Source organism: Synergistaceae bacterium (assembly GCA_017444345.1).
In the GTDB taxonomy this organism is placed as follows: Bacteria; Synergistota; Synergistia; order Synergistales; family Aminobacteriaceae; genus JAFUXM01.
The window spans coordinates 1-42,286 of record JAFSWW010000133.1 but is presented as its reverse complement, the minus strand read 5'-3'; the positions used below and the strand labels follow the sequence as shown (position 1 = coordinate 42,286).

The following is a 42,286-nucleotide window of genomic DNA, read 5'->3' as shown; positions in this document are numbered from 1 at the left end:
TAAAATTGACAATACAAGACAAGACAATACAAGACAAGACAAGACAATACAAATATTTTACTCTAATATAAATAATTATAATTGGAGTCTGGCAGCATGAAAATAATTAAATTTGAAGATATAGCCTCCATGGGAATAAGTCCTGTTACTTGTTATAACTGGGTGAACGAGCTATTAATTAATAAAGCAAATATAATACTTCCGCCAAAAATCAGCATGAAATTTTCAAGTTTACTAGACGGCAGATTTTGCAACGTAATGCCGTGTATAATTCCTGGTGAATATTCACCGCTTGATTATTCAGTGGGAGGCGTAAAAATAGTAACTCGTTATCCAAATAGAGAGCCTGCACTTGAGAGCATATTAATATTATTTAACGCAGATAGTGGCGAAGAATTAGCTTTATTGAATGCTGACTGGATAACGGCAATGAGAACGGGAGCAGTAGCAGCACATTCGATAAAGTTACTTGCTAGAGAAAATTTCAGCAATATAGCTATTATGGGACTTGGCAACACTGCACGGGCTGTCTTGTTAGTGCTTGCTGAATTATATAAACGGGACTTGCAAATAAAATTATTGCGCTATAAATCGCAGGAAGATTTATTTATAACACGTTTTGCCGGCTATAAAAATTTAAAATTTGAATGCGTTTCAGATTATAATGATTTAATGCGGAATTCGGACGTTATAATATCTGCTGTAACATATGCCGATAAAGATTTTTGCGCTGATAATGAAATTTTTTCGCCCGGAGTTCTTGTTTTGCCTGTTCATACTAGGGGATTTACTAATTGCGATTTAATATTTGATAAAATTTTTGCAGACGATTACGGCCATGTGAAACACTTTAAGAATTTTGCGGGATTTAAGTATTTCGCTGAAGTGTCAGATATTTTGACCGGAAAATCCCCCGGACGTGAAAGCAATCAAGAAAGAATTTTAGCATACAATATCGGGATTGCTGCACATGATATAAATTTTGCTGCTAATATATATAAACTTTGCCGTAATAATATAAATATAGATATAAACATGAAAGGCTCAAGCTCTAAATTTTGGCTATAATATATAATTATAGTAAAAGGAGTGAGAAATCATGCAAAGACTATTTTTAACGCCTTCAGAAATCGCAGAAAGCGTGATAAATTCAGGAGTAAAGAAGGCAAATTTAAGAATATCACAGCAAATAAATTTAAGCATTCTAGCAGGTGTATATATCGCATTCGGTGCTCAAGCAGCAAATATGCTATCACACGCAATAAATAATCCCGGGCTGGCTAAATTATTAGCAGGCTTAATATTTCCGGCTGGCTTAATAATGGTAGTATTAGCAGGCGCAGAATTATTCACGGGTAATTGTTTAATGATTATGTCATTGAGTGAACGGCGAATAACTTTCACGCAATTAATAAAATCATGGCTAATAGTTTATATCGGGAATTTCATAGGGGGCTTATTAATAGCGTATTTAATAGCAAAATCGGGCTTACTTAGTGAAAAACTAGAAATCTTCACGATAAATATAGCACTTGTAAAAATTAATCTATCATTTATGCAGGCATTTATACGCGGCATATTATGCAACTGGCTTGTGTGTTTAGCTGTATGGATGTCGGCCGGGGCTGATGATTTTACGGGTAAGATTTTAGCGGTATTCTTTCCTGTGTGCTTATTTGTGATTTCAGGCTTTGAACACAGTATAGCGAACATGTATTATATACCAGCTGCTATATTTGCGAATAGTGCTGTAACTTGGCCGGAAATGTTTAATAATTTATTGCCCGTAACACTAGGAAATATCACGGGCGGAGCGTTTTTTGTCGGGGGTATTTACTGGTATTGTTACGCGAGAAAATTTTATTAGCTTAAATCAAAGGCTCTGACTTGATAAATAAATTAATTTAATTCTTGCTTCAGGGCCTCGATTAAAATATTATTATCGCTTTGATTTCTTATTGCCAGACGTATATAATTCTGCCCTGTTTTGCGAGCTAAATTTTTGATTAATATATTGTGCCTGACCAGCAGTTTTTTAGCGAGTTCGTCCGAAGAAATGCCTTTAACTTCAGCCATTAAGAAATTTGCTTGTGAGTGAAATACTGTTAAATTATTTATTCTCTCAAGTTCACGCGTAAATCTCTCACGTTCAAGCCTGAATTTATTTAATGCCTCGTGATAGTCTTTATCGTACTTGCCTAAAATCTGCATAAAGAACTCCGCGAAAGAATTTATATTCCAGATTGCAATATCTTTCTTGAGGTGTGAAATTATCTCGCAATCACCTGACGCAAGAATGCCCAGTCTAAGCCCCGGCACTCCGTAGGATTTTGATATGCTTTTGACGATAAATAAATGCTTATTTGCGCTTAATATTTCCTGATTTATGAATGAATTATCACTCTCATCTGCGAAATCAGCGAATGACTCATCAAGTATTAACTTGCATTTTTTCTCGTGAGTGAACGCAATTAATTTATTAATATCTGATTTATTTATATAATTTCCGCTTGGGTTATCGGGATTTATTAAGACGAGCGCGCTAATTTCTTTATCAGCGAAAAATTTTATAATATCATCAGCGTCATATTTATAATCACGGCTCGGAGGCGTGAAAATTATAGAGTTCTCATTATTATATCTATTCGGGTACTCTTCAAAAGTGGGACGAATAAAGCCGGCATTACCAGTTATAATATTTTCCATGAGGCTTTTTATCAGCTCGGCAGCTCCATTACCGGGGCAAATATTATTTATATTCACGTTAAAATTTTTTGCGGCTAATAAAGAATTCACTTGCATACCGCTGGGATAATTTGTTAATAAGACATCAAAATTTGCGCGTATTTCGTCAAGCAATCTCTTAGGCGGGAAGAACGGATTAACTAAATAGCAGTAATCAATCAGTCCCGGATAACGCCAATAACCGCCGTATCTTGCTTCAAAGCGTTTAATTTTCTCGTCATCATTTGGCATAAAAATAGACTCGGCGATTTCTAAGTCTTGAATGTCGTCTATCTCGTACCATTTTTGACCGTGTAATTTTTTCGCTTCAATTTCGGGATAATCGAGCATAGTTATAATTCTTAGAACCTGCTCATAGTACTCATTGCGTCCGAGTGCTTCCTGATAGGCTTTAAGAAAAGGCACATAGTGAGTTCGTGAAAAATGTTCGCTGAACTTGTAAATATTCACAGTTTTATAATATTCGTGAATCTCGTCAAATTTAAATTTTTTGCCGGGAACGAATGACTCTATGCCCCCCCCCCCCCTATGTAATTTTACGCATGTCCCGTCCATCCATGACTCATATTTATCGACAAGTGCTAAATTTTCGCGAGGGTCGTCAAGAATGCAATCAATAACGGAATCATCAAATATTAAATCAGACTCAAGCAACAAAGTATCTTCATTGCATAAATGCTCACTTGCGAGTGCCAGCGAGTAAATATTATTAGTCTTGTCATAGATGGAATTATTAATATACACAATCGGCGTTTTTGTGTTGAGAGTTGCAATATATTTAATTAGCTTCTCACTTTCATAGCCGATAACTATAATAACACGCGATAAATTATGCTTGTCCAGCTGTCTTAGCATTCGTTCAATTAGAGTAACGCCGTTGACTTTTACCATACATTTTGTATTATTGCGGGTTAATTCTTTAAGCCTCTTGCCCATTCCCGCAGCTAAAATCACAGCTTGCACGTTAAAATCGCCCTCCTGATAATAATATAATAAAAACAGGCCTATTTAATCAAGACCTGCATAATATTATAATATTATTTAATCAAACATGTTACTGATTGATAATTCCTCGTGAACTCGTCTAATAGCTTCAGCAAATAACGGTGCTATAGAAAGTTGCATGATTTTGCTTGAAATTTTTTCGCTCGTAATGGGTATAGTGTCAGAGCAGATTAATTTTTCTATACATGAGCTATTAATCCTGTCAATAGCCGGGCCTGATAATACAGCATGAGTAGCACAGGCATAAATTTTCAGGCAGCCCTTTTCTTTGAGAGCCTCAGCCGCATGACAAATCGTTCCCGCCGTGTCAATCATGTCATCGACTAATATAGCAATTCTATTATTAATATTGCCGACAATGTCAATAACTTCAGAGACGTTAGCGACATCATAAGAACGCCTTTTGTCGACTATAGCAATATCAGTGTCTAAGAGTGTAGCAAAACGCCGCGCCCTTGTAACTCCGCCGGTATCAGGCGACACAACAACAACACGCCCATTTTCTAAATCCTGCGCAAGAAAATTTTTAAAGTAGTCAGCAAGTAACTTCATGCCCGTTAAGTGGTCAACAGGAATATCAAAGAAGCCTTGTAACTGGCCCGTGTGTAAATCTGCTGTGATTACCCTGTCAAAGCCGCCTTGTGTCAATAAATTAGCGATTAATTTTGCAGTGATTGGCTCTCTAGGTTTTGCCTTCCTGTCTTGACGAGCATAGCCGTAATAGGGAATTACAGCGTTTATATAATGAGCTGAAGCCCTGCGCATTGAATCGGCCATTATAAGCAATTCTATAATATTTTCATTTGCGGGGGTGCATGTCGGTTGAATAATAAACACGTCAGCGCCTCTGACTGGCTCATTTAAGCTAATGCCTATTTCTCCGTCTGAAAATCTGTAGCGTTTAATATCTGATAATGGGACGTTTAATTCTCTGCTGATTCTCTCGGCAAATTCAGGGTGAGCTGTGCCGGAAAAAATTTTTATGCCGTGTCCTCTTGACAAGATTAATTAACTCCTTTCGCGATATTATTTCTTGTTATGCCTCAATGACCAGTCAATTATATTAACTTGTCTTGCGCGTCCTACTCCTAAAGAATTATCAGGCACTTTTTGAGTTATCACAGACCCCGCCGCAGTTGCCGCATTATCGCCGATTTCAGCCGGTGCTACAAACATTGTGTCAGAGCCTATAAAGCAATTATTACCGATAAAAGTTTTATTTTTGTGTTCGCCGTCATAATTGCAAGTAATACTTCCTGCGCCTATATTCACGTCATGCCCTAGTGTAGCATCTCCCATGTAAGACAAATGCGGGACTTTGGAATTTGCGCCTATATGAGAATTCTTTAACTCCACGAATTTGCCCGCAAAAGAATTACTTTCTAAGCACGAATTATCACGGATATAACAAAACGGGCCGGCTTTGGCAAAATCCTTTAATTCGCTGTTCTCGACTATCACATAAGCTATTAATTTCACGTCAGAGCCGAGTTTAGCATTATTTAATATACAGCCTGAGCCGATATAGCTGTTTGCTTGAATTTCGCTATTTCCGTAAATTTGAACGTTCGGCATTATTACTACATCGGGTGATAATTTCACGTCTGAGCCTATATAAACGCTTTCAGGGTCAAGAATTCTAACGCCGTTATCGAGCCAGTAATTAATTATTCTCATTCTTAAATCACGCGTAACATTAGCTAGCTCTGATTGAGTATTAACCCCCTGCATTTCCTGCTCAGACATGATAAATGCTGTAGTCGTCATGCCCTGATTATTCATTAAAGCTAATGCGTCAGTCAAATAATATTCATGCTGGGAATTATCATTATTGATTAAGTCTATAATTTTCTCAAGCGATTTAACACGGAATGCGTAACAGCCTGCGTTGACTTCTTTAATAGTGCGCTGTGATTGATTAGCGTCTTTATATTCTATTATAGAAACTTGATTATTTTCTCGGATTATTCGGCCGTATGAGGCGGGATTTTGCGCTATAAAAGTTATTACCGTGCAGTCATGATTATCACAATTTGCGATTAAATTTTTAAGGCTTTCAGGTGTAATCAGGGGCAAATCACCATTTAAGACGATTAAATTATTATATTCTGCCCAGAATTCACGAGCGCATTTAACAGCGTGGCCCGTGCCTAGTTGTTCATGCTGATATAAAATTTTGATTGATGGGAATAAATTTTTTATGTGAGCTTCTACTTTGTCGCCTCCTGAACCTACAAGAACACAAATATTTTCGGGACTTATTCCGGCCGATAAGATATTATTTAACACGTAATCTATAATCGGTCTGTCTAAAACGGGCTGTAAAACTTTAGGTTCTGCGCTCTTCATTCTTGTGCCTTTACCTGCCGCCATGACGAAAACGCATAAATCTTTCATGAATTAAATCACCTCGTTTATTTCGTTAAACTGGGGAGGCTGGAATCGAACCAACATTCTCGGATCCAAATTCCGGTGTCCTGCCTTTAGACTACTCCCCAACAACGCGATTTATTTTACGTGAACTACCGCCACTTATAGAAGTTGCGGCTTCCTAATTCATCAGGCTTTTATTTTACTTAAAATTTTTATATAGTCAAGTTTTTATGCGAGAAAATCTTTATTGCTATTATTATCAGGTAATAAATCAATGAGTTTTTCAGGCAATTTTTCAGGCTCGTTATTATCATTATTATTATCCTGCATTAATTTATCGAGTTCGGAAGCGTCAAGAATTTCTTTATCAAGCAAGACACTTGAAATCTTATCTAGTAAAGCCCGTTTATCCGTTAAAATTTCCTTTGCAGTCTGATAGCACGCGTCAATTATGCCCTTGACTTCCTTGTCGATTTCAAAAGCTACCTGCTCGCTGTAATTCTTATCTTCTGCTAAATCACGGCCTAAAAATATTTCTTCACGTTTATTGCCGAGCTTAACAAGTCCTAATTTTTCGCTCATTCCTAATTGTGTTACCATTTGCCGGGCTATCTGAGTCGCTCGTTCCAAATCATTGGCTGCCCCGCTCGTTACGTCGTTGAATATAATTTCTTCAGCAACTCGGCCGCTTAATAATATAGCAATCCTGTTCATTAATTGCGATTTAGTAATCAAGAATCTATCTTCTTCGGGTAATTGCAGAGTATAACCCAGTGCGGCATTTCCACGCGGTATAATAGAAATCTTGTGTACAGGGTCAGCGCCGGGCAAAACTTTAGCGACAATTGCATGACCTGTTTCGTGATAAGCTACGATTTTTTTCTCGTGTTCACTTATTATACGGCTTTTACGTTCAGGACCGGCCATAACTCGTTCTATACCTTCTTCTAGGTCAGACATTTCGATTTTTTCCTTACCTTTTCGAGCCGCCAATAAAGCCCCTTCATTCACCAAATTTGCTAAATCAGCACCGACAAGTCCCGGAGTTCTGCGCGCTAAAATGCTTATATCTACGTCATCAGAAAACTTTTTTTCTTTCATGTGAACGCGTAAAATTTCCTCACGGCCTTTAACATCAGGTTTATCTACTACAATATGCCTGTCAAACCGTCCCGGCCTCAATAATGCAGGGTCTAATATATCAGGCCGGTTAGTAGCTGCTATTAAAATAGTGCTAGATTTATCGTCAAAGCCGTCAAGCTCGACTAATAATTGATTTAAAGTTTGTTCGCGCTCATCGTGGCCGCCTCCCAGTCCCGCACCCCTTTGTCTGCCTACCGCGTCCATTTCGTCAATGAATATAATACAGGGCTGATATTTTTTCGACTGCTCGAATAAATCACGAACACGAGCCGCACCAACTCCGACAAACATTTCTACAAAGTCCGAACCGCTTGTACTGAAAAACGGTACATCAGCCTCACCAGCCGCCGCACGAGCTAATAAAGTTTTGCCAGTTCCCGGACTTCCTACCAGTAAAACGCCCTTAGGAACTTTCGCGCCCAGTTTCTTGAATTTTTCAGGGTCCTTCAAAAAGTGTATAACTTCCTGCAATTCTTCTTTTGCTTCTTCACAGCCTGCGACATCTTTAAACGTAACTTTTGGCTTGTTATCAAGAAATAATTTCGCTTTACTCCGGCCGAATGACATAATGCGACCGCCCCCGCCCTGCATATTGTAGAGAAAATATACCCATACGCCGATTAATAGCAAAGTCGGGAATAACGAACTCATTAAATTTACAAGCCAAGTATTTTTTTGAGGTGCCTCAACTGTTACGATTATATTTTTAGCCGCCGCCTTGTCCGCCAAGCCTGCAACGTCAAGCCCATACGTCAAAAATCTTTCGCCCGAATGGAATTCGCCCTGAATAATTGCCGAGCTTGATTCGCCCTGTATAGTATTATTTCGGATTTGGAGAATTCTGATTTTTCCTGCGTCCATATCCTTTAAGAACTGGCTGTAGCTGATTTCGTCATATTGCTTCTGAACTTCTTCAGGTGTCAAGAAAGTATTTACCATTGTTACGACAACTAAGACTAGAATTAAATACAAGCCTAAATTTTTAACGATTTTGCCCAAGATAAAAATTACCCTCCGTTTATAATATAAATGCTTTTCTATGATTATAACAGTATAACAGAGGGGAATTAAATTTTTACCGGTCAATCACACATTTTTATTCGCGCCAGAAAACAGCAAGCCATATACAGGGCTCATTACTTGACGTGTATATAACTCTGTGTTTAACGTGTGCAGGAATTATTACCCAGTCGCCCGGCTTGAACTCTAATATATAATTATGCTCGAATTCTAGTTTTGCCCGGCCTTGTAAGACAGCTACAAATTCAAATTCTGACTGGTCATAATAAAAATTTTCGGGCGAAATATGACCCTGCGAGACTATATGCTCTATTCTTAAATTTTTGCTTTCACGTGATAATAACTCGTTAATAAATTCATTCTCTGTGTGATTTACAGACTCGTATAAATTACCAGTTTTCAGCTCCATTTTTGCAATACCTCTTTTTATGACATTATAGCAAGTTTTTATAATGAACTGCCCGCGTATTTCAGGCATTAAATTTTTTCGCATTCACCTAATTTTATAACGAGTTTGCACCCGTCAAGCCTAATTATTTACATGATAAATTTTTATTGCCGTTGCCCCTTAAAATTTCATAAATCATTTATGTACACTATAAATTTTTTATTGCCGATATAACACTGCTTTATAACGAGTTCGCCGCGTATTTTTCCCTGTAATCACACATAAAATTTTAAATAATATATATTTTACTTGCAAATAAATCATAAATGCTATATAATCTCTCTTGTGTTGGAGATATGACACAAAAGCAATAAAATCTAATAACAAAGGAAGTGAGTAAGATGGCAGTATCAATGAACCCGAAAAAAACGGCAGTGAGTATCAAACTCAATAACGGCACTGACAGCGAGGGCAAAATCAAATCGGTAAATCTCAATCTGGGAACTCTCAAGATAGCAGATTTTACCAGTGAGACGGCACAGAAGGCGCAGAATATCATAAACGCATTAACGCCGTGTCTAAGCAAAGCAGTATTAGGCGTAGAAAAAACGCACGTTGATTTTCTTGTTGAGGGCGTATAGTTTAAGCTCGTAAAAAAGTTAAGGAGGTGAGAGAGATGGCGAACAACAAGAAACTTGTAATGACTTTCAAGTGTGAGGACGGCAAAGAGCATAATTTTAGCTGGAACCATGCAGACGATACGATGAGGGACGCAGACGCAAAAAATCTTGCAGACACGATAATAACTAACGGAAGTATATTCGAGAATGTCCCAGTCGAGGCAACCGGCGCAAAAGTAGTTGTAACGACTGAGAGCGAACTCGATATAAGAGAATAGCTTGAATAAATAAATAAATTTCTCCCCGAGTTTATGAACAGCTCAGGGAGTTTTTTTATGCCTTAAGAAAGAATTCATATACGATAAATAATATGGTAAGAGCAAGCATTAAGAATGATACATCTTTGAATTTACCGGTGAAAATCTTCATAGTTGTGTAAAGAATTATAGCGAACTCAATACCTACAGCAATAGAATAGGCAAACGGCATCATAAAGAAACCCACTAAAGAAGGAATTAACTCCGTCCAGTCGTCATAATTAATATCTCGCAAAGACATCATCATGTAAACGCCTACGAGAATTAAAGCCGGAGCAGTCGCATATCCCGGTACAATAGTAACTAGAGGCGTAAAGAATATAGCGGCAATAAATAATAAAGCAGTCGTCAAAGCAGTCAAGCCCGTTCTGCCTCCCTGAGCTACACCACTAGAGCTTTCTACATAACTTGTAACTGTACTAGTTCCCATAACAGCCCCTGCCATAGTTGCAACAGCGTCGGCCATGAGTGCACCTTTAGCGCGCGGTAAATTTCCGTTTTCGTCAAGTAATCCCGACCTCGAACACACACCGACTAGAGTTCCCAGAGTGTCAAAGAAATCTACAAAGAAGAACGCGAATACTACTACCCAGAATTCAGGAGTTTTTATCATGCTGAAATCAAGATGGCCTGTTATAGGCGCAATAGAATTTAAATCAGGCATTGAGAAAATTTTTTCAGGGAGGGGCGTTAATCCCAGATACATAGAAAGCCCTGTAATTATTACCATGCCGATTAATAAAGCCGCTTTTACTTTTAAGGCCGTCAACACGCTCATTATAAACAGTCCCAGCATACTTAACATCATGGGAATATTATTACTTATTCTGCCCAGTCCCACGAGTGTAGCGTCATTGTTTGTGATTATTCCTGAAGATTGAAGCCCTATGAACGCAATAAATAAGCCAATCCCCGCAGAAATGCCAATTTTTAAGGATTTAGGAATTGAATTCATTATAGCTTCACGAATATTTGTGAGAGTAAGCACCGCAAAAATAGCTCCCTCAATTAATACCGCCGCGAGTGCCATCTGCCAAGTAACAGGCTCGCCGTTAATCTTCATATTTAAGACGACACCGAACGCAAAAAACGCATTCAAGCCCATACCCGGAGCAAGTGCAATCGGATAATTTGCAAATATTGCCATTAAGAACGTTCCCAGTGCAGACGCAAGACAAGTTATTATAACAAGTGCATTCTTGTCCATACCCGTTGCGCTTAAAATGTCAGGATTGACAATGATAATATATGACATCGTTAAAAATGTCGTGAGGCCTGCAAGAACTTCAGTCATAAAAGTAGTATTATTCTCATTCAGCTTAAATAATGACATAATATCACGCTCCTAAAAATTTTTTGCCTCATTATCCCACAAATCAAATTTTATGCATACCCCGGGCGCGCGTTCCGCGCTATGTACTGGACGCTTGCGCTAGGCATAATGAAGTGTGTAATTAATTCACAAATAAATCCTGCCTGCCTCCTTTAGTAATATCGATATAGCCCAAATCAGTAATTCTAAGTTCACCGATAACGCTTAAGCACAAGAAAGAAAGCACCATAAACGGATGAGGGATTTCCACGCCTAAATTTTTTGCAGTATCTTCCATTTTTGTGAGCTCGCTCGCTACCTGTTCAGCCTTAAGATAACTCATAAGTCCCCCGATTGGAAGCGCAAAAGAATTAATTACATTATCCCCCTGAGTTAAAACAAGTCCGCCGCCCATGTTTGCAAGTTCATTTAATGCAGTAATAATGCTTTTATCATCAGCACCGGCGACTACGAAATTATGAGCGTCATGCGCAACACTTGAGCCTATTGCACCCGTTTTTATGCCCAATCCCTTAACGAAGCCCACGCCGAACCGCCCTGTGTTATTATGACGTTCAAGCACTATAATTTTAGCTAAATCAACTAAATTTTTTCCTTGAGACGTGTCAATTTCAAGCGATTTAGTAATAATGCTGCCTTGTGTTATCCCGATTGCCCGAATAATTTTATTATTTATATCGAGTTTTATTTGCTCAAGAGTGGGAATGTTAGTGATTCTAGTTTTTATCGCCGGAGCTAAATGCAAATCTTCATTCATTGTGAAAATATCTCCGTCCTTGACTATTAAGCGGCCATTTTTCCAGACATATTTAACGCTGAAATCTTGATTTATTTCTTTATCTTCAAGAATAGCAAAATCTGCGAGCTTACCCGGTGCAATAAGGCCCCTGTCATAAAGCCTGAAATATTCTGCCGGGCTTAGTGTAAGAAGTCTTAAGGCTGTGAAAGGATTTATATTTTCACGGCACATAATGCGCATTTTTTCGTCCATATGACCGCGTTCTAATAAATATCTAGCTGTAATATCATCACTGACGACCATACAGCGGGCCGCATTCAAAGGATTTTCACGAATTAACGGCAATAAAGTTTTTAAATCAGGAAATGCCGCACCCTCTCTAATCATGAGCCACATACCCCGCGATAATTTTTCTCTTGCCTCGTCTAAATTTGTGCATTCATGATCGCTGTCAATTCCCGAACACATATAAGCGTTTAAATTTTTGCCTGATACTCCCGGAGCATGTCCAGTTAAAGGCCTGTTGCCAGCTGCTAAGATTTTGCCCCATGCCTCAGGGTCGCCGTTAATTACAGCCGGATAATTCATCATTTCGCCTAAATGCTGCGTTAAGGCCGTGTCGAAAAAATTTTTTATTGAGTTCATATCTAATTCTTGAAAAGGTGTCTCAAATTCTGACGCAGGAACACACGACGGAGCACCGAAAAATATATCAATCGGCAAAGAACGGGACGCCGCAAACATGTATTCAAGCCCGTTTACTCCCAGTGCGTTAGAAATTTCGTGAGGATCAGCCATTACCGCGCTGGTTCCGTGAAGAGCCGCTATATCTGCAAAATTTGCCGGTGTCATCATAGTGTCTTCAATGTGAATATGCCCGTCAATCATTCCCGGAATTAATGCCCGCCCCTGTGCGTCAAAATGTGTCTTAGCATCTGAATATTTGCCAATTCCTGCGATTTTTCCGGAATAAATAGCTATATCCGCAAGTTCGTAATTTTGCGTGAAAATATTTGCTATATTTGCATTATGAATTATCGTATCAGCTTGTAAATCGCCCCTCGCAACGGCCGCAAATTTTATCATGTTTATAACGCCTCCCATAAAAATTTTATTTATTATATATTGCAGTGAGAAATTTATAATCCTGAAAAAATTTATTTCTTGAATATAACGAGCTTTGTGGCTGCATAAATATTTTATTGCTTGAGTTCGCATTTATCGTGAAAAATTTATCCCGACAATATAAATATAACGCATAATTAAGCCCTCACTTGAATATAACGAGCTTTGCAGCTACATAATTTAATATAATCACTAAAATATTGCTGATTATTTTCACCGGCATGTCATAAAAATTTAATAGATCAACGAAAATATACATAATCGCTAAATCCATTAAGCCCGTGCTTATACGAGCCATTACGAATAAATAGAACTCGTGAAAGAGAGGCCCGTGCGAAAAAAATACAAATTTACGATTAGCCCAGAATGAGAATATCACGGCCAAGACCCACGATAACGCAGAACTTGAGACAACACCGAGATAAAATTTTCTCGTGAACAGCCAGTAAAGAAATATAGCTAATAAAGTAGTAAGAACTCCGACAATGCCATATAAAAATAAATGCTTAAAAGTTTTATAATTCATGAGACAGCCCCGATTAAAATTTTTTAGCTATTATATAATATATCGCGTATATTTTTATGGAGGGGAATTTATTTAATGGCAAAAAGTTTTTACGTAACGACACCGATTTATTATGTAAATGACAAGCCTCATATCGGGCACGCTTATACGACAATTGCATGTGATGTGATTTCTCGTTATATGAGACTGAAGGGCTATGACGTTAAATTTTTGACAGGAACTGACGAACACGGCCAGAAAATAGAACGCGCTGCAAACTCTCAAAATAAGACTCCTCAAGAATTAGTTGACGAGATTCACGTAAAATTTAAAGATTTATGGCAGGTCTTGAATATTTCGAACGATGATTTTATCAGGACAACTGAAGAGCGGCATATCAAGACAGTACAAAAAATTTTCTCGCAGTTATTATCACAGGGCGATATTTATAAAAGCAAATATGAAGGCTTATATTGTGTCTCATGTGAAAATTACGTGAGCGAGTCAAACATGGGAGAAAATCAAACATGTCCCGATTGCGGCAGTAAATTAATTTCAATGCAGGAAGAAAGCTATTTTTTCAGAGCCTCAAAATATGTCCCGGACTTAATAAAATATTATGAGAATAACCCGAATGCTATAAAGCCTGTTACACGCTATAATGAAATCATGAGCTTTTTACGGGGCGGCGTTAAAGATATTTCCGTATCAAGAACTAGCTTAAAATGGGGGATACCAGTTCCCGGCGATGAGAATCACGTTATCTATGTCTGGTTTGACGCGCTTATAAATTATCTCTCAGCTTTACAGGGCGACGACTACAAAAAATTTTGGCCCGGTTATCACGTTGTCGGCAAGGATATAATTAGATTTCATTGTGTAACTTGGCCGTTAATGCTGATTGCCTTAAATGAGAAATTACCGGCTGGAATTATTGCGCATGGATGGTGGACTATCAAAGGCGGCAAAATGAGCAAGTCCAAAGGCAACGTTATAGACCCTCTTGACATGATTAATAAATACGGTCTTGACCCGTTCAGATATTTTTTAATGCGAGAAATACCGTTTGGCTCAGACGGGGAATTCAGCGAGGATGCATTAATAGGCCGTATAAATTCAGATTTAGCTAACGACTTAGGCAATTTATTAAATCGCACTCTTCAAATGATAAAGAATTATCGCGCCGGAGTTGTGCCTGAATGTGATAAATCAAGCTCGCCACTAAGTGAACTAGCTCAAGATATTATTTCAAGAGTAGATAATTTCATGAAAGATTTTGCGTTTGATAGTGCCTTAAAAGCTATATGGGAATTTATTTCGCGGGCTAATAAATTTATTGACGAGACAACCCCTTGGATCTTAGCTAAGAATAACGAGTCAGAACGCCTGAATTATGTATTATTGAATCTGTATGAGGCCTTGAGACTTTGCGCTGTGTTATTATTCCCCTTTATGCCGAGTACCAGCGAAAAAATTTGCGTTCAATTAGGTTGCGATTTAAAAATTTCTGACTGGGGCAATGGAGCAGGAAATAAAATTAACAAGGGCGATATATTATTCCCTAGAATTGACACAAAGAAGGAGCAAAAAAATATGTCGGATAATCCGGAAGTTACGCCAGAAAGCAAAGAAAGCGAATTAATTACGATTGAAGATTTTGCACGAGTTCAAATGCGCGTCGGACAAATTACCAGCTGTGAAGAAATACCCAGATCTAAAAAGTTATATAAATTAACTATAGATTTAGGCTCAGAAACTCGAACAGTTTGCAGCGGAATTAAAGAATATTTCTCACCGGACGAATTAACAGGGCAAAAAATTATACTTGTCTGCAATCTCAAGCCCGTTAAATTATGCGGAGTAGAAAGCAACGGGATGATTTTAGCAGCAAGCATAAAGAGTGAAGGCAAATTAACGCTTTTAACGCCTTTAGATGAGAATATACCATTAGGGAGCGTAGTGAGCTAGAATGATAAATATCAGAAGGCGCGAATATGAATTCTTGAACGGTGAAATAAATTCATGGCTTGACGAGAATATAATCACGAGTGAGCAGAGTGAAAAAATTTTATCACTCTATGAAATCAAAGAGTATTCATTAAAGCGAATATTAATTTTAGCTGGAGTTATTTTATTAGGACTGGGAGCTGTGAGTTTTCTTGCTTCAAAGTGGCATGAATTGCCGAAATTATTGCGTTTATGCGTGCTTATCGGGGGCTATGCATTATCGTTAATAGCGTGTTCGATTTCAGGAATTCGCACTAAAGCCGGGAAGAGTTTTTTATTGCTGGCAAGTTTTATTTTAGGTTCGGGGATTTTCTTAGGCACTCGAATGTATAATATCAAGCTCGATTTGTCGCAAATTCTTGAATTCTGGCTGTTAGCTGAAATTGTAACATGCATGATAACTAGTGATTTATGGCAGGTTTATTTACTGGAAATCTTGAGTCTTATATATTTAATCGTGATAAATGCAATAGATATTTTTGCCCTGCAATTCATGAATTCGGCGCATTTTGCAATGTGGGAATTTTTCGTCCCTGTAAAAGCCTTTATCTTGCTGGCTTTATTATGGCTGGTGAACTGGCGTATTAGAACACGTGCAATCATAAACGCTAATATTTTAATCACGTTATTATTATGCGCTTCCCGAATGAGTTTGTGTTTAGGCGGAACTCTTACACTTGTAATTCTTGCAATAATCGGCGGTGTTATGTCATTCTTAATGAAGCATTCAGACGGTCAGACAATGGGATTATTAATTGCGGGAGTATTCGGCTTATTATTAACTTGGCCGGAGTTCTGGAATTCATGGGACTATGCGAAAATTTTAAGCGTAGTGAGTGCCTTGTGTCTCGTGCCCTTAATGCTGATAAATATTTGGCGCGGTCATTTAGTCGCCGGAGTAGTATTTTGCGTGTTGCTGGTATGTAGATACTTCTTTGACAGCTTATTCGGATTTATGCCGAAAGCCTGGGGATTTACTTTACTGGGCTTAATATTTATGCTGATAGGGGTATTTTTTGAGAAATTGCGAACTCATGAATCAGCACAGGACGGAAATTTATAATAAATATGGGAACATGAGAGGCTCAAAATGTGTAAGGGGGATATTCTCCGCGCATACTTTCTTCCTCCCACCCGCCCGCCCAAGATAATTTTATCTACGCACAAAGGAGAAAAAAATGATAAATATAATAGTTGAAGGCATGACAGCCAGCGGAAAGAGTACGCTTACTAATTTATTGAGCGAGAAATTAAATCTTGACGTTATGCCCGAAGAATTTAGAGATAATTATGACTTATTAGGCCGCTTTCACGTTAATAGAAAATGGGCGTTTCCTATGCAGTTAAATTTTTTAGTAACGAGATTTGCGCAATATTTATGTGCCATTGAAGACGGAAATTATATAATGGATCGCAGCTTATTCGGTGATAAAGTCTATGCAAAATTATATTATGAACTCGGCTATTTGACAGATGGGCAGTTCGGGCAATATTTAAATTTGTATGAGTCTCTCGCTGTAAATGTAAAGCAGCCTAAATTATTAATTCACGTTCACTGCGATTTTGACGAGATTATGAGGCGCATTAATTCACGAGGGCGGCAAGACGAGATACAAGCCGGCCAAGATTACTGGAGGAGTCTATATAAGGCCTATGAGAGCGTGAGATTTCCGAATGAATTTAATTTTGACTTGAGCAACCCGGAATTTATAAACACGCCGAGCATGATAGAAAAATTTTTAGCTGATGTTAGAGAGCATTTATCATGAAAATTTGTGATTTATTGCAGGAAATAAATAATTTTGCTAGTTTTGATTTATGCGCTGAGTGGGATAATTCGGGCTTAATCGTCGGCGATTATGACAGCGAAATAAATAATATTGCTGTATGTCTTGACGCTGTGCCTGAAGCTGTTATCAAAGCAAGCGAGTTAAATTGTAATTTGCTTATAACACATCACCCGTTAATTTTTCGCGGAATAAAGCAGATAAATTATAATAACTGGCTGGGACTTGCTATAAAAGAGGCCGTAAAGCGCGATATAAATATTATTGCCTTACACACAAATTTTGACAGGTCAGAAAGCGGCGTGAATAGAATTCTAGCAAGTAAAATCGGGCTTGAAAATTGCGAGAGTTTATCAGATTACGGCATAAAAGGAAATTTGCGCGAAAAAATGAGCCTGAAAAATTTTCTTGAATTCGTAAAAGTTTCATGGAATTTAACTCACATAGATTATTATTTTGAGAATCAGCGTGATATAAAACGTGTTGCACTTTGCGGCGGGAGCGGTGCGGAGTTCTGGGAATTTGCACGGGACTGCGACATTTATATAACCTGCGACATGAAATATCACGAATTAATTGATGCAGTTAAAAGCGGGCTTGTTATGGCTTTATGCAATCACGGTGAAATGGAACGTGCCAGCCTGCTCGAACTTGCTAAAAAATTGAATGCTATATTACTTGATATTAAAGCACTAAATAATTACGGGAGAATTTAATTTATAATCATGAAAAAAAGAGTATTAAGCGCAATGAGACCGACCGGAGCTTTACATTTGGGACACTTGGCCGGAGCTTTGAGTAATTTTGTCAGGCTTCAGAATGATGATAATTACGAATGTTTTTATAGTATTGCAGATTGGCACGCCTTGATGTCTAACTATGCAGAGAGCGGGCGGACCAGCGAATTTTGTTACATGGCATTAACTGACTGGCTGAGCGTCGGACTTGACCCCGAAAAAAGCCCGTTATTTATTCAATCACATGTAAAGCAGCACGCAGAACTCGCCCTAGCACTGGGAATGATTACGCCGTTGGGATGGCTTTATCGTAACCCGACTTATAAGGAGCAGTTATTTAATATTCGCAATAAAGATTTAGGCATGTTCGGATTTCTCGGTTATCCTGTTTTAATGGCCGCTGATATATTATTATACAAGGCTGAATTTGTCCCAGTCGGTGAAGATCAAAGCGCGCATTTGGAATTATCCCGTGAATTAGTCCGGCGGTTTAATAATTTTTTCGGTGATGTCTTAGTTGAGCCTCAGCCGTTATTTACTCAAACTCCGAAAGTTCCCGGAATTGACGGCCGCAAAATGAGTAAATCATACGGGAATGCTTTAGAATTAAGTGAGAGTGCTGACTCAATGTGGCAAAAATTGCGGACTATGAAGACAGACCCGGCCCGAATGCGTCGAACTGATAAGGGCGACCCCGAAAAATGCCCTGTCTGGGATTTGCACAAAGTTTTTAATAATGACGAGAACGAGAAAAACGAAATTTGCGAGGGCTGCAAGAGTGCGGGAATAGGCTGTATTGACTGCAAGAAAAAATTAAACGCTCATATAAATGAGTTAATGACCCCTATCAGAGAAAGACGCTCAAAATATGAAGGCAATAAAAGTTTACTTGACGAAATTTTACGCGATGGAGCATTACGAGCTGAGAAAGTAGCAGGCTCAACAATGGACGAAATTTATCCGGCAATGGGACTATTACCCAGAATAAATAAATAAATGCGATTAAATTTGTTTCTCTCATCGAACGGGATATGTTCACGACGCAAGGCCGATGATATTATTTTGTCGGGACGTGTCAAAGTCAATGATAAAATTGTGCTCGCTCCATATTTCAGGGTAGATATAAATCACGATAAAATTTTACTTGACAATAAGCAAATTTTTCACGAGTTAAAGCGCGTATATTATATTATGAATAAACCGAGCGGCTATGTCTGTGCAGTCAGTGATAAATATTATCCCGTTATAATTGATTTATTGCCCGAAGAAGCTAGAAATTTGCGGGTGTTTCCGGTGGGCAGGCTCGATAAAGATAGTGAAGGCCTGTTAATTTTGACTAATGACGGAAATTTTGCGCAGAATATTATTCACCCTTCTAAAAAAATTTCACGCGAATATGAAGTATTATTAAATTTGCCGGTTAATGACAAGCATTTATCGAGATTGCGGGAAGGCTTTAATATCGAGAATAAATTTATCAAGCCGCTTAAAGTCTTGCAAATCGGGGAAGCATCGCTAAAAATTGTCCTGTCTGAAGGCATAAAGCGCGAAATAAGATTAATGATGCGTCAAATCGGTTTGAGGGTTGAGAAATTAACTCGTGTTAAAATCGGCGGGCTTGAACTCGGAAATTTGAGCAGCGGCGAATATAAAAGTTTGTCATTTTCCAGTCTGTGCAATAAAATATTTTTATCTCGATAAATATAAATTTAATCACGAAAAGGGGGCTGTAAAGTGAGCGACACTAACGCAAATAAAGAAATCATCAAGACTAGAATATTAAGCAAACTGGCTGATATAAAGTCATTCCCGCAATTTGTGCTTGAGACCATGAAAAAATTAAATGATCCCTCAAGTAATGCTGCTGACGTTGCAAAAAGTTTATCGCGCGATGAGGGACTTGTTTTGAGAGTTCTCAAATTAGCAAATTCGGCGGCTTATGGAATGACCCGTAAAATTTCAAGTATAAGCGAGGCAATTTCTTTATTAGGCTATAAAAGTATCAGCAATATAATCTTAGCTGCTGAAGTTTATTCTTCAATGGATAAGGGCTTATCAGGTTATGCTCTTGACCGTGGCGAACTTTGGCGGCATTCTTTAATGGTAGCATATGCAAGCCGTCATTTAGCTCATGTTACGAAAAAAGTAAATACAGAAGACGCTTACGTCGGCGGCCTGTTACATGATATAGGCAAAGTAATATTAAATGATTATGTCAGATTTGGATATGGCATTATCGTAAAAATGGTAGAAGAAAAGCATATTCCCTTTACTGAAGCAGAGTCAAGCGTGTTAGGTTTTGATCATGCCATGATAGGCTCTGTATTAGTTGAACGCTGGGAGATGCCGGAGTCTTATAAATTTGCCGTTGAATATCATCACAAGCCGAATGAGTTGCCCGAAGATAAAGCTGATTATCAGCCTTTATTAGACGTAGTATCAGTAGCAAATGCCGTGTGTTTAATGCTCGGTATCGGGTTAGGAGCTGACGGCCTGCAGTCTTATATGTTCCCTGAACCTTTAGAGCGGCTCGGCATAACTAATTTTGATAGTTTACTCGCTGAAATGGTCGATTATGTAAGCAGCGTTGCTAATGATATGGGAGATATGGCCGGATTATGATAATTATTACGATTGACGGCCCCGCCGGAGCTGGTAAAAGCACAGTATCAAAGAAAGTAGCTCAGGAGTTAAGCATAAATTTTTTAGACACAGGGGCATTATATCGCGCAATAGGTCTAATTCTCGCAAAGTCTGAAGTCAGGCCGGAATTTCTGCACGAGGCTTTGAATGATATTAATATAGAAATTAATAAATCCGGTGTCTATGTGAATGATTTTGACGTTACTAAGGAAATCAGAACGCCTGAAGCTGATATTTTATCGTCAAAGTATTCTGCTTTGCCCGAAGTTAGAGCGGCTTTATTAAATATTCAGCGTGAACAGGCCAAGAAAGCAAGTTTAATAGCAGAAGGCCGGGACTTAGGGAGCGTTGTATTTCCTGACGCAGATTTTAAATTCTATCTCACAGCCAGCCCAGAAGCACGAGCTAAAAGACGTTATGACGAGAGAATCAAGCGCGGTGAGAGTGCAAATTATGATGAGATCCTGCAAGCTATAAAATCACGTGATCAGCATGATTTAAACCGTGAAATCGCCCCGTTAAGAATTCCGGAAAATGCTATTTATATTGACAGTTCAGACATGAGCGAACAGGAAGTAATAAATTTTATAATTAATCAAGTAAGAGGCTCTATTAATAATGAAGCAAAATAAAATTTTTTATGCAATAGTAAGATTTACCCTGAAAATATTATTATTGATTTATAATCGTGTCAGTGTTCGCTGGCTCGAAAAATTAAACCCTGATGAAAAATTTATAGTTGCCAGTAATCACGCGAGCAACTTAGACCCCGTATTAATCGGCTGTTTCTTTCCGAGGGATTTACGATATTTCGCAAAAGAAGAGTTATTCACTAATAAATTATTCGGTGCCTGTATAAGCGCGTTGGGTGCTATGCCTGTATCACGGGAAAATAATTCGAGTGCTGCCGGTGCTTTACGAGCTTTCATGAAATTATATCAGGACGGGAACGATGTATTAATATTCCCTGAAGGCGGGAGGACTTTAGACGGAAATTTGCAGCCCTTAGAAGGTGGAGTCGCTTTGGCCGCGAGTCATGAGAAAGCCCCGATTTTGCCGGTATTTATTCACGGATCATTTAAGGCAATGCCTACGGGGAGCGCGTTAATTAAGCCGGTCAAGATTAATATAACGTTCGGAAAAGTATTAAGATTTAGCGATGATGTATACAAAAGCAAAGACGGCCGCAAAATTATAATGGACGAGTTAAATAATTCATTCAGGGAGCTTGAAAAATGTTAATCGAGCATAAATTTTTTAGTGTCGCGAAATTATTTCATTCGGGGAGCTTGAAAAAATGTTTGTAAGCATGACAGGATTTGGAAGCAGTGAGCATAATTTTTCATGGGGGACAGTAAAATTTGAGATTTCTTCAATAAATCATAAATATCAGGATTTCAGCACGAAATTACCCCGTGAACTTGCCTCGCTTGAGAATAGAATTATAAATCTATTGCGTAATAATATAGCTCGCGGCAAAGTCAGACTCAGCGCAGAAATAAATTTTTACCCCGGTTCTGAAATAGGCTTAGTAAATGAGAAGGCTTTAATTAATATTTATAGTCAGGTCTGCAAAATTTCTCGTGAAAATAATATAGATATTCCCAAAGATTTAACGCAATTTTTATTAATTCCCGGAGTTGTTGATAATACTGCCTGTGAAAGCTCATTAGAAGATTTTGCTTTATGGGATAATTTAGTGTTGAAGGCCTGCGAGTCTCTTAATAACATGAAGATTTCAGAAGGCGAGAAATTATTTAATCAAGTTAAGCAGGAATTAATGAATCTCTCTGAAATAGTCAAGAGACTTAGAGAACGCTGGCAAGTTGCAATTTCTGACGCTATAGAATCACTTAGAACACGAATTCAAAACGTTATGGAGCATTATAATTTAGAAATTGACGAGTCAAGAATCGCTCAGGAAGTATCATTAATGTCTGACAGGTGGGACGTTACAGAGGAGTTAACCCGACTTGACGCGCATATAAATAAATTCTCGCAAATTATGAACTCAAACGAGTCAAATGGCAAAAAACTAGATTTCTTAGTTCAGGAAATGAATAGAGAAATTAACACGATGGGCTCAAAAGTTAATGACGCTTTATTCCGCTGGGACGTAGTAGAGGCAAAATCATGTGTAGAGAAAATCAGAGAACAGTTACAGAATATAGAGTAAATAAAATCACAGGAAAATTATTTGTCTTGTCAGGGCCTTCAGGTGTAGGCAAGGGGACTTTACGGGAGCACGCGCTGGAAAATTTCAGCAATCTTGTATATTCGATTTCATGCACGACTAGGGAGCCGCGGGAAGGTGAGACTAACGGCGTAGAGTATAGATTTATTTCACGTGATGAGTTCGAACAGGGAATTAATAATAATTTATTTCTCGAATATGCCCGAGTTCATGAACACTATTACGGCACTCTAAAATCTGACGTGATTAGAGAGTTAAACGCCGGGCGTAATGTCTTGCTTGAAATTGACGTACAGGGCGCGTTACAAGTCCGTGAAAAAATTAATAATGCCGTGTTAATATTTATAGCTCCTCCCAGTATTGAAGAGTTATCAAGACGCTTAATTAACCGCAACACAGAGAGCCAGCACGATTTAAATATAAGACTATCTAATGCCGTCAAAGAATTAAAATTTGCTGATAAATATGATTATATAATTGTGAATGATGATTTAGATTTAGCTTCACGGAAATTACAGGAGATTTTTACGAATGAGTCTCGATAATTTTTTGCGGTGGGTGTTATTCTGCGCTGGCTTTATCTTGAGCATATTTGCCGGTTACATGTTTTATATAGATAGAATTTCTGCGGGTTCTGCGTGGCTTGCTTTAGGAGTGGGATTTCTTTTATTTGCTACCAGAATCAAGCGCGAAAAAGTTAATAATGACTCTCAAGATTATAATCAAGATATAAATTTTCACGATTTAGCTTTATTAGTTGCAGACTTGGCCGTCATGAGCCTTAAAAATATAGGCCGGACTGTAACACCCGGCGAGAAAGAAATTAATGATTTATCGGACAAAGTAAATAAATTTCTTGACAATATGCCAGTAAATGAGTCAGAACGTGAGGCAATCTCACTAGAATTTGAGAAATTAACGGATAGGACCCGGAGAAATTTGAGCGGCCGGGCTTTATTCAGGAAATAAATAAATTTTTTTATGGGAGTAAATAATTAAAATATGAACAAAGGACAAAAATTTTCGTTATGGTATTTTCTTATAGCATTAATAGCAGCTTGGCTTTTTGCTGAATATATTTACAAGCCCTACAGTGAGAGCAAAACAGAAGTCCCCTACAGTGAATTTCTTGCTGACTTGTCAAAAAATGACATTGAAAACGTTGATATTTCAGAATCAAGAATTAGCTACACCCTCAAAGAATCAGAAAGCCCGGACAAAGAGCCTCGTAAAATGCAGATAATCGACGGCAAAATCTTACACAATAAAAAAATTTTATCCGGAATAAATAATAATAATTTCAAAAGTGTAGTGAGACTTCCTGACCCGTTTTTAATTGAGAGACTCGCAAGCAATGATATTAAATTCGGCGGAGTTGCTAAACGGGACGGCCTGCTTGATTTATTCATGGGAATAATGCTTCCTATGCTGCCATTAATTATAATCTGGTACTTCATTTTCAGGAATATGCCCGGGGGCGGAGGGGGTATTTTTTCCTTTGGGCGTTCACGAGCTAAAGAATTACAGGGCGAAATGACCGGCGTACACTTCAGCGATATCGGCGGAGCTGGTGAGGCTGAAATTGAATTACGCGAAATTATAGAGTTTCTCAAGGAACCAGCTAGATTTGACAAATTCGGCGCAAAATTGCCGCGTGGTGTCTTGCTTGTAGGACCTCCCGGAACTGGTAAGACTTTACTTGCTAAGGCTACAGCAGGCGAGGCAGGAGTACCGTTTTTCTTTATTACCGGCTCAAGTTTTGTAGAAATGTTCGTAGGAGTGGGCGCGGCTCGTGTTCGTGATTTATTTGATCAGGCCAAGAAAAAAGCTCCGTGCATTATATTTGTTGACGAAATTGACGCTATAGGACAATCAAGAATGCGGAACTTTAACAGCAACTCAGAGCAGGAAAATACTTTAAATCAATTACTCGCAGAAATGGACGGTTTCGAAGATAATAACGGCGTTGTCATAATGGGAGCTACTAACAGGCCGGAAATTTTGGATCAGGCTTTATTACGTCCGGGGCGCTTTGATAGACAAATTCAAGTTGTTTTGCCGACTGAAGAGGGCAGGGAAGAAATCTTAAAGATTCACACGAAAAAATTGCCGCTTGCTCCTGAAATTGATTTAAGGTCGATTGCGAAAGTTACTCCGGGATTTTCCGGGGCTGACTTGGCAAATATTGCTAATGAAGCCAGCTTACTTGCTGCCAGACACAAGGCCGATAAAGTTACAATGAATGATTTTGATTTAGCTATTGAACGAGTTGTAGCAGGCCTTCAGAGAAAAACGCCTCTCACTCCTGAAATCCGCAAAAAAGTGGCCTATCATGAAACAGGTCATGCTTTAGTAGCTTGTTACCTGCCCGGCTCTGACCCTGTTCACAAAGTCAGCATAATTCCCACGACAAAAGGGGCTCTAGGCTACACAATGCAAATGCCTACAGAAGATCAATATTTAATCACTGAGGGCGAACTCAAAACAAAAATGGCTGTAATGCTGGGAGGCCGAGCTGCTGAATTATTAGTGTTCAGTGAAGGCTCAACGGGTGCATCAAATGATTTAGAACGAGCTACGGAATTAGCCCGCCGAATGGTTACTGAATTCGGAATGTCTGAAGCTCTAGGGCCTGTGAGATATGCCGCGCCTTCAATGATGTATCTAAACGGTGCCGCTCAAAACCGTGAAGACATAGGCGAGGGGACATTTGACAAGATTGACAGCGAAATTAAAAGATTTGTGAGTGAGGCTCAAGATAAAGCACTATCAATTTTGCGGGAACATGAAAAAGTTTTACACGAGGCCGCGAAAGTTTTGCAAGATAAAGAAGTCATAAGCAATGACGAAATAAAAGCAATTATCGCACTTGAGAATGAGCCAGCGAAACAAGAAGAGTCATTCTCTGATTAATATTGCCCCGCCTGTATGAATAGCATTCAGGATTTGTGAAAGTGTCTATATTTGAAATAATAATATTCTCGCTCGCAAGTCCTGATTTTATTAATTGTGAATATATCTCGCCTGATAGATTAAAATATACTTTATCGCCCGAAATTCTATAATTATTCTCGTCAAAAATTTTTATCGCTTTCTGAGTCCATTCGTCCGCAAAATCCCTCATGTAATTATTAAAGCCTATACACGGCCCGATCCATGCATGAAGATTATTATTATTCACGAGTTCTAAAGCATGACCGCAAATATTTAAGCACGTGCCTTTAAAGCCTGAATGCAATATCATAGCCCACTCTGAATTATTATTATTTTCAGGATATATTAAGACCGGTGCGCAGTCAGCAAATTTTAACGAGGCCGCTAATTTATGAGATTTTAATATAATTCCGTCTGCTCTTGAATGCTCGTTTATATTATAATTATCATCAAGTATAATAATTTCTCGTCCGTGAACTTGTGAAGGATTTATAACGGGGTAATCGCAAATTACAGGCTCATCTCTCATAAAAAATTTTGCGTTAATAAATTCAGGCGTGTTTATGTTTATTATCATGATATATAAAAATTTTTCTCGCTTTCTCGCATAAATTTATCTAATTATACTAAAATATTATTTAAATTTTTTATCTTTTTATCGGGGAGCAATTTATTATATGAAACTTGATTTTTTCGTAGTATTCTCAAATTTGGCGGGATTGTTTATTATTATAGCAGCGGGCTATCTTTCTGTACGTTCGAGAGTGTTTAAGGCTGAGGCTTCGGGAATTTTTTCGGCGTTTCTCGTTAAATTTACTTTGCCGTGTACTATTTTTATTTCGCTTGTAACTCGTGATTATGACCCTAATTTTATTCATGACTGCGCAATTCTAGTTTTAAGCGGAGTTATTATTTTCGTGTTCACGTTATATTTTTGCAAATTTATATCGCGCTTTCTCGGAATTCCTGAAGGCACCCGGGGCGTTTGGTCGTTTGCCTGCGCTTTCTCAAATACCGGCTTTATGGGATTTCCTGTTGCACTTGCTTTATTCGGAAGTGAAGGCCTTGCGCTGGCTGTAATGTTCAATATCTCGTTTAATCTAACTGTTTATACACTCGGAGCTATCGAAATCAGCAAAGATAATATTTCAGACCCTCACGTTAAATTAAGCATGAAAGCTATTATATTCAGTAATATAAATCTCGCTACAGTTTTGAGCCTGATATTCTATTTCTCGCAAATTAAATTACCGGTAATTATAGCAGCTCCCTTAACTCATTTGTCAAATATTACTACGCCGCTTTCTATGTTTATTATAGGCATGTCTTTAGCAAAAACTAAACCGGGCGAATTATTCACGGATTTAAGCGTTTGGAGTTCGGCAATTATAAGATTGTTAATCGTCCCTGTTATAATATTTGCTTTGCTTGAGTTCATTAATTTGAGCGATAATAATTTAGTACGAGCCATTATTATATTAATTATTGCTATGCCCGCGCCCAGTATGATTACTGTTTTGACGCAGATTTATGACGGTAATACAGATTTCGCCGCTAAAGTTATGTTCCTGCATAATTTATTGTGTATGTTCACTATTCCGGTAATTGCGAAATTAATATAGATTATTATTAAATGTGATACAATAGGGGCAGCGTTGAGGGGAGTTGCTCCCTATTAAAGAATAAATAAAGCTACACGGTACTAATTAAATAGTCTATCCCAAAGCAGTAATGTAGTTAGGGCGAAACTAAATAACCAATACAGGACAGCGAAGAAAGATCTAATTTTGCGGATGAGCCTTCTCACTGTCCTTTTTCGTGATTTAGATTTCCGGGATTTGTGAGTTTTCTTACCCATCTTCATCACCTAAGTCCTACAGTTAGACTACCCGCATGAAGCAGACTGTCCTACTTCCGAGCCCCCTCTTGTGAATTATTATATCATTTGATTTTTTGCGATATGTGATAAAATTTTATATAGATATTATCTTGCGAATGAGTTTTCTTGCTGTTATACTTCAAAACTTAATTATAAAAACTTGCAAGTCATACACCTTTTAAGATTAAGAATTATTATATAATACTTTTTCAGGAGGTGTAAAAACTTGTTTAATCTTGACAATAATAAAATTTATTTCTTTGACGGCGCTATGGGAAGTATGTTACAAGCTCGCGGGCTAAAACTCCGTGAAGTTCCCGAAATATTGAATTTAACTAATCCCGATTTAATTCGCCAAATTCATCAAGAATATTTTAAGGCCGGTGCAGATTTCATAACAGCTAATACTTTCGGAGCTAATAAATTTAAGCTAGCTAATACGGGCTATAACGTTCAGGAAATTATACAGGCCGGGTGCAAATTAGCTCGTGATGCCGCACAAAATAATTCACTAATCGCGCTGGATATTGGCTCGACTGGTCGTGTAATGGCTCCTTCAGGCGACGCGTCATTTAACGAAATCTATAATGCAATTTCTGAAATGGTCATAGCAGGCCGGGATTTATGCGATGTAATTTTGCTAGAAACTTTTACGGATTTATACGAGTTAAAAGCGGCAATCTTAGCAGCTCGTGAAAATTCAGATCTTCCCATTTTCGCAACTATGAGCTTTGAAGAGGGAGGACGTACTTTTTTCGGGACTAGCATAGAGTCAATGACGGCAACACTTGAGGGGCTGGGAATTTCTGCGCTAGGTGTAAACTGCTCGCTCGGTCCTGCTCAATTAGTGCCGATTGTCGAAAAAATTTGCGCGCTCTCACATATTCCCGTAATGGTTCAGCCAAATGCGGGGCTGCCTGTTATGATTGACGGGGCGGCTCATTATGACGTAACACCTGAAGAGTTTGCTAATATATCTATAAAATTTGCACAAATGGGCGTTAATATTCTCGGCGGGTGCTGCGGAACTACTCCCGAACATATTTTAAACATGAAAAACGCTGTAACTAGTAAATTTTCTCATGCAATAACGCGCAATATTCCCGAAAAAACTCTAATTTGTTCAGCGTCTAATATAGTCGAATTCGGCAATAAATTTATAATTATCGGTGAGAGGCTCAATCCAACGGGCAAAAAATTATTACAGAAAGCACTACGAGAAAATAATATAGATTACTTGCTGAAAGAGGCTCTAAAGCAGGTCGAACAGGGCGCAGATGTTCTCGATTTAAACGCGGGACTTCCTGATATTAACGAGACCGAGATTTTATGCAGGGCACTCACTGAAATTCAGGGAATTGTAAATCTTCCCATTCAAATCGATACGACTAATTATAACGCTATGGAACAAGCAGCAAGATTTTATAATGGCAAACCGTTATTAAATTCAGTAAATGGCAAAATTGAAAGCTTAGAAAATATTTTACCCATCGCAAAAAAATATGGTGCCTGCGTTCTTGGCCTGACACTTGATGAGTCGGGAATTCCTGAGACAGCCGAACAGAGATTTAATATCGCTAAAAAAATTTGTGAACACGCTCAAAATTTAGGCATTCCTAGACGAAATATTTTAATTGACTGCTTGACTTTAACGGCATCGGCACAGCAAAATTTAGTAGGTGAGACTCTCAAAGCTATTAAACTCGTGAAAAATAATTTAGGCGTTAATACTGTACTGGGCTTGAGTAATATATCTTTCGGGCTGCCTAGACGTGCTTTAATAAATCGTACGTTCTTAATCATGGCTTTAATGTCAGGACTTGACGCGGCTATTATTAACCCCGGAGATTTAGACTTGCAAGAAAGTTTATCAGCTTATAAATTATTAACCGGCTCAGAAAATGAAATGCAAGAATATATCTCATTTTGCGAAATTCACCCGGCACAAAAAATTAACCCGCAAATTATTAACTCGCAATTAAAGCAGGAAATAACAAATATAGACGCTCTCAATAATGCAATTATCAAGGGACTTAAAGACGAATCAGCGAAACTCACTCAAGAATTAAGCTCACAAAAAAAGCCGCTCGATATAATTCAGGAAAATATTGTGCCAGCTCTTGACACTGTCGGAAAAAATTACGAGTCAGGGAAGTTATTTCTACCTCAATTAATAAAATCCGCTGAAGCCGCAAAATCTGCCTTTGAAGTCTTATCAAGCATTATGACTCGTGAAGGGAATTCAAGCAAAGCACGCGGCCCTGTTGTACTTGCTACTGTTTACGGCGATGTCCATGATATTGGCAAAAATATAGTGCGAACTATTTTCGAGAATTATAATTTTGACGTTATAGATTTAGGGAAAGATGTCCCGCCTGATTTGATTGTCGAGACTGTCAAACGCGATAATATTAACGTCGTCGGGTTGAGTGCTTTAATGACAACTACTGTAGCAAGCATGAAAGATACTATCACGAAATTAAAAGAGTCATGCCCTGAAGTAAAAATTATTGCCGGAGGTGCTGTGTTGACTCCTGATTTAGCAAAATATGCCGGTGCTGATTATTATGCTCGCGACGCAATGGAAGGCGTTAGAATTCTTACAAGTTTATTAGGCGGTTAAATGCATTATTGTATACTCGGCTGCTTAAAACATTCCGGGCGGGGAGGGGGTGCGGGCTCGGCAAGCCGAGTCTTTTAGTTCGGGAACGGACACGGGGTGCCCCCGCATTCACGCATAAAAATTTTTTATCAGGACAAATATATGCAAACTCACAATAAAAATTTATCGCTATTTACATCAGGCCAAGTGTACGCAAAATAAATGTCCATAAAAATATAGTCAGGACTGATAATAAAGTCGTTATGCAAACAAGCTGACCCGCTAATTTGCCATCTGCTCCCATAGCTATAGCCATAGGATAAGAAGCTACTGCAGAAGGGGACGCAAAAATTATCATCATTGCGCATAAACTTTCATTTCTGAATCCTGCTAAAATCGAAATCGGCATAAATATTAACGGAACTATAAGCATTCTTAAAATTATTCCCAGTAAAAGCGGCATTCTATCAGATTTTGACTCCAGCATTTCGAGGCCGACTCCCAGTGAAATAAAACTCACTGTTGTAGTGGAATTCGCGAGGCTTTTAATTGCTGACCATATGGGCACGGGGATTTTTACGCCTGAAAGATTTAACGCAAATGCAAGCAACGAAGCTATTATCATGGGATTTCGCAAAATTGCAATAAATAATTTTCCGGGACTTGTTCGCCCTGATCTATTTAATTCAAGAATTACAGCCGAAAATGTATTTATCGCAGGAATAACGAGAACAGCAAGCATTACTACCATTTTTGAATTACCTTCACCGTAAAGAGCTTCACTTACTGCGATACCGTATAAAATATAATTACACCGTCCCACTGCTTGGCCGATTACGCTGGATTTATTGCCGTCTTTAACGAACACGCGAGGCACATAGTAAGCTATTATAAATACTACAAGCAGGCATACAGCAGCAAAAATTATTTCTTTTAGTGCGAATCCCTGCGAGAAATCCATATCATAAATATTCTTGAATAATAATACAGGCATGAATACAAGAAAAATTATCCGGTCAAATTCCTTCATTGCAGGACGTGTGATTTTATTAGTAGCCCGCATTAAATAGCCCACTGACATTAATATAATCATGGGAATAACGACTCTTAAGGCCGCTAAAAAACTTTCATTCATGATATTTATTAAATCCTTGCTACACCGGAATTAATTGCCGCCTGTGATACTGCCTTTGCGACTGCAGGGCCGACTCGTTCGTCAAAAGCTGCGGGAATAATATAATCCGGGTTTAATTCGCTTTCACTCACAAGAGAAACTAAAGCATTTGAGGCCGCTAATTTCATTTCCTCGTTAATGTCGCTCGCACGAACGTCAAAAGCTCCCCTGAATATGCCCGGAAATGCAAGAACGTTATTAATTTGATTCGGGTAATCGCTGCGTCCAGTTGAAATAATTTTAGCTCCGGCCTGTTTAGCTTCTTCCGGGAATATTTCCGGAGTCGGGTTCGCACATGCAAATATAATCGGGTCTTGTGCCATTGATTTGACCATTTCAGGATTTACGCTATTAGGAGCAGACACGCCTATAAATACATCAGCACCCTTCATAGCGTCTGATAGAGAGCCTTTAATATTTTCGGGATTTGTGAGTTCTGACATTTCGCGCTTGATCCAGTTTAAATTATCGCGCCCGTTATAAATTATTCCCGTCCTGTCAGATAAAATTATATTTTTAGCTCCGGCCGATAATAATAATTTAGTGATTGCGATTGCTGCTGCCCCTGCCCCGCTTATTGCAATTTTTATATCACTTAATTTTTTCCCGACAACTTTTAATGCATTTGTGAGTCCTGCTAAAGTAATTACTGCTGTCCCGTGCTGGTCGTCATGAAATATAGGAATATCGCAGCATTCTTTTAATTTGCGCTCAATCTCAAAGCAGCGGGGTGCTGAAATGTCCTCTAAATTAATCCCCCCGAATGAGCCGGAAATATTATAAACTGTCTCTACAAACTCATCGACATTTTGAGTCTTCACGCATAAAGGAAACGCGTCAACTCCTGCGAATGACTTAAATAATACGCACTTCCCTTCCATAACGGGCATTGCAGCTTCGGGGCCTATATTGCCGAGTCCTAATACTGCGCTCCCGTCTGTAACAACTAAGCACAAATTATGACGACGAGTCAAATTATAACTTTTTGATATATCTTTCTGAATCTCTAAACAGGGACTCGCGACTCCTGGCGTGTATGCAAGTGATAAATCCTCGCGCGTCTTAACTGGAACTCTTGAAATAACTTCAATTTTGCCCTGCCACTTCTCGTGTAAATTCAGCGATTCTTTTGCGTAGTCCATATTAAATTATTCACTCCTAAAATTTTTTATGATTATAGCGCAAATAAAGCTGTATACTTGATAAAATTTTATTATTTATACGGGAGTATTTATTTGCATGAGAGTATTATTTATTAATTCAGTCTGCGGGACTGGCAGCACGGGCAAAATAACGGGAGAACTCGCAGAAAAATTTACAAGTGAAGGCCATGATGTAAAAATTGCTTACGGACGGAGCGATTATGTGCCTGAGAGATTCAAAAAATTTGCTGTCAAGATAGGCACTAAATCAGATGTATATTTTCACGCTTTATTGACTAGATTAACAGATAGACACGGCTTTTATTCAAGACATGCGACTAAAAAATTTCTTGACTGGGTGAATAAAAATTTTAACCCTGATTTATTATGGCTGCATAACATTCACGGATATTATATAAATATTGAATTATTATTTACCTGGATAAAATCACGAGAAAATCTAAAAGTTTTATGGACTCTTCATGATTGCTGGAGCTTTACGGGTCATTGTGCACACTTCTTAATTGCTAATTGCGATAAATGGCAGACTCATTGCGAGAATTGCCCGCAAAAAAATTCATATCCTGCAAGTTTTGCAGACTCAAGCTGTAAAAATTTTGATGACAAGCGCAAATTATTTACTGGGATAAAAAATTTAACGATTATAACGCCGTCAAAGTGGCTCGCCGGACTCGTAAAAAAAAGTTTTCTATGTGATTATCCCGTTGAAGTCAGATATAACAAGATTGACGAAAATATTTTCAAGCCCACGCCCGGAAATTTCAGGCAAAAATATAATTTACAGGACAAAAAAATTATACTCGGAGTCGCTAATATCTGGAATAAGAAAAAGGGACTTGATGACTTTATAAGACTCGCAAAGATTCTTGACTCTGGAAAATTTATAATATTTCTTGTCGGGTTAACGAGTTCGCAAATTAAGAACTTGGCCGGGTATAAAAATATTATCGCAATTCAACGCACTAATAATCAAATTGAACTCGCAAATATTTATACTGAGTCAGATATATTCTTTAATCCCAGCTATGAAGAAAATTATCCCACTGTGAATCTTGAGGCCGAATCATGCGGGACTCCTGTAATAACTTATAATGCGGGGGGATCTCCTGAGACTATAAAGCGCAAAGACTCGCATATAATCAAGTGCGGAGATATTGAATCAGTCAAAAATTTGCTTGAGAATTTACCATAAAAAAATGGCAAGCCCTGAACGAGTCAAGACCTGCCATGAAAATTTTATATTTATGAGCTTGTGCTGCTGCTGGAATTTGAAGCATTCCCGTTAAGCTGATTTAAGATTGCTGCGATTGAACTTGCTTTCTGTGATAATTGCGCGATTCTGTCCTCAGCTGCGGCATATTTTGAACGTAATGACTCCTCCATGCGGTCGAGTCTCTCTTGATAGTTTTCGAGATATTCATTAATTGAGTCAATCTGCGTTTGAATGTCATCGATTTGACGCGATAATGTGCCTTTAGTTTCTCCGCTCGCTGAAGTAGTAAGCATTGATTTAAGCCACGTGTCCATTTCTCCCGCAAATTTTACCATTAAGTCTTGTACTTCGGTCGGGTTGTCTTCAAGAGCTTCCATAAACTTGCTAGTGTCAAATTCAAGTTCGCCACTCTTGCCATAATCCGTTGAAGTTGTAGCGATTCCGACTTGATACAGGCCTTTATACGTGTAATTCATTTTGAGGGCGTTCATTGCTGCAGTGCCTGACATTGTTATTTCGTCTTCAGAAGTCGAATTAATTACAAATACGTCATTTTCTGCGGTTGCCTTGAGTAATGGCTGTTCGAGTAAATTTCCGTCATCATCGTAAAAAATTGCTCTCATGTCCGTATTAGTCGGGTCATTAACTCTATTTGCAATATCTGTTATAGTGTCGCCCGTGTAAATAGGAACATCGACATATTTTGTGCCGATTCTGAGTCTCAAAGTCGAGTCAGATTTTAAGCCGTTATGAGCCATTGTCCCGTAAATTTCTTGAGAGCTTACACGCTGGGTAAATGAGAATGTGAAATTTTGCGCGAGTATATTACGCATTTGACTCTTTGTGTTGCGTAAAAGAGAGTTCCCGTGCAGAAGTCCCCATCTCATTCTGAAATCATCAGAGTCAACTGTTGCTGCTGTGTCCTCGTCTACTTGGCTTTCAGTCATGCGCGTATTAATCCAGTTCATTAAATCATTATAGCCGTCGACAAATGTTTGTATTGATTCGACTGCCTTCTCTGCGTCATGTGCAATATCAAGCGAGACAATGCCCGTGCCCTTAAGAGTCAAAGTTACGCCCTTAAGCTCGTCGATTTCGTTCTCATAAGAAGCACCGATATAATTTGAAGATCTCTCGATTTCGTTATCGCCGTCAAGTATTAATTTTGCGTTCTGGGCCGCCGTGTAATTATCTTCGTCAAGTTCCCCGCTTGAGTTCAGGAAGCCTAAAGCCTTTAATAATGCGTCATCGTCTGAGTCGCTTAATTCAAACGTGTTAGCATCATATTCATAACTTACTGTTAATGAGTCGCCGCTTGCTGGTAAAGAGTTCGCAGTCCTGTCAGGTGTTACCCAGTTAAAATTAAAGACTTTCACGCCGCCGTTTGTGCCTTCGTTGTAGTATGCGCCGATTTCTTTTTGCATATTTTCTCGTTGTGTGTAAGTTACGTTGCCTTCATCATCTGTCTCTGTTGCCGTTAAATCATAAGTGTGAGTGCTGCTGCCCTGATAAGTTACTGATGTGATCGCACCGTTGACGCTCGTAAATCCGTAATCACCTAAATTTATTGTGTCTTGATAATCTCTGACTGCTGAATAAGTATAAGCTGTCCCGTCCGAACTCGTTAAATTTATTGTGTAGCGTGTATTAGCTCCTGAGGCAGGCAGATACCACTCATAACCGGAGTCAGTTGCCCATTGAACTTGAGCGCGGCCGTTCCCGTCGTCTACAATGTCAAAGTCAACGCCTTCATAAAAAGTTTTTCCGCCTTGTGTTATTGTCGTAGTACCGCCCTCAAATTTTGAATAATACGGAATATCAGAACTTGACGCCCATAAAATATCATCAGTGTATGAACGCGTTAAATTAACGTTGAGAGTCTCCCCGCCGCTGTCTACTCCTGTAGTATGGCCGGTATAAGTTACTGTGAAATTTGCCGGTATCTCGTCTTCGTCAATATCCCATTTTAGAATCAAATTACCTGACGAATCAGAATCTATCGTGTAATCTGTGCCGTATTTATAAATATTATTATTTGAATCTTTAACGGTAAAATATAAATCCATAACGTCATCATCAGTCGTATCAATTTCTGACTCGATTTGATCCCAGCTTAAATAATTAGTGCTTCCTGAAGAGATTTCGCCGTCAGTTGCTTCGAGATTCAAATAATATTCATCGGGGTAATCTTCATCGACAAGATCCGAGCTTGTAAGGCTTGCTTTTATAGGTTCTGCGCTCGTGTAAATAAACGAGTATTCTGTGCCGTCTGTTGGATTTATTCTGCTATTTCTAGTATGCCACGTTAAAACGCCGTCAGTTATTGTGTAGTCCGTGCCGTACTCGTAAATATTGCCGTCGGAATCTTTTATAACAACGTTTTCATAATCCGAAGAGACATCATAGCCCAGCAAAGTCGATAAATCTGTCGTACTGTCTCCTGCTGCTGAATAAGTATGATTAAATTTTATTGTGTAAGTATCGCCCTCATCAGGAATTATCATTTCGCTGGTATCGATTGAATGTTCTTTTGCGTAGGCTTCTGCAACATATCCGCCGCCCCATCCAATAGCAATATGACTCGTGCTGTTCTGACGTAAAACAAAATCCCGCCCGTATTCGTAGCCGTCTATTGTGAAATTAACATCATCGCTTATATACGTGTAAGTCTTACCATTGGAGGCCGTTAATTCTTCAGTGGGTAAATCTATACCGAATTCATTATAATATGCGGTCTTAAGTGCTGACAGTGAATAAAAATTACTTGTTATATCTGCATCTTTGCCGCTGCCCATTGTTATATCATTTGAAACAGTTAAATTTTTAGCATAAGATACAGTATAAGAATCCGGCTCATTTGTAACTGTAGCACTGGTAAGCCATTCGACTGCGCCGCTGTCATTAATCGTGAAGTCCCGGCCGTATTTATATAATGTCCCGTCGGAGCCTTTAATCTTGAGATTTTCATAATTACCCGGAGTAAATCCCAGCAAACTCGATACACTTGTTGTGCTTTCAGAGCTTGAGCCTTTTTTTTGTGTTATATCAAGAACTGACGAGTCAAAAACATCACCCGCTCCAAATTGATATGTCGCTGTTATGCTTTTTCCGAGTTTTACCTCGTCGGTGTCCTCGTATAAATTCCATCTAATTTCGCTGCCCTCAGGAGTATTTACTACTACATAGTCAGTGCCTTGAGTGTAGCCGTTAATAGATAAATTGCTTTCTTGGCCTTCAGTTACGAGAATATCAGAGAGTTTATTATACCCGTTCAAGCTGTAATTAATCGTCTCTTCTACTGAAGTCTCGCCCGTCCCTGTGTAATCGCTGCGGAGTAATAATCTATTATCAGAAACATACGCAGTTATATTCATGGGATTGTCAAGAGTCTTCAAAGTGTTATTAATTCGCGACTTCAAAGCCTGTAAACTATCAGTTGAATATACATCTACGCCGATTTTCTGCCCGCCTGCTGAAATATACAGAGTCGAATCTGTCAGGCCGTAATTACTTAGATTGCTTGCTATAGTTGAGCTTGTTATTTGGCTTGACCTGTTAGTTTGGGCGCGCGCTATCTGTGTTACTTCGACTTCATGCACACTGACTTCTGCGTCTGCATTTACTGTCGCTGTTAATACGCCCTTATATGAAGAATTTGAGTCAAGGCGTTCGATTTCGATTTCCTTAGCACTATAGGTTGACGGCAACTTTAAAGAAGTCATGGAAGTCTGAATACTTTGCACCATGACTTTCATTTCTTCGAATAAACTTTTTTTGCGGGTTAAATTAGTCTTCTTATTGACTTGGACTTGAGCGGGCTCGGCAGCTGATTCAATTATAGAGTCTATCATGCTGTCCCAGTCCATGCCGGAGACTACACCCGAAATGCTCATTGATGCCATAAAAAATTAACCTCCTGTCATTACAGAATATCCTGATTACTTTATCGGAGAATTTATAATAAATAATTAATCTATCAGCAAATCGCCCCGTGTAATATCTTCAAGTGATTGACGCTCGACGACTAATTTAGAATTCCCATTTTCGACAAAGACGACTGCAGGACGCTGCAATTTGTTATAAGTACTCGACATGCTGAAGGTGTAAGCACCCGTGTTATATAGAGCAATAATATCGCCCGGCTTGACTTCTTGAATCTTAGCATTATCGATTAATATATCGCCTGACTCGCAGCATTTTCCGACAATTGAAACTTGAGTGTTATTATAATTTGCAGGCTCATCAAAATTTTTGACTCTGACTGCGTTATATTCTGCCTGATAGAGAGCGTATCTAGGATTATCAGCCATTCCCCCGTTTACTGCTATAAAAGTTATTCCCGTTAAAGATTTTATATTCTCAACACTGTAAAGAGTTATTCCCGATTCTGAAATTATCCAGCGTCCGGGCTCAATCACAGCACGGGGGATTTCAATATTATATTCGCTGCATTTCTCGTGTAGTAACTGCATCATCGGGTCAGTGTAAAAACTTGCTTTCATTGCGGGTATAGCAGGATTTATGACAGCCCCGAATCCTCCGCCGAGATTTAATTCACGAGTCGTAAAGTTTAACGAGTCATGCAATTTTTTCATGAGGTTAATAATTATATCAAGCGACTTCAAATAATCATCGATTTCAAATAATTGCGATCCTACATGAAAATGAAGCCCGGTGAGATATAAATATTTACTCGTCATTGCATATTTTATCGCGTCTGGTAACATATCGCCGTCAAGTGGAAATCCGAATTTGCTGCCAGTTTGACCAGTTGCTATATATGCGTGAGTATGAGCGTCGACTCCGGGAGCTACTCGAATCAAAATTTTTTGAACACGTCCGAATTCCTGCGCGTATTTCTCTATAATTTGCAGCTCGTCAGGGTGATCTACGATTATGCGGCCGACTCCTGATTTAACGCATAAAGAAATCTCATCATGACTCTTAGCGTTACCGTTCATTTCGATTCTTTCAGGTGGAAATTCTGCGCTCAAAGCCGTGTATAATTCGCCCAGTGATACGACATCGAGGCCGATCCCTTCATGTTCGATTAATTTTGCCATTGAACGGGTCAAGAAAGCCTTGCTTGCATAACGGACTCTAACATTTTTCTCATCCCAGCGTTTTATAAAAGTGTCTCTAAGTTCTTTGCAGCGAGATTTAATTATTCCCGTATCATAAACGTACAAAGGAGTCCCGAATTTATTAGCGAGTTCGAGACAATCAACGCCGCCCCATTTTAAATTATTCAAGTTAAAACACTTCCCGAAAAAAAATTATTACACGTGAAATTATATATAAAATTTTACAAAATATAATAATTAAAAAATTTCTTTCTCAGGCGAATAGACTTTTATAGCGAATAATTCACTGAATCCGAACGACTTATAAAATTTATATCCTGATGGAGTCGCTTGTAAAGTTATAATATTTCTATCATGTAAATTCGATAACCTGCAAATTTCGCTCATCATGGCCGCTGCTATACCCATGCGCCTGAATTCAGGTTTGACTCCGAAATAATATACACCGTTTTTGCGGGTTAATAAGAAAGTTCCCGCCGGTTTATTATCAAGTTTTGCGAGATATAATGCTAAATTTTGCCGGTCTTGATTCATGGCAGAAATAAAATTTATATAATTCCGGGTGATCTCGTTTTCCTGACTCCCGAAAGAAATTCCCGCAGTAACTGCCCATTCACGAGAATTATTTATGACGCGTTCAATTTTTATATTTGGATTTGCTTTACTCGTTATTGCATTCTCAGGATTAAGGCTCATAGCAATTAAATCACCTGCATAAAATAGTCCTGAATCGTCTAAAATTTTCGTGTCAGCATTATTATATACAGGCCACATGAAAGACTCGCGCCCAGTAAAGAAATTAATAACTTTATCGCAAATATCTTGATTTATATTATCAGGGCAGTATACCCAGCTTTCAAGCTCGCATTTTACTGATACACAGAAGCCGTGATTATTATTATCGAGATTAAGGGAGTCGCTGATTGATAAAGATTTTAAGCGCGATATAAAAAATTTTAACTCATCCCATATTAAATTATTCACGTTAAAGCACCTCACTTGACAGGCCGCAAATTTTAGCAAGTTCTCTTATTTCTTTTATGGTCTCAGAGGGTATATTTTCGCTTTGATTTTCACGAATTAAATTTTTAGCCATCTCAAGACGTGATTTTAACTGGTCGGGGTCAAATCTTACGCCGTCGCTTTGAAGTTCGATTAATTTCGCGCGTGTATTCTCTTTTTCGGACTTAATATCTAAATCTTCACGTGTTAATTCGCGTAATCTATTTTGCAAGTCCCGCCGTTCGTCGCTAGTTAAACATGATGCCGCAAAATCTTCTTCATTCTTGAATCCTAAAGCAATTAACTTTTTGCCGAAATTTACTTCATGTTTCTGTAAATCTTCACGACCCCGGGCCATTTGAGTCTCTAAGCTGTGAATCGCCGTCAATAATTTATCAAGTTTTGCGCTTTTCTCGTTGCGAGTCTCCCGGCATTCATTGAGTCGGCCGCGTAATAATTCTACATCTTTGCTCATTCGTTCCTGTTCGTCATCGGGCTTGCGTGAGGCAAATAATATAATTCTCTGTTGCTGCAGGCTGTCACGTTCGGCCTCGACTCCTTTAACGCGGCTTGCAAGTTCTTCACGTTTGAGCCTGAAGGACTCTTTATCTTTCTTGAGAGCTGCAAATTTAGCTTGTGATACTGATACTTCGTGTTCGAGTTCGTCGCGCTTTCTTGTGCCTTCCTGCCATGCATTGAGCCTTTTCTCAAGAGCTGAAATAATTTCGCCGGGGTTCTTATCGGGTAAAGATTTATAGCCAAAGGGCATAATTTGCGATATTAATTCACGTTTTAAGCTGTTGACAATTTCTTCCTGAGTCTTGACTTCATTCTCAAAATTTGACTCGTCTGATTTCTCGCTGTTGAGTGAAAATAAAGCGTCTTGATGGAATCTCGTTATTTCTTCACGAGTCCGAGTAATTTTATCAAGTTCGTCGGCTGCTGATTTCATATCATGCTCGGCTGATTCGGCTGTGTCTGCTGTACTGCGTGCAATTTGAAGGGAGTCGCGAGTTTTCTGTCTTTCTCTGTCAATTTCTTCAAAAGGTGAGATTCCCGCGCTCAACTTCAGACCCATTATAGAAACTTTTGACGAGATTTCGGCGTTTAACTCGTTAAGCTGCTTTCTTAAATTTACTTCATCGCGTGTGATTGACTCGATTTCCTGATTTAATTTGCCGGTCTTGGCCTGCCTAGTTGTTAATTCGTCGCGTAACTTGTCTAAATTGCTTTGAGCCTCAATTAATTGATTATGGACTTCTTCAGGATTTGGAATAACAGCCCCTGAAGTATACGGATGAGTCCGTGAACCGCATAAAGGACAAGGGAAGCCGTCCTGTAAAAGCTCTCTAACTGCGTCTAAATCTTCAATGCGGCGTAAAAGCGAGACTCTTTTCTCTAATTTTTCTGACTCGGCCTGTAATTCATGCAAGCGGCTTGACTGTTCGACATCGCGCAAATTTAGATTTCTTGTTTCCCGCTGGATTCTTAATTTTATTTCCTGTGAATTCCTGAGTCTTTCTTCAAGTGATTTTGCCTCCTGAAATTTTCTATAAAGCTCGTCGAGTTCAGCAAGTTTCTTGATATTTTTCTCGCAGATTTCGCGCCACTCCGGAATAGTCCGGCCCTTGAGCGTACTCTCATAAAATGATCTTGCGCGTGAAAAATTTTTCTCGATTAACTCAAATCTCTGCATAACATCAGAATATAACGCCCCTCTGTCATTGAGAGTGCTTTGTGCCTGCTGTCTTTTATGAATAGCTGCCTCCCATGAAGATTTTAGAGCGAGCCTCTTCTCTTCTGATTTCTCGTACATGCTGAAACATTTTTGAATTCCCGGAAGTGCCGCGATTAATTTCTCGTCAGCTGCCCTCATTTGTAAAAATTTTCGTGCCTCGCGTAATTCAATTTCGAGTCTCTCAAGTGAAGATCTTGCCTGCTCAACTTTCAACGAACAATCACGCAATTTTTTTTCTGACTCGTCGAATTCACGGCGGGTATTAATTGCTGCGTCAGTTCGTTCGGTTATCTGGCTGTCAAGTGCCATGACTCTCTGCGTTACAGTTTTTAATTTCGTCTGTTCGGCGAGTTTGTCCCTGTATTCGGCCTCTATGAGAGTTAATGACTCTTCCGCGCTCTGTAAATCAGTTCGTGCGACTGCTAAATTATCACGTAATGAGTCCTGCCTGAGCTTATTTTTTGCCCCTTCCGAGCGTAATTCTTTGATAGTCTCGTAGGATTCGCCAAGTTCGAGAGTCTTTGCCCCCCGTTCGAGTCTTTGCTGTGAAGGCACAAATAACGAAAATCTCCGCTCCCAGTCATTGCGGCGTGAGTCTAATTCTTTGAGATATTCAATTAAGTGTAATTCTATGCTTTTATGCTTTAATATTCGCTTTATGTCGTCAATCTCGTCTATAATTCTATCAATCATGAAAATTTTTAGCTCCTGTAATTATATAACACTATAAATTTTACGCTTTAGTCTACTCCCACCCGCCCACCCTGCTACTACGTAGCAGAGTAGAATAGTGAAAGATTTATTTATTATTCCCCG

Annotated in this window: 35 protein-coding genes and 1 tRNA gene; 20 read left to right on the top strand and 16 right to left on the bottom strand. The window is 38.7% G+C overall.

Annotated elements, in window-relative coordinates; genetic code table 11:
* Nucleotides 1-96: 96 nt before the first annotated feature.
* Nucleotides 97-1,068: a hypothetical protein gene (locus IJS99_10560; protein ID MBQ7562249.1), complete on the top strand. Its 972-nt coding sequence runs from the start codon at nucleotides 97-99 to the stop codon at nucleotides 1,066-1,068.
* Nucleotides 1,069-1,099: 31 nt separating this feature from the next.
* Nucleotides 1,100-1,867, top strand: a complete 768-nt coding sequence (locus IJS99_10555; GenBank protein MBQ7562248.1) for a formate/nitrite transporter family protein — start codon at nucleotides 1,100-1,102, stop codon at nucleotides 1,865-1,867.
* Between the two features lie 32 nt (nucleotides 1,868-1,899).
* Here IJS99_10555 and IJS99_10550 read toward each other — a convergent pair whose 3' ends face one another.
* From IJS99_10550 to IJS99_10525, 6 genes are all read right to left on the bottom strand, one after another.
* Nucleotides 1,900-3,708: an aminotransferase class I/II-fold pyridoxal phosphate-dependent enzyme gene (locus IJS99_10550; protein ID MBQ7562247.1), complete on the bottom strand. Its 1,809-nt coding sequence runs from the start codon at nucleotides 3,706-3,708 to the stop codon at nucleotides 1,900-1,902.
* Nucleotides 3,709-3,786: 78 nt separating this feature from the next.
* Nucleotides 3,787-4,755, bottom strand: coding sequence for a ribose-phosphate pyrophosphokinase (locus IJS99_10545; protein MBQ7562246.1), 969 nt, complete (start codon nucleotides 4,753-4,755; stop codon nucleotides 3,787-3,789).
* Nucleotides 4,756-4,776: 21 nt separating this feature from the next.
* On the bottom strand, nucleotides 4,777-6,147 hold the full coding sequence (gene glmU / locus IJS99_10540) for a bifunctional UDP-N-acetylglucosamine diphosphorylase/glucosamine-1-phosphate N-acetyltransferase GlmU (GenBank protein ID MBQ7562245.1): 1,371 nt from the start codon (nucleotides 6,145-6,147) through the stop codon (nucleotides 4,777-4,779).
* Between the two features lie 30 nt (nucleotides 6,148-6,177).
* Nucleotides 6,178-6,248 (bottom strand) — tRNA-Gln (locus tag IJS99_10535).
* A gap of 103 nt (nucleotides 6,249-6,351) precedes the next feature.
* Nucleotides 6,352-8,265: an ATP-dependent zinc metalloprotease FtsH gene (ftsH, locus tag IJS99_10530; protein MBQ7562244.1), complete on the bottom strand. Its 1,914-nt coding sequence runs from the start codon at nucleotides 8,263-8,265 to the stop codon at nucleotides 6,352-6,354.
* A gap of 97 nt (nucleotides 8,266-8,362) precedes the next feature.
* A complete protein-coding gene (locus tag IJS99_10525; protein ID MBQ7562243.1) occupies nucleotides 8,363-8,779 on the bottom strand; it encodes a cupin domain-containing protein in 417 nt (138 codons plus the stop codon).
* A 296-nt stretch (nucleotides 8,780-9,075) separates the two neighbouring features.
* Here IJS99_10525 and IJS99_10520 point away from each other — a divergent pair, with 296 nt between their 5' ends.
* Both IJS99_10520 and IJS99_10515 read left to right on the top strand, forming a co-directional pair.
* Complete coding sequence (locus IJS99_10520; GenBank protein ID MBQ7562242.1) at nucleotides 9,076-9,315, top strand: hypothetical protein; 240 nt, start codon at nucleotides 9,076-9,078, stop codon at nucleotides 9,313-9,315.
* A gap of 35 nt (nucleotides 9,316-9,350) precedes the next feature.
* On the top strand, nucleotides 9,351-9,572 hold the full coding sequence (locus IJS99_10515) for a DUF2922 family protein (GenBank protein MBQ7562241.1): 222 nt from the start codon (nucleotides 9,351-9,353) through the stop codon (nucleotides 9,570-9,572).
* Nucleotides 9,573-9,627: 55 nt separating this feature from the next.
* Here the strand turns inward: IJS99_10515 and IJS99_10510 are convergent, their stop codons facing one another.
* The 3 genes from IJS99_10510 to IJS99_10500 all read right to left on the bottom strand — a co-directional run bounded on the left by IJS99_10510 (nucleotide 9,628) and on the right by IJS99_10500 (nucleotide 13,334).
* Complete coding sequence (locus IJS99_10510) at nucleotides 9,628-10,944, bottom strand: NCS2 family permease (protein MBQ7562240.1); 1,317 nt, start codon at nucleotides 10,942-10,944, stop codon at nucleotides 9,628-9,630.
* Nucleotides 10,945-11,065: 121 nt separating this feature from the next.
* Nucleotides 11,066-12,769, bottom strand: coding sequence for an adenine deaminase (ade, locus tag IJS99_10505; protein ID MBQ7562239.1), 1,704 nt, complete (start codon nucleotides 12,767-12,769; stop codon nucleotides 11,066-11,068).
* Nucleotides 12,770-12,953: 184 nt separating this feature from the next.
* A complete protein-coding gene (locus tag IJS99_10500; protein MBQ7562238.1) occupies nucleotides 12,954-13,334 on the bottom strand; it encodes a GtrA family protein in 381 nt (126 codons plus the stop codon).
* A gap of 75 nt (nucleotides 13,335-13,409) precedes the next feature.
* Between IJS99_10500 and metG the strand changes: the two genes are divergently transcribed.
* From metG to ftsH (IJS99_10435), 13 genes are all read left to right on the top strand, one after another.
* Nucleotides 13,410-15,281, top strand: coding sequence for a methionine--tRNA ligase (gene metG / locus IJS99_10495; GenBank protein MBQ7562237.1), 1,872 nt, complete (start codon nucleotides 13,410-13,412; stop codon nucleotides 15,279-15,281).
* A 1-nt stretch (nucleotide 15,282) separates the two neighbouring features.
* Nucleotides 15,283-16,383 carry a DUF2157 domain-containing protein gene (locus IJS99_10490; protein MBQ7562236.1) on the top strand — a complete coding sequence of 367 codons (1,101 nt, stop codon included), beginning with the start codon at nucleotides 15,283-15,285 and terminating at the stop codon, nucleotides 16,381-16,383.
* A gap of 115 nt (nucleotides 16,384-16,498) precedes the next feature.
* A complete protein-coding gene (locus IJS99_10485; GenBank protein MBQ7562235.1) occupies nucleotides 16,499-17,089 on the top strand; it encodes a deoxynucleoside kinase in 591 nt (196 codons plus the stop codon).
* Nucleotides 17,086-17,823 carry a Nif3-like dinuclear metal center hexameric protein gene (locus tag IJS99_10480; GenBank protein ID MBQ7562234.1) on the top strand — a complete coding sequence of 246 codons (738 nt, stop codon included), beginning with the start codon at nucleotides 17,086-17,088 and terminating at the stop codon, nucleotides 17,821-17,823. The genes IJS99_10485 and IJS99_10480 overlap by 4 nt, the downstream gene beginning before the upstream one ends.
* A 9-nt stretch (nucleotides 17,824-17,832) precedes the next feature.
* A complete protein-coding gene (trpS, locus tag IJS99_10475) occupies nucleotides 17,833-18,840 on the top strand; it encodes a tryptophan--tRNA ligase (GenBank protein MBQ7562233.1) in 1,008 nt (335 codons plus the stop codon).
* A complete protein-coding gene (locus tag IJS99_10470; protein MBQ7562232.1) occupies nucleotides 18,841-19,545 on the top strand; it encodes an rRNA pseudouridine synthase in 705 nt (234 codons plus the stop codon).
* Between the two features lie 33 nt (nucleotides 19,546-19,578).
* Nucleotides 19,579-20,466: an HDOD domain-containing protein gene (locus IJS99_10465; protein MBQ7562231.1), complete on the top strand. Its 888-nt coding sequence runs from the start codon at nucleotides 19,579-19,581 to the stop codon at nucleotides 20,464-20,466.
* Nucleotides 20,463-21,119 (top strand): (d)CMP kinase, encoded by a 657-nt coding sequence (locus tag IJS99_10460; GenBank protein MBQ7562230.1) that lies wholly within the window; start codon nucleotides 20,463-20,465, stop codon nucleotides 21,117-21,119. Before IJS99_10465 ends, IJS99_10460 begins: the two co-directional genes overlap by 4 nt.
* Nucleotides 21,106-21,729, top strand: a complete 624-nt coding sequence (locus tag IJS99_10455) for a 1-acyl-sn-glycerol-3-phosphate acyltransferase (protein ID MBQ7562229.1) — start codon at nucleotides 21,106-21,108, stop codon at nucleotides 21,727-21,729. Before IJS99_10460 ends, IJS99_10455 begins: the two co-directional genes overlap by 14 nt.
* Nucleotides 21,730-21,784: 55 nt before the next feature.
* Nucleotides 21,785-22,663, top strand: a complete 879-nt coding sequence (locus IJS99_10450) for a YicC family protein (GenBank protein MBQ7562228.1) — start codon at nucleotides 21,785-21,787, stop codon at nucleotides 22,661-22,663.
* Nucleotides 22,621-23,226 carry a guanylate kinase gene (gene gmk, locus IJS99_10445; protein MBQ7562227.1) on the top strand — a complete coding sequence of 202 codons (606 nt, stop codon included), beginning with the start codon at nucleotides 22,621-22,623 and terminating at the stop codon, nucleotides 23,224-23,226. The genes IJS99_10450 and gmk overlap by 43 nt, the downstream gene beginning before the upstream one ends.
* Nucleotides 23,213-23,650 carry a hypothetical protein gene (locus IJS99_10440; protein ID MBQ7562226.1) on the top strand — a complete coding sequence of 146 codons (438 nt, stop codon included), beginning with the start codon at nucleotides 23,213-23,215 and terminating at the stop codon, nucleotides 23,648-23,650. The genes gmk and IJS99_10440 overlap by 14 nt, the downstream gene beginning before the upstream one ends.
* A gap of 33 nt (nucleotides 23,651-23,683) precedes the next feature.
* Complete coding sequence (gene ftsH / locus IJS99_10435; GenBank protein ID MBQ7562225.1) at nucleotides 23,684-25,594, top strand: ATP-dependent zinc metalloprotease FtsH; 1,911 nt, start codon at nucleotides 23,684-23,686, stop codon at nucleotides 25,592-25,594.
* Here the strand turns inward: ftsH (IJS99_10435) and IJS99_10430 are convergent.
* A complete protein-coding gene (locus IJS99_10430) occupies nucleotides 25,542-26,192 on the bottom strand; it encodes a polyphenol oxidase family protein (GenBank protein MBQ7562224.1) in 651 nt (216 codons plus the stop codon). The two genes, ftsH (IJS99_10435) and IJS99_10430, sit on opposite strands and share 53 nt — an antisense overlap.
* A 100-nt stretch (nucleotides 26,193-26,292) precedes the next feature.
* Here IJS99_10430 and IJS99_10425 point away from each other — a divergent pair, with 100 nt between their 5' ends.
* Both IJS99_10425 and IJS99_10420 read left to right on the top strand, forming a co-directional pair.
* Complete coding sequence (locus IJS99_10425) at nucleotides 26,293-27,237, top strand: AEC family transporter (protein ID MBQ7562223.1); 945 nt, start codon at nucleotides 26,293-26,295, stop codon at nucleotides 27,235-27,237.
* Between the two features lie 528 nt (nucleotides 27,238-27,765).
* Nucleotides 27,766-30,117, top strand: a complete 2,352-nt coding sequence (locus IJS99_10420; GenBank protein ID MBQ7562222.1) for a homocysteine S-methyltransferase family protein — start codon at nucleotides 27,766-27,768, stop codon at nucleotides 30,115-30,117.
* Between the two features lie 172 nt (nucleotides 30,118-30,289).
* Here IJS99_10420 and IJS99_10415 read toward each other — a convergent pair whose 3' ends face one another.
* Both IJS99_10415 and IJS99_10410 read right to left on the bottom strand, forming a co-directional pair.
* Entirely contained in the window at nucleotides 30,290-31,231 is a 942-nt protein-coding gene (locus IJS99_10415; GenBank protein ID MBQ7562221.1) for an AEC family transporter, read from the bottom strand.
* 8 nt (nucleotides 31,232-31,239) lie between these two features.
* Nucleotides 31,240-32,412 carry an NAD-dependent malic enzyme gene (locus IJS99_10410; GenBank protein ID MBQ7562220.1) on the bottom strand — a complete coding sequence of 391 codons (1,173 nt, stop codon included), beginning with the start codon at nucleotides 32,410-32,412 and terminating at the stop codon, nucleotides 31,240-31,242.
* Nucleotides 32,413-32,509: 97 nt separating this feature from the next.
* On the opposite strand from IJS99_10410, the gene IJS99_10405 reads away from it, so the two are divergent.
* A complete protein-coding gene (locus IJS99_10405; GenBank protein MBQ7562219.1) occupies nucleotides 32,510-33,625 on the top strand; it encodes a glycosyltransferase in 1,116 nt (371 codons plus the stop codon).
* A gap of 50 nt (nucleotides 33,626-33,675) precedes the next feature.
* On the opposite strand, the gene fliD is transcribed toward IJS99_10405, so the two are convergent.
* From fliD to IJS99_10385, 4 genes are all read right to left on the bottom strand, one after another.
* Nucleotides 33,676-37,548 carry a flagellar filament capping protein FliD gene (gene fliD, locus IJS99_10400; GenBank protein ID MBQ7562218.1) on the bottom strand — a complete coding sequence of 1,291 codons (3,873 nt, stop codon included), beginning with the start codon at nucleotides 37,546-37,548 and terminating at the stop codon, nucleotides 33,676-33,678.
* Between the two features lie 66 nt (nucleotides 37,549-37,614).
* Nucleotides 37,615-38,898, bottom strand: a complete 1,284-nt coding sequence (gene lysA, locus IJS99_10395) for a diaminopimelate decarboxylase (GenBank protein ID MBQ7562217.1) — start codon at nucleotides 38,896-38,898, stop codon at nucleotides 37,615-37,617.
* Between the two features lie 69 nt (nucleotides 38,899-38,967).
* Nucleotides 38,968-39,714: a GNAT family N-acetyltransferase gene (locus IJS99_10390; GenBank protein ID MBQ7562216.1), complete on the bottom strand. Its 747-nt coding sequence runs from the start codon at nucleotides 39,712-39,714 to the stop codon at nucleotides 38,968-38,970.
* 1 nt (nucleotide 39,715) lies between these two features.
* Nucleotides 39,716-42,163, bottom strand: a complete 2,448-nt coding sequence (locus IJS99_10385) for a hypothetical protein (protein ID MBQ7562215.1) — start codon at nucleotides 42,161-42,163, stop codon at nucleotides 39,716-39,718.
* Nucleotides 42,164-42,286: the final 123 nt, after the last annotated feature.

Excerpts from the sequence above, each read along its gene's own strand:
- IJS99_10510 (MBQ7562240.1), bottom strand. The coding sequence starts at position 10,944 with ATGTCATTATTTAAGCTGAATGAGAATAATACTACTTTTATGACTGAA.
- IJS99_10405 (MBQ7562219.1), top strand. The coding sequence starts at position 32,510 with ATGAGAGTATTATTTATTAATTCAGTCTGCGGGACTGGCAGCACGGGC.
- fliD (MBQ7562218.1), bottom strand. The coding sequence starts at position 37,548 with ATGGCATCAATGAGCATTTCGGGTGTAGTCTCCGGCATGGACTGGGAC.
- IJS99_10525 (MBQ7562243.1), bottom strand. The coding sequence starts at position 8,779 with ATGCGAAAAAATTTAATGCCTGAAATACGCGGGCAGTTCATTATAAAA.
- IJS99_10430 (MBQ7562224.1), bottom strand. The coding sequence starts at position 26,192 with ATGATAATAAACATAAACACGCCTGAATTTATTAACGCAAAATTTTTT.
- IJS99_10410 (MBQ7562220.1), bottom strand. The coding sequence starts at position 32,412 with ATGGACTACGCAAAAGAATCGCTGAATTTACACGAGAAGTGGCAGGGC.
- IJS99_10485 (MBQ7562235.1), top strand. The coding sequence starts at position 16,499 with ATGATAAATATAATAGTTGAAGGCATGACAGCCAGCGGAAAGAGTACG.
- IJS99_10480 (MBQ7562234.1), top strand. The coding sequence starts at position 17,086 with ATGAAAATTTGTGATTTATTGCAGGAAATAAATAATTTTGCTAGTTTT.
- ade (MBQ7562239.1), bottom strand. The coding sequence starts at position 12,769 with ATGATAAAATTTGCGGCCGTTGCGAGGGGCGATTTACAAGCTGATACG.
- IJS99_10520 (MBQ7562242.1), top strand. The coding sequence starts at position 9,076 with ATGGCAGTATCAATGAACCCGAAAAAAACGGCAGTGAGTATCAAACTC.
- IJS99_10450 (MBQ7562228.1), top strand. The coding sequence starts at position 21,785 with ATGTTTGTAAGCATGACAGGATTTGGAAGCAGTGAGCATAATTTTTCA.
- IJS99_10425 (MBQ7562223.1), top strand. The coding sequence starts at position 26,293 with ATGAAACTTGATTTTTTCGTAGTATTCTCAAATTTGGCGGGATTGTTT.
- IJS99_10490 (MBQ7562236.1), top strand. The coding sequence starts at position 15,283 with ATGATAAATATCAGAAGGCGCGAATATGAATTCTTGAACGGTGAAATA.
- IJS99_10415 (MBQ7562221.1), bottom strand. The coding sequence starts at position 31,231 with ATGAATGAAAGTTTTTTAGCGGCCTTAAGAGTCGTTATTCCCATGATT.
- IJS99_10440 (MBQ7562226.1), top strand. The coding sequence starts at position 23,213 with ATGAGTCTCGATAATTTTTTGCGGTGGGTGTTATTCTGCGCTGGCTTT.
- IJS99_10560 (MBQ7562249.1), top strand. The coding sequence starts at position 97 with ATGAAAATAATTAAATTTGAAGATATAGCCTCCATGGGAATAAGTCCT.
- IJS99_10460 (MBQ7562230.1), top strand. The coding sequence starts at position 20,463 with ATGATAATTATTACGATTGACGGCCCCGCCGGAGCTGGTAAAAGCACA.
- metG (MBQ7562237.1), top strand. The coding sequence starts at position 13,410 with ATGGCAAAAAGTTTTTACGTAACGACACCGATTTATTATGTAAATGAC.
- glmU (MBQ7562245.1), bottom strand. The coding sequence starts at position 6,147 with ATGAAAGATTTATGCGTTTTCGTCATGGCGGCAGGTAAAGGCACAAGA.
- IJS99_10555 (MBQ7562248.1), top strand. The coding sequence starts at position 1,100 with ATGCAAAGACTATTTTTAACGCCTTCAGAAATCGCAGAAAGCGTGATA.
- IJS99_10470 (MBQ7562232.1), top strand. The coding sequence starts at position 18,841 with ATGCGATTAAATTTGTTTCTCTCATCGAACGGGATATGTTCACGACGC.
- ftsH (MBQ7562225.1), top strand. The coding sequence starts at position 23,684 with ATGAACAAAGGACAAAAATTTTCGTTATGGTATTTTCTTATAGCATTA.
- gmk (MBQ7562227.1), top strand. The coding sequence starts at position 22,621 with ATGTGTAGAGAAAATCAGAGAACAGTTACAGAATATAGAGTAAATAAA.
- IJS99_10455 (MBQ7562229.1), top strand. The coding sequence starts at position 21,106 with ATGAAGCAAAATAAAATTTTTTATGCAATAGTAAGATTTACCCTGAAA.
- IJS99_10515 (MBQ7562241.1), top strand. The coding sequence starts at position 9,351 with ATGGCGAACAACAAGAAACTTGTAATGACTTTCAAGTGTGAGGACGGC.
- IJS99_10420 (MBQ7562222.1), top strand. The coding sequence starts at position 27,766 with ATGGGAAGTATGTTACAAGCTCGCGGGCTAAAACTCCGTGAAGTTCCC.
- IJS99_10385 (MBQ7562215.1), bottom strand. The coding sequence starts at position 42,163 with ATGATTGATAGAATTATAGACGAGATTGACGACATAAAGCGAATATTA.
- IJS99_10500 (MBQ7562238.1), bottom strand. The coding sequence starts at position 13,334 with ATGAATTATAAAACTTTTAAGCATTTATTTTTATATGGCATTGTCGGA.
- trpS (MBQ7562233.1), top strand. The coding sequence starts at position 17,833 with ATGAAAAAAAGAGTATTAAGCGCAATGAGACCGACCGGAGCTTTACAT.